Below are 57,671 nucleotides of genomic sequence, written 5' to 3'. Positions count from 1 at the left end.
ACGGCTACTATGCAGACTGTGCTAAAACTATGGTTGTTAAAGGAAATCAATTAAATTCAAGCAACAAAAAAGCATACAAATTAATTAAAGCCTGCAAAGAATCATTGGAATATGCTATATATAAATTAAGACCGAATATACTTTTAAGTACATACGGCCGAGAGGTTGAAAGAAAGGTAAATGAATATGGATATAGTATAATAAAATCTCTTACAGGGCATGGTGTAGGATACGAGTATCATGAAGCTCCATATATATTTAATTTTTATCACCCAAATAATGATGTAAAATTAGAAGAGAATATGGTTTTGGCATTAGAATTGATGATAACCGAAGGCTCTGATAAATATGTGATAGAAAATGACGGCTGGACTATATCTACTGCCGACTACTCTTTTGCTGCTCACTTCGAACATACTGTTTTAATAAAAAAGAATGGTGTAGAAATATTAGGAATAGATTAATTTACAGTAACTCTGCTCTAAAACTTTTTATACATAAATAATTATATTTTGTTATATATAAAAAGCTATACTTAATTAAATGCAGTTCTTTTGGTTCTTTTATACCAATAAAAGAACTGGTGTGCTACCCTAAGGGCACGCTTCGCAGGGGGCAAAGCCCTGCAAATAATAAAAATAAAGAAGGTTAAAATTTTTCAGTATATTCTGAAATAGCGATATCTTTTATATAAGTTTTTTATTCAACTTTTCCCGCGTACGAGCTGTACCACCTTGCCGCACGGTAATGTTATGCTTTAATTATAACTTCTTAGAAGTGCGGGGAGAGTGCCTTTTAATGTACAATTAAATTATAAAATTTATAATAAAAATGTAGTTCTTCGTGAAGCGTATCCGAAGGATATAAGCTTCTTTTATACCAATAAAAGAAGTGGGATGCCACCCTACGGGCACGCTTTACAAAAGTGCCTATACTACAATTTTATATTTAAAAAATATGTATTAAATATAATATAATACTTAAATAATAATATAAGAACCTTCTTTGGCAAAAGCTAATTGCAAATCTATACCTTCTTTTCTTAAAAAAGCTAAAAGTTTATTGTAAATTAATTTTATCTGTGCATCGGTTCTGTCTTGATTATGATGGTGAATGATGACATAAGATACATCAGCATCAAGCCCAACTTGTATGGCATCATTTAAAGTAGAATGCCCCCAACCTACATGCCCATTAATATATTCGCTTTTCGTATACTCCCCTTCTATAATTAAAACATTAGCTCCTCTCACATAATCTATAAGTCTTGCATGAAGCAAATTAGCATTATTATTATAATGGTCTAATGACGGGTGCTGTATATGAAGGCGTTTTTTATAAGGTTCGTGGTCTGTAAGATAAACTACTGTTTTATCATTAGAAGTTATTTTGTAGGATAAAGTATAGCAAGGGTGATTAACCCATAAAGCCTCTACTGTCATATTGCCGTAATTTATTTTTTTTCCTTCATAGAAAGGTTCAAATTTAATGGAAGCCCCAAACTGCTCAAGATTGATAGGGAAATAATCTTTAGCTAATATATTATTGATTGTTTCATACATTTCTTCATGATTATCTTTAGGGCCATAAATTGTAAAACTATATTTATTAGAATAAAACGGAGCAAAAAAAGGTATGCCTATTATATGATCCCAATGGAAATGCGTTAATAAAATAATACTTTCTTTTTTTTCGCTTTTAAGAGCATAGTATCCAAGATTTTTTAGTCCGCTCCCAGCATCAAGAATAATATAATTCCCTTCATCATCAATAACTTGTAGGCAAGACGTATTTCCGCCGTATTCGCTAAAACTAGTACCCGGGGTTGGTATAGAGCCTCTGCTTCCTAAAAATCTAACTTTCAAATTATACTCTTAAACAAATTTTTATATATAAATCATACACTATAAAGTAAAAAAATCAATCTAATAATAATACAATTTATAATATTTTAATTATTGAAAAATACAAAAAAAATATTATAATTTTTAGAAAATAAATTATCAATATATAATTTTATAGTAATGGGAAGAAGTATATTTTTACTTATTGGAGTAACAGCATTATCGATGTCGGCAATATTTGCAAGGCTTGCGAATGCCCCCTCTTCAATAACAGCATTTTATAGACTATTATTTTCATTTATAATAATTTTGCCTATTCTCTTAATAAGAAATTTAGAAGAGTTAAAAAAAATAAGCAAAAAAGATTTTCTATTATCACTAATATCAGGCATAGCATTAGCAGGACATTATTCATTATGGTTTCAATCTTTAAAATATACTTCCGTTGCAAGCTCAACTGTAATAGTAACGCTTCAGCCATTATTTTCTATAGTGGCAGGTTATTTTATTTTTAAAGAAAGATATACCAAATTAGCAATACTTGGTTTTATTATAGCTATAATAGGTTCTGTCATAATAGGCTGGGGAGATTTTCAAGTAAGCACTACCGCATTAATTGGAGATGTTTTAGCATTTATATCAGCAGGGCTCATTAGTGCTAACTTTTTACTTGGGCAATATATAAGAAAAAGATTATCAGCTCTCACATACACAGGTTTAACATATTTTGCTTCATCTGTATTTTTATTTTTTGTAGTAATATTTACTAATACACCTCTTACTGGATATCCGTTATATACTTGGCTCAATATATTAGGTTTAACTTTAATCTCTACAATGCTTGGACATGTGGTATTTATGTGGCTTTTAAAATGGTTTTCTGCGAGTGTTGTATCTATGACTATATTAGGAGAAGCTGTGGGGGCTTGTATATTGGGTTATTTTATATTAAAAGAGAGTATTAGTATTAATCAGTTTATAGGAATAATAGTAATTTTATTTGGGATAGGATTATTTTTAAAAGAGCATAAACAAAATTAAATGGAGAATGTATTTATGATTAGCGAAAAAGTATTAAAAGTTTTAAATGAACTTGGCATAGAACATAAAGAGTTTGAAGAGAAGGGGGCTACTAAAACTGTTGAAGATGCTGCTAAATCTTTAAATATAGAAAAAGGTCAGGTTGCTAAATCTATATTGTTAAAACCGGTAAAAAAAGATTTTTTTATGTTAATAGCATCAGGTGATAAAAAAATATCTTCAAAAAAAACTAAAGAATATTTTGGATGCAAAACAAATTTTGCAAGTGCAGAAGACACTTTTAACTTAACAGGATTCACTTTTGGAGGCGTATGCCCATTTGGTATAGATAAAAGTATTACGGTATTAGTTGATAAAAGTATGAAGAGGTTTGATGATTTATACATAGCCTGCGGAAGCGACAGTTCTCTTGCTAAGATGAGTTATGATGAAATAATAAATAAAATTTCAAACATAGAAGTAGATTTAACAGAATAAAATCATAAAATATATTGACATAAATTAGAATTTTATTTATATTAATATTGTAAAAATAATTTACTATTATTCTTTATAATAAAATATAATAGCAGATTATTATGAGGAGTTTAATATGACAAAAAAATTATTATCTTCACTAATAATATTAGCAATTTTTTCCACATCAATTCTATTTGCTGATATGGTAGTTCCAGTTTCTGCCCTACCAAAACAGGCGGCAACATTTATCAAAAAAATCTATCCTAATGCTCAAATATGGAAAGTAGAAAGAGACGGCGGAAAGTTTGATGTTGAGTTATCAAACGGCGCTAATATGGATTTTTTGCCTAATGGAGATTGGGTAAGCATAGACGGCGAATATAATGGGGTGCCTTTTAGCGTATTACCGCAAGCTGTTGCTAATACAGTAAAAAAAACATACCCGCAGGCTATGATGACAAGTGTAGAAAAAGAATGGGGAAATTACAAAATAAAACTCAATAATATGATGGAAATGTTTATATCATCTGATGGATCGTTAATGGGACAACAATTTGATGATTAATTATATAAAAGGTTTATGAAAAGTATTATTTTTAAGAGGTGCTGCGAAATTGTAGCATCTCTTTTTTTATTTCTGCAAAATAATTAATATAAGCATATTAATTATTTAGTAATAGAAAATAAAAAAAGCTCAAAATGTGCTTTAAAAATATTATTTGGGGTTGTAACGCTTAATGTATTTAGTTTTGATATTTGTGAAATTATATTTACTATCTCATTTAATGAATAAAGTTTTAATACAGGTTTCTTTTTTGTTAATATAAATGAAGGTATTTTAGTTAGTTTACTAATATCGTTTAGAGTAGTTTGAGGCGGAAATATCTTCATATAGTATAATGCCAAAAAATTATTCATCATTAAGGTAAGTGAATTAGAAGCATCTTGATCTAACCTATGCATAATAGAAAAACATTTTTTTCTGTCTCTTTCGAATACTGAATCTAAAAAATCAAATATATTTCTATTTTTTGATACATAAGTAAAATCTGCTATATCTTCAACATTTAAATATTCTTTATCATTATAACTGCATATTTTATCCAATTCAGAATAAAGCGAATCATAATCTAAGTTAATATTATTTATAATATATTCAACAGCATCATTGGAAATTTTTTTATTATTTTTGTTTATATAAGCCGTAATTAGAGAGCGGAAATCCCTCTCATCTGGAATAGGAAAATCTATAAAATGAATATAATCTGCATTTTGTTTTTTTGAAAAATATTTATATATTCCATCTTCTTCTAAACTATTTTCTGTTTCTAATATCATTATAGAAGATTTTGAAGGATTGATACAATATTCTAAAAAATCCTCTTGAAAATTATTGTATTTGTATATAATAACAAGTCTAATATTAGAGCCGAAAGGAGGGGTATCTGCTACATCTAAAGGAGAATATCCTACAGCATCATTCTTATCATAGAATACACTATAATTCATCTCGCTATCACCCTCATCTTTAAAAACAAGAGAATGCATAGAAGTAATAAATGCCTTTTTAAATAATCTCTCTTTCCCAGTAAGAACATATATAGAATATTTAAAAGGCTCTTTAATATATAAATCTTTTATCTTTTTAAAATCAGACTCTGTTTTAACTACTACTCTACCAATCATAATAATCTTCTAATTAGCCTTTCTCAAAGCTCTCTCTATAAAAACTCTTATTTCTAATTTACAATCGTCTCTCTCTTCTAATTTTACATTTTTTACTATAGCTCTTATCTTATAATTTTCATCTTCCATTTTGTATGTTAAAAGAGGTGCTATTATTTTAGGAACATATCCAAGCCTTATCTCGCATCTCTCATCATAAACTGCTATAGCAAATGGGTCATAACCAATAAAATATTCCCTGATAAGATTAATAGGCTCATTTCTAGATAATAATTCTATAATATCCTTTCCATCATTATATTTATATCCTGCTACAAAAAAATCTATAGAATATCTATTCATTTTATAATATTTATTTATAATAATTCTCTTAAAACTTTCTTGATAATTAACTATATATGTAGTATGTTTGCTGTTTTTTTGTGAATACAATTTTATAAACCTTAAAAATATTTTTTTATTATTTTACAAATTTTACCCCAATTCAAATTTTCTGTCAAGTGTAAAATATGTAAATTAATTTTTTAATACATAAAGTCGATTATTATAATATTAAAATATTGTTTTTATTTATAAAAATTGTATATTTATTATGATAAATATATTTTTAAGGTTTAATTCAATTATGAAAATAAAAAGAATACTTTATTCAATTTTTATTTTAACAGCAATATTATCTTGCAGACAAACAACATTAACTAAGACAGGCCCCGGTGATGATTTCTTTTTAAATAAATTAGCAAACGGCAACTGGGACGGTGTTAGCGTAAGTGGCAATACAATCACTATAACAGGCGGGAATGGTGAAGGCAGCTACACGTTAGATAGCACTATAGTTGGTATTGGAGGAATATATAAAGATGATAAAAATAATGGTGATTATATTATAGTAGCACCTGATGGAAGCAATCTTCACACTGTAAAAGTTAATGAAGAAGAAAAAAATGCTATAGATGGAATTATAGGCATAGTTGGCGAAGAAAATGCATTAGGAGTAATTACAGGAATAGGGACAACAGACGGAAATACTAAGGTTGATGATGTTGTAAAAAATGCTAATGTTACTGACAAAGAAAAAGAAAAAATACAGGAATACCTTGATATACTAAATGGCAGCGGAGATGCTAATAGTTATCAAAAATACCCTATATAAAAAGTTGTGTATTTATCAATTATTTTTTAGTGGGGTAATATGCTTAATAATATTTATGAAAAAGAGTTTTATTCGTATATTTATTTATGTTCCTTTCATAATAATGACATGCCAAAATATATTATGCCCATTTTCTTATAATGATAAATATGAATGGAAAGAAAAAAGGCAAACTATAAGCATAAATGCCATTCCAAGCTATTCTGTTATTTTTCCTCCTTTGGCGGATAATCTTTTATATAATATTGAAACATTTACATCTATAGCACAAATAAATTTTGATAATTATTTAACTTTTTTTGATTATGTAGATACAGAGGGTAGTTTTTGGTATGTGCCAAATATATCTTACACATTTTATTTATACAAAGGGATAGGTTTAGAGATTTCAGCAGGGCTTCAGCACTTAGAATACGCATTAACAATTACTCCGGAAAATGCCCTAACATTAGCTACTAACCATGCTCAAGTACCAAACCTACCTGGAAATATAGGAGATATAGCTTCTTTGTTAGCTGGAGATACTGTTTTTAAAGGAAGTTTTTATTATCTTCCAATCACAATAGGAGTAAAACTTTTATCGGGTAAAAATGGGGAGTTTGTTAATACTATCAGATTAGGAATTGAAACTGTGATATATGATATAGAAACTCAAAATGGACTTACAGGCTTCAAAACTAAACGTTCTACTATAGACCCTACTTTTTACGTATCATACGAGCTTGGATGGAGTATTGATTTATTTCCAAAAAAAGATTGGAAGGTTCGCACTTATTTAGATATTTCATTGTTTGAAATTGGGTATTATGTTACTTCGGCCATGTCTGGAGTTTATGGAGATGTTAGGGAGGGTATTGGTTTTTTTGGAAGCGGATTTGTTGATATTACAAAATTTTTACCGCTGTGGGAAACTTTTCCTGCTGCAATTGATTTTGTAACATCGCTTAAACTATCCATATTTCCAAGAATTGGCTTAACCATACGGTTTTAAGGACTTATAATGATAAAAAAATTATTAATATGTTTTTTATTTTTATATAACAGCACAATCTTTGCTCAATCCGATTTTATAATGAATTATGATGTTATAGATATAGTACCTTCAGACAAAATTCCTTCATATCTGACATTAACTAACGATAAAAATGCTGAAATACTATTATTTGAAAATGGATTAAAATCGCATAGACATTCTCTTGGTATAGATTTCGGAACAACTTTATTTATAACAACAACAAGACCGCTTTTATTTAGCCTGCCATTTCAAATAGTAAAAAATGCCAAACAGCAAAACTTTGAAGGTAAATTTGGTTTTAGATTAACTTATACATACAGAATAATGAATAAAATGGAACTTGATATAGATTTAGGTAATTATATAGCAAGCAGTTTTATGACTAATGTTACTAACCCACAGTTCACTGAAACATATTCAATACCTTTATCTGTTGGAATGAGGTTTTATTTTAACAAAAGAAATAGAGCTTCTGGTTTCTTTTTAATGCCTAAAGTAGGAGCCACACTTCATATAGCGAAAATTAAAGAATACTCTACAAATGAAGCTGGAGTAGCAAATAAAATAAATAAAGATAGAATATATTTTGATGCTTTTATTGCAGGAGAGATGGGGTTTAGGATAGATTTATCGAGGTCAATGGGAATTGATACAGGGGTGAGACCATTTATAGATATATCTTTGCTTGATATAGGTTTATCATATACATATTTGCTTAGGTTTATACCGCTTCCGAGAATTGCTATTGGAGTTTTATTTTAGTTTTGTTATAAGTAAAATAAGGAAAAATTATGATAAAAAAAATATTAATAATTATAGTAATATGTTTATCATTTGCTAATATATCATACTCTTTTCAAAATGGCGTTTATATATCCCCAAAATTTATTTATTCTATAAAAGGCAATAATAATATGTTTGTTGGGGCTGGAGCAAGCGTTGGTTATAATTTTAATATACTTTCAAAATATTCTCCTATAAGAGTTGAGTTTGAATATTTATACAAAAATGGATTAGAAGTTAATAATTATCCAAACAATATAGACAATATTAATATACATAGCATGCTTTTTAATGCTTATTATGATATTAACTTAATTTATATTAATTATGATGGGGAAGAAAATAATATATATAGAAACGGTAAAAGGCATATAATGACTATATCTTTAGGTTTTTCTTTGGGAGGAAATATTGATTATAGTTTATCATCTTCTTTCAATGAAAAGTTTGGGCTTGTAAAAAATTATTCTTATAATGATAATTTTGTTTTTTTGTATGGACCTAATATTAATTTTGGTTTTCATTTAAATCCAACAATTACTTTAGATATTGGATATAGATTATTACTTGATACGGCTATTAATCTCAATCATGATGTGTTACTTTCTATGAGATTAAATTTTTAGGGGATTATGATGAAAAAATATATTGTCATTTTATTTTTAGTATTGCCTCAAATAATATTTGCAGAATTATATATTACTCCTAAATTTAATTATGCATTTGATATAAATAGAGCATATAATGTTGGAAGTGAAACTATTAATTTCGCTAATTTTATTGGAGGAGGTTTTTCTTTAGGTTATAGAGTGCCATCTAAAAATAGAGTATCTCCTTTTAGATTTGAATTTGAATATTCTTTTCTTCAAAGTATTTTGGTTGATAATACATATAGGCAGCATTATATACTTGGAAGTTTTTATTATGACCTCAACTTTTATTTTACAGATAGAAAATTAGACTTTGACACGAGAGCTGATATTTTACTTAGAAATTATCCCCTACTCTCTATTTATTTCGGACTTTCTGTTGGAAGTGTTATAAATCAAGAAATTACTGAACAAGTTAAAACTGGTCAAGATGCTCTTGCTTTTGGTGCGAGTATTGGTTTTGTTTATCATATTACAAGCTGGGTTGCTTTGGAAGTGGGATATAAATTTTTAATAGACATAAATCCAAAAATATATAATGAAGTGCTTCTTGGTTTTAGATTTACAATACCAAAAGTTTAGAAAATCAGTATTATGAATATAGAAGTAAAAGTAACAGCATCAGCCAAATCAAATAGTTTTAAAAAAGAAAATGGAATATATTATATAAGAATATCTGCCAAAGCCATAGACGGCAAAGCAAATAAGGCAATAATAGATTTTTTATCGAGTGAACTTAATTTAAAGAAAAAAGATGTAGAAATATTAAAGGGCGAGAAAAGCAACAAAAAACTTATTTCTCTAAACATAGACGAAGATAAATTGGAAAGCTATTTTAGTAAATGATATATTTGTTTGAAAGCTGAATTATATTTATAATATTTTTTTATTTTAATTATTTGTGGGGACTACTCCCTGCGAAGCGTGCCCTTAGGGTACACACCCACAGTTCTTTTACGACCGAAGGAAGTGCCTGTGGTATTGGTATAAAAGAACCAAAAGAACTGCATTTTTATGAAGTAATACTTAATTATATTCAAAAATATAATTTATTATTATATATTTTTTTTTGCACTTTTGCGAAGATTATCTAAATAGCTGAAACATTTGCACTTTTTGCAACTTTTTGCGGCGGGAAAAAGTTGAATAAAACAAAAACTTGCATGACAAAATATAGTTATTTCATAATATATCATAACATTTCATGATTAATTCTTACCAATAATTATAAAAATAGGTATAATAATCTACCAAGCAAACTGATAGCCGAAACTTATATATAAATCATTAACAGATATGTTATCACTAATTCTTTCAGGCATTTTTAGTGCTAAAGATATATAAGGCTGACCAGTAACTACATTATACGGCAAAACAAGTACGCTTAAATCACATCCCACTTTTAATGCTACAGACTGCATATAATCTTTAGAATAATAAGCTCCCCTATAAGAAAGTGAAGCAAAGAAGTTTTCAAAATATAAATGACTCAAATTAAATTGTGCATCCAAATAACCAAAAAGCTCTATATCGCCAGCAAGAAAATAATTATCGCTGTATTTCTCTTGGCTTACATAATTATAAAACTCACTAGGTGCTGCAACATATCTTCCGCCGAAAACCTTTGAAGCACCATTAAATGCTGCAGTAGTATCAAATGCATAAGAGCCGTAAAAACTTGCTCTAATAGGTGCATACCTTGTTTGAAACTGTGTTTTAAAATCTAAAGCAAATTTATTATATCTAACAGAATAAGTAGGATAAAGTGCAATTTGAACTAAGTCATCGAAATATGGTTTATCAGAAGCAGATTTAAATCTAAAAATAGCAGCTAATGTAGTATTCAAAGTCCAAGAAGAAAATTTCCAATTAAAAGCACTTTGATAATAAAGAGGATTGTTATAATACATTGTATCAGAAAATAATGCAGTAGATATTGTAGGAGCTATATAAAACAACACCTTATCACTCTCTGTAAAAAGATTAAATTGCATATTAATAGCACTGCTTACTCTCCAATATTTGCTATAAGTTGAATAAACTATATCGCTTCCAAATTGAAAATTGATAGGATAAAGTAAATCATAAAATCTCATATCTAATTGAGTTTGTAAAAATTGAGAAGGTATATCATAGCCAATCATCAATATAGAAAGATTATCAAACTCTACAGAAGATACCGCAGTAGCTAATCCTATACCATTAAAGAAATATTGAAATGTATCATTAAATAATGGGAAAGGAAACCATAAAGACCAAGGTTTAATATATTTAAAAGGATTATGTTTTCCTAATTCCATTTGAGGAGTAAAATTATACTTTTCTATTGTTTTATCTATTAGAGTTATATTTTTTGTTTCTGGATTAATAGTAGTATCTTCAATCATTAATCTATCATATTCAGAAAATCTGCCTTTATAATAAACAACATTCTCACCATTTTCTAAAACATTAACAGATGATAATACACCACCAGAATAGTTTTTATTGTATAATCTTATTCTATTAGCATTTAAATCTAATTCCCCTAACCTATAAAAACTATCATCATTATTATAAGAAAATAAAAGCCTGTTATTTGAGTATCTTAAATAACGAACATAATTAAGAGTATTATCTTGTGTATTAACATATTTAAGAGTTTTATTATTATAATCATAAATAGCTATATGTTTAACACCTTTATCTATTACTATCAAAGCTACTGTATTATCATCTATTACTGTAGGAGAAGTATAAGTAATGCTATCATTAGGCTCAAGCAATACTTCTCTGTTATTATTTTCATCAATATAAATAAAAGTAGTATTATGCAAATCTTTACCTATACCTATTATGCCGCCTCTAAAAAAGTTAGCATATTGCAAATCATACCATTTTCTTTTTGTTCTTTTTTTTGCTTCTAAATCATATTCTTTTACTATATATCTATAAAGCCCAGCATTATAAGTATAAGATACAATCACTGCTCTTTTTCCATCTGCAGAAATATCCAAACTCTCAGAGCTTTTATCTATTAGAAATTCAAATTTTAAATCTTTTTTATTGTTTTCATTGTTCCTTGTTTTTTTGTATGAATATAAAGCACCAAGATTAGAATCTATATAATAAAGCGTATCATCATAAGAATCTATATCTTCAATGTATGTTTCTTTATCATTAACCCTAAGAGCTTCACTTGGGTTAATATTTTTAATCATAATATAATTTTGAAACTCACCCCACACATCAAGAAAATCTATATTATAAACCTTTTTAAAAGCTCCATAAAACCCAGCATTATATACGTTAAAGGAAAAAGAAAATTTATGCCTCATAGCGTCCCAAAGTTCATTATACTTATCCATTCCAAAACGCTCTTGCAAATACTTTGAGAAAAGCCCCCCATATTCATAATATACAGTTCCACCTGGACGTTTTCTCCAAAGATCACTAGCCTGCATAGGTGTTTTAAACTTGCCCTCGTATATATCTTGTCTTAATCTCTGTTTTACTAATGGGTCATTGGCTCTACCAAAGCCTTTATAGCTCTCCATACTCACAGTAACACCTTCAAGCATAAACCCAGGTGTATTTATAAAAACAAGTGAAGCCCAACTGCCGAAAATTCTTGTTTGAATACCAGCTTTTTCAGAGTTTAAGCTAAGTAAATGTACAAGCTCATGTATAAATGTGCCTCTAAAATTATCTTCATCTATAGTAAGCTCTCCAGATTCCGCTGTGTCAAATAATATTATTCTGGGATATGGAACAGGTACTGCTACAGAATTAAATAAATTTATATCAGGGGTGATAACTACTGGTATTTTACCGTATACTTTGCTGTTTAATATTTTAGAATACTCTTCATAAATATCATCAGCAATAGAAGCTAATTTTTCGGCACTTCTTCTTGACTCAATAGGAAATATTATTTCAAATTTCTCTGTATTTATTGTATTTAATTTTCTAAATGGTTTGAATATTTGAAGCTGACCGTGTAATACAGATATAGAAAATATTAAGAAAATAAGTACATATTTTTTCATAGCGTAAAATATATATTATTACATATTTTTGTCAATGATGCGCTTACTATTCATTTATTTAAAAACATTATATTATATTTTTTATTTATCGATTAACTATATAAAAAATATAGTTTTTCTATATTGACATTATTTTTTTGTAGATATAATATTTTCTACTGTTTATCTGAATATTTTTATTTTATCTAATTGTATTAAGCTTTTTTACATAAAGCTTTTAAAACGCAAGCAAAAAAGAAACTGTAATTGTTCAAGCATTGTTTATACGTATATTTTATTTTTTGTCGAAACTACAAAACTTTGATGAAATAAAAAATATTACTATCAAAAAAATAATAATTAAAAATTAATAATGATTAATAATAATGAGGAAAATTATGAAAAAAAATAAGATGTTAGAGCTTACAGAAGGGAATGTAAACAGAGGGCTTATTAACTTGGTAGTGCCTATGATACTCGGTAACCTTTTAAATATAGCCTACAATATAGTTGATACAATTTGGATAGGTCAGATGATAGGTCCTAAAGGGCTTGGTGCCATTGCTGTGAGCTTTCCTATAATATTAATACTTCAGGCTATAGCTTCTGGTGTTACTGTTGCTTCAAATGTTTTGATTGGTCAATATTTTGGTGCTAATGATAAGGATTCTGTGCTTTATATTTCTAGGGTTTCTACTACTATGAGCGTAATACTTTCTTTGGCTTTGGCTATATTGGGATATTTATTTGCGCCTATATTAATGAAATTTTTAAATGCGGCTGACAGTATAATGGAATATTCTGTTAGTTACTTTAGAATTAGCATGATAGGATTTCCATTTTTATTCTATTATTTTTTAATATCTGCTTTGCTTAGAGGGATAGGAGATACTGTAAGGCCTCTTATATTTTTAACTATAGCTTCTGTTATTAACGTGATATTAGACCCTATTATGATAAAGGGATTATTTGGTTTTCCTGCTATGGGATTAGATGGGGCTGCTTATGCCACTGTGTTTTCTCAATTTATATCTGTTGCTGTTAGTATGATATATTTAAAAATTAAAGATAGTATAGTACGTGCTAATCCTTTTAGAGTTGTTTTTGATGCTCATATTACTAAGTTAATGTTTAAGATAGGTTTGCCTTTTGCTGCTATGCAATTAATAATTTCAATTAGTTGGTTATTTTTAAATAGAATTATTAACACTTATGGAGAGGAGGCTTCTGCTTCTGTTGCTGTATCTATGAGGGTGGACTCTTTATCATTTTTACCGCTTTTAGCTTTATCTGCTGGTATTGCCACTATGGTTGCTCAAAATATTGGTGCTAATAGAATGGATAGAGTAAAAGAGATATATAAAGCTGGACTTAAAATAGGAATAGGTCTTTCTACATTTATGGCGCTTTTTTCTGTATTATTTCCAGAGCTTATAGTGAGATTATTTACTTCAGATATGAGTGTATTAAAATATACAAAAAGTTATATATATGTGGTTATGCCTTCTATAATTATGCTTTCAGTAATGTTTGCCACTAATGGTGTTATTAATGGGGCTGGCAAAACTTTTATACTTATGATATTTGCTTTTGTTGCTCATATACTTATAAGAATTCCTCTTGCACATTTTTTATCTACTAAAATGGGTTTGTGGGGAGTATGGACTACTATGGCTATTGTCAACTTTATTAGTATGTCTCTTATACTTATTTATTATTTCACAGGACATTGGAAGAAAGATGCTAATATAGCTAGTCATTCTGCTGCTAAAGAAAATGAGGCTTAAATTATACTTGAAACATTGAAACAAATAAAATATACTTGTTGTTGTAATTTATAAATATTAATTAATAAAGGCTTTTATGCAAAAAATTGACATAGATAATTTAAATCCTATTATAAAAGAGCTGTTAAAATTAAGGGGTATAGTTTCAAAAGAGGATATTTTTGATTTTTTCTTTCAGGATATATATTCGCTTTCTAATCCATTTAATATTAGGGATATGAATGCTTTTGTAGATAGGCTAAAAGAGGCTATAGAGTATAATGAAAAAATATTGATATATGGCGATAAAGATGCTGACGGTGTTACTGCTGCTTCTATAATATATAATACTCTTAAGGCTGTTACAAAAAATGTTGAAGCATTTGTGCCTAATCATGAAGTGGGTTATGGGCTTTCAAAAGATGTTATTGAAGAGTATGCTAATTCTGGGGTAAGTTTAATTATCACAGTTGATTGCGGCATATCAAATGTTGAAGAAGTTGAGTTTGCGAGGGAGCATTCTATAGATATTATAGTAACAGACCATCATGATATACCTGAAATACTACCTAATGCCTATTTAATATTTAATCCTAAGCTTTCAAATACTGGTTTTGTTTCTAAAAATTTTTCTGGATGTGCTGTTGCATTTAAGCTTATGCAGGCATTTGTTTTTTCTTATACTAAACTTTATAACAAAGACATTATTATATTAGATTATGAGATAGATAAAAATACTGATAGATTAAAAAGAATAAGAGCATTAAAGGCTACTAATTTTGTTTATAGTGATGATGTATTTGGCTTTGAGCTTGTAAATAATGAAAATGCTTATAAATCAATTTATTTAGATTATTATGAAGAGTTTTTATCAGAAGATGAAGTTTTAGAAGAGTTGGGTAGTTATATGTTTGAGGGAGAGAATGTTGTATTGGTTCTTACAGGCGGAGAGATTAGGCTTAAAAAACTTCTTAGACTATATGAAAAATATGAACTATATTTGCCTGAATATGATAATGTTTATGATTTACTTCAGTTGGGTGCTAATTATGGCGGGGTTAATATCAAGTCAGTTAATACATTAGATGAGTTTGCTTTGCTTCTTAAAGTTAATATATATAAGTATGATAATATTCTCTATAGAGACTTAATAATAAAAATGGAAATTTTTAGAAGAATGTATTATTTAAGTCAAAAGCAATTGCAAAACTATATAAAAAGAGAATCTATATTAGTATTGTTTGGAACAGTTGCCGATGTTGTGCCGCTTATTGAAGAGAATAGGGCTTATATAAAATGTGCTTTGGCAGAATTAGAAAAGCCTAATCATATAAGATACAATGTTATATTAGAGAGAATAAAATTACTAAACACTAAAGTTGATACTCAGGCTGTAAGTTGGAGGCTTGCTCCTTTTATCAATGCTGCTGGAAGAATGGGAAAGCCTGAATATGCTTTAAGGCTTTTAACTTCTGAAACCAGAGAAGAGGCTTTTCAATTATCTGAAGAAGTTTATAATTTAAACGAAACAAGAAAATCTCTTACAGAAAGTAATTTTAATATAGTGTGCGAATATATAAGAGATAATAATTGCATGTCCTACCCTATTATAATAGTAAAGAGCGATTTAATAGATAGAGGTTTAACTGGGCTTATAGCTGGCAAGGTTTTAAGTCAATATGGAAAGACTGCTGTTATACTTTATGAGTCTAAAGAAGATGGAGTTTGTACGGGAAGTATTAGAAGCAGGGGCGATGATAATGCACGCGATATGCTTGAGTATTCAAGTGTTTATTTAGATAAGTTTGGTGGGCATAAAAATGCTGCTGGGTTTACTGTGAGTGTAAATAATTTTGAAAAGTTTGCTAAAAAAATTATTAAATATGCTTCGGAAGAAAATTTTAACACCTCAAAAGATGAAAAAACTTATGATTTGGAATTAGATTTTAAAGATATTAATATGCAATTTGCCGAATATTTAGAATTATTTGAGCCTTATGGTTTTGCTAATGAAGAGCCTGTGTTTCTTACAAATAGGGTTACTATAAACTCTATAGAAAAAATAAACAAAAATAATAAGATTCATTTAAAGCTGCAATTACAAAAAAACAGCAGCAAAGTTAGTGCCATAATTTGGAGTTCATCAGAAGAAGAATGCTCTAAATTGGAAGCATCAAATTTTATAAATATTTCATACAAGATAAAAATTAATAGATTTAATGGCAGCAAAGAAGTAAAGATTTATATAGAGAATTATGAGATAAATTAAAATATTTTAGTATATACCTAAACAATTATAATTTGTCAATTTTTATTTATTTGAAAATAGAACCATAATTTATTAAGGATATAAAAACTTATAATATGTTATTAAATATGCTTTATATCTAAAATAAACTCTTATTTTTGTGTAATAATAAGCAATTAAACCGCACGTATAGAGTGTATTGAATAAATGTAGGCAATACCGTGCGTATAGGTGCTGCGGCTCGCAGTTGACAAACTTAAAAAATTTTACTATTTTATTGTATAATAATTTTTAAATCTATTTTATAATATTTTAAATACTTTATAATAGTCTAAAATCTATAAATAATTTATTGCTTAGGAGTCACATTTATGAAAACAGATATACAAATAGCACAAGAATGCAAATTAAAAAGAATAGATGAAATAGCTAAAATGCTTAATCTCACAGATGAAGATTATGAGGTTTACGGTAAATATAAAGCAAAGATAGAATTATCAGTTTTAAATAAATTAAAAGATAAAAAAGACGGTAAATTGGTGTTAGTAACAGCAATAACTCCAACACCAGCAGGGGAAGGAAAATCCACTGTTACAATAGGTCTAACACAGGGACTAAACAAAATAGGTAAAAATGCAGTTGCTGCTTTAAGAGAGCCTTCACTTGGTCCTGTATTTGGAATTAAAGGCGGAGCTTGCGGGGGAGGTTATGCTCAAATTGTTCCTATGGAAGATATTAATTTGCATTTTAATGGTGATTTCCATGCTATAGGTTCTGCTCACAATTTAATATCAGCTTGTATTGATAATCATATTAAACAAGGCAATGAATTAAAAATTGATACTAACAAGATAATATTTAAAAGAGTTGTTGATATGAATGATAGGGCTTTAAGGGATATTGTTATAGGGCTTGGCGGAAGCGAGAACGGAGTTGCAAGACAATCATCTTTTCAAATAACTGTTGCTTCAGAGATTATGGCTATACTTTGTTTGTCTAATTCTTTAATGGATTTGAAAGAGAGAATAGGAAATATTGTATTTGCTTATGATGTTAATGATAATCCTCTAAAAGTAAAAGATTTAAAAGTTGAAGGTGCTGCTTGTGCTTTGCTTAAAGATGCCATAAAACCCAATTTAGTTCAGACTCTTGAGAATACTCCTGCTATAGTTCATGGAGGACCTTTTGCTAATATTGCTCATGGCTGTAACTCAATACTTGCTACAAAATTGGCTTTGAAACTTTCTGATTACACTATTACAGAGGCTGGTTTTGCTGCAGATTTAGGAGCTGAGAAGTTTCTTGATATTAAATGCCGTGTTGCTGGACTTAAGCCTAATTGTATAGTGTTGGTTGCTACTATAAGAGCTTTAAAACATCATGGAGGTGCTTTAGAACTAAACAAAGAAGATTTAAATGCTTTGAATAAAGGTTTTGAAAATTTAGACAAGCATATTGAAAACATGAAAAAATATAATGTACCTGTGGTTGTTGCTATTAATAAATTTGTTTCTGATACTGATAAAGAAGTAGAATTAATTAAAAAACATTGTGAAGATATGGGTGTTGATATTTCATTATGTGAGGTTTGGGAGCATGGCGGAGAAGGCGGAGAAGATTTAGCAAAAAAGGTTGTAAAAGTAACTTCTGAAGAATCAAATTATAAGCCATTATACAATTTAGATAAACCTATAAAAGAAAAGATTGAATATATATGTAAAGAAATATACGGAGCAGGAGAGGTAAAATTCTCTAATAAAGCTAATAAAATGATGAAAAAAATAGAATCTATTGGCTTTGGAGACTTGCCTATATGTATGTCAAAAACACAAAAGTCAATATCAGATAACCCAGCACTTTTAAATGCTCCTAAAGGTTATACTTTAAATATTGATGAAATAAAACTTGCTTCAGGTGCTGGTTTTATAATTGCTATGGCAGGCGGAATTATTGATATGCCAGGTCTTCCAAAAGTGCCTGCAGCATGCAATATAGATATAGATGAAAACGGCAAGATTACAGGTTTATTTTAATATGAGCTAATTTTTGAATATAGCTAAAATTTTAAATATAAAGTTACATTATATTTAATATATATTAATAATATATGAAGTTAAAATACTTGCACTTTTTGCGGCGGGAAAAAGTTGATAATATATTATCATTAAAAAATTTTTTAATTAATTCTTGTCAGTAGCTTTTTAAACATATCTAATATTTTTTGAAATAATAAAAGCCTCAAATCCTAGTACAATTTGAGGCTTTTTAGTAAATTCAATATTCTTAATCATCAAACTTCTGTCCCATAAGCTGTCCATTTGAAGATATAAATAATTCCATCATATTGTTTAATTTTACTTTGTAATTGCCCCATTCTTTCTCAACGTCTATTACCATAGCTTGAGGATATGCTTTTTTTACAGCACCGCTTACAGCAGCAGGTAAAGCAGAAAAAGGAACTCCGTTATACTCGCCGTCTATACTTTGCCAGTTTCCATTAGCTAAGAAATCAATAGAAGCACCGTTAGAAAGTTTTACTTCAAATTTTCCTCCATCTCTCTCAACTTTCCATATCTGAGCATTAGGATAAACTCTCTGTATGAATGCTCTTGATTTTTGTGGTAATGAAGAAGCAGGTACTACCCAATCAGCAAATAAACTAGAGCTAGCAAAAATAGTCAATGAAATTAATAAAGTTAAAAATTTAGTCATAAATAACTCCTTAAAAAGTGATTGTAAATTATCTTTACAATTATAATATAACAAATTTAAGGATAATTATCAATATTTTTTACAATAAATTTACTATTTTTTTACTAAAATATGCTAAATTATATGTATTTATAATACATTTTATACATACGACTATGTATAATAACTAAAAATTAGCCATAAAAGTAAATATTCTTTACAAAAGATAGTTTTAATACAAAGAAACCCTATTTCTTTTTATCTCTGTTCTATATCTTTTTATTTCGTATTCTACCTTTTTGCTATCCCAACCTAAAATATAAGCCATCTCTTGAGCAATATGTTCTGCTAATAATGTCCCGCAATCATTTTCGGTAAGTATAAATCTCAATCTTCTTATCATTATATCATCTAAATGAAGTGCATATTCTACTTCAATAAAATATTTTATTAACCCTCTCGGTATTCTATTATCAAGACCAACAGAAATAAGCAAAGAAGAATCGTCTTTACAGAATTCGTTTAATCTTAACACCATATCTACAGAGCCGAAATAATCCATTAAAAACTTAACAGTATCTTTATTTAACACCCAATCTACTGCTTTATCTATTCTGTTATTCATGAATTTTTTAACGCTAAACCATTTATGAGGCTTACCATACATTCTAAGTAAAGTTTTAATGGCAAGATGAGAAGACATAGTAAAGCTTCCACCCTCAACCATAAATAAATCATAAATAGGATGCGAATGTATTTTCATATCCATAGGATTAAGAGTCATCATTCCAGATTGCGAAGTAACTATATGATTTTTATTAACTATAGAGCCAAAATAAGTATTATAAATATCAAGTAAATATTCTATCTCATCGCTTGTTGAATATATACAATCTAAATTACCTGTATACTTTTTTACAACAGGACCTATTATTGTCATATCTTTCCACTTTGTTAAGAAAACATTAGGTCTGTCTTTTATTTTTGGTAAGACAACAGATTTATTTATATGAATAATATTGCTATCAACTATAAAATTAGTAGCTTTTACATATTTTACTTTATCTGTAAAATTAGATTTTGGAAGCATGGATACTATACTGTCTCCCCAAGCTCCGGCTGCAACTAATATTTTTTTAGCGCTTATTTCATAAATCCTGCCTTTTATTTTATCTGAAAGTATAGTTCTATTAATTTTATTTTCATCATAATCAAAAGCTTTTACTTCGGCATAATTAAGTATATCAGCACCATATTCTTTAGCTTTTAGTAATAATTCTAAAACATATCTGCTGTCATCTATTTTGCCTTCAAAGAACTCTGTAGCTCCTATTACATCATTATTATTCAAATCAGGCAAAGTTTCTAATACAGAGTTTCTGCTATGAGATTTATGTTTTTTAGTTTTTCCAAAAATTGACATCAAATCATATATATTAGCTTTTAATTCATTTCTTATTAAACCAGAATTAGCATTCTGACCGCCGCTAAAATATATAGGATATAATATTCCAAAGTCAGAAGCAGAAGATTTGTTTATAAGATTATTTCTCTCTCTAACTTTAAAAACTGTAGATATAAAGTTATGGGCAGTCAAATCAGTAAAGCCGCCTGTGAGCATTTTTGAAGTTCTGGAAGATGAGCCAAAGGAGAAATCATGTTTTTCTACGAGAAGAGTCGAAATACCTACTCTTGCTGTTTTCATGGCGATGGTAGCACCTATTACCCCGCCGCCTATAATTAAAAGATCATAAGTTTTATCTTTAAGATTAGAGAGTATATTATATCTCGAATTTACCATTAATAAACTCCTTTATATAACAAAGCTCAATCATAAACCCACATATATATTATATAATATTTTTTTACAAATACAAATATTTTATTAAATTCTTGAACTCTAATCTATTTTTATTTTTTTCTAAAAAACTTTTAATATATTTATTCTTACCATGTGAATCTATATACTCACCATCAAACTCTCCAAATCCCGCAATAGGAAAAGCTAAATAAGAATTATATGCTAAAATAGATTGATAAGAAGTAAATACTATATAATTTCTTCTGTTTTGCTGTATAAAATCCATCATATTATCCATTTCAAATAAAGGGTCTTCTAATATTATAAACTTATTAAAAATTTTATCTGTTTCAGTTAAAGTATATTTGTAATTCTTCAACGAATATTTATTAATATTAGTATAGTTTTCCCTAACAACATTTGAGTTTGTACTCATTATATTTTTTTTATATATAAAGTTTGTAATGCCTAGTGAATATATAAAATCATTAAAAGCTTCCAAATCTTCAATAGGATAAAGAGTGGAAGAAATTGCTAAAACATCTTTTTTGTTTGTTTCTTCTAAAAACTTATGAAATAGATCTTTAGCCCTGTTAAAATCATCTTCTATGCCGTTTATTAAAGGATATTCAAAAGTTTTATCTGAATAATAAAGCATATTTCTTCCGAAATCGCATATACCATATTTTTTTAATTCTGGTGATTGTATATCTATTACCCTTTTATCATCACAAAAATAACTGCATTCGCAAAGTTCGTTGCATCCTATACAAAAGCTGTTTATTTTTTTATATTCAATTTGCTCATCGTTATTATCAATTTTCCTATCAACTCTAAACACCTTAGTAGGACATAAATCAACTATCATACTTTTATAACCAGATATTATCTTATATCTATCACAAACTCCGCAATTAATGCATTTATCATAATCAATTTTTATATTTTTATCTAAATTTAAACCATCTACAATATTTTTTATATCTTTTAATTTTGAATCATTATCTCCGTCAAATCTTTCTATTTTTAATTGATAAAAGTCTATATATTTTTTTAATCTGCAATTGTAATAACTACTGCATTTATCACAAAATGGTTTATGCATATAAAGTATAGCCCTAAGCAAAGATTTTCTATATTCGATAACCTCTTCATCATTGCTTATAACCTCCATTCCATTTTCAATTACCTCATTACAAGCATACTTAAAACTATATTCATCTTCATTTTTCTTTTTCACTTTGACCAAACAAAGTTTGCATCTAAGTAAATCATTTTCACTATCTTCTTCAAAACCTTTTATTCTATCCAATTTATAATAACATAAATGCGCTATATCTATGCCAATATATGATAAAGCTTTTAATATTGTATATCCGCTTTGTGATGATATCTCTCGTCCATTAAAATTAAATCTTACTATCATAATATATTTATAATTACCTTATTTATTAATAAAACTATAAAGAGTTATCTTTTTTTCTAAAGCATATATAAACTCATATTCAAACATTTTTATAGTGTCTATTATGCATTTTGCTATATTATATATATATAAACAAGAAGAGCCTTTAATAATCATCTCTACAGTATTCACTAAATTCTTATAATCATTACTATTAGATTTTCCTAATATAATTTTGTTTAAATAATATTCGCATAAATTAAAACCATAATTACAAGGCATACAGTTTGTACAAGAAATACTCTTAGCAAACTGAATAATCTTCATAACAACTCTAAGCATACATCTATTCTCTGCTATAAAACATATCCCCCCATTTCCAATATTTATATCATCATATGATAAACTCTTACTGCTTAAACTCTCTAAAGTAGTAGGTGAGTTTAGAAAACCATTAGTAAATATGCATTTTATATCATTGTTATAAGAAATATATCCGCTCTTTTTTATTATTTCATTAAATGAAGAACCAAATTGAAATTCATATAAATCTACATTTGGTATATCTCCAGAAAAAGAAATTAAACATGTGCCTTTATTATCATCATTTCCATACTTAGAGAAATTTTCTAATCCCATATGAGCAAAATATCCAAATTGTATAACAGTTTCTAAATCTAATACATATTTTTGTCTTTCAAGAAAATAAATACTTATATTTTCTCTATAGTTATTTTCATCATAGATATTTATAGTTATTTCGCTTTCAATTTTGTATAAATCTTCTGCCTCTACTATTGCATTGATTAATATTTCCTTATCATAATAGCTTCTAATTAAAATATCTATGTTTTTTATATTTAAAATTTTGGCAATTAATATAGCAGAATCTAAAATAAGATGAGGATTGTTATTTATAAAGAATTTGTCTTTAAATACCAAATAGTCAAAAGAATAGGCATTTATAATTAAAGATTGATTATAATTATTATTTTTATCAGATAGAATACTATATAAAGATTTTTTATATATATCTCTTGTGAATATGTTAGCAACTTTTAAGTTATTAAGCAAAGCATCATATTCATTTATAGTGGTGTAGAGATAATCACCGAAATTGTCTTTATAATCTTTGATATTTTTTGTAGCATAATCATTATATAGAATAAATTTTTTCATCTTACTTTAACATGTACAGCTTCTATATACTTAATAACGCTGCCAAAAGAAGAATCATTGCATTCTATGCCGTTAATTAAAACAGAAATGGCATTATTACAATTATGCATACATTCCACCTCTTTAAGGAGCATACCGTCATAAGAAGGAATGCCGATTTTCAAATCATAATGGGCTCTAATTGATTCCAAAAGAGCATACGACCCCTTCATAGAACAATGAAGCCCTACACATACTTCTATAACGGTTTTTATCTCGTCCTTTTGCATTTAACAACTCTAAATAAAGAGATGAAAAGTTATTATTTCTTTTTATGCCTATTTTTGCGTAAACGTTTTTTGCGTTTATGCGTAGCCATCTTTTGACGAAGTCTTTTTCTTCCTGAAGGCATATACACTCCCATTTTTATTATAATTTGAATATTTATTATATCATATAAAAAAATTATTTCAACAATAAAACCAACAAAAATATTTTTGACAAATGGGACTTATTTTGATATAATTTTATTTAAATAAAAAAATAATAAAGAGTTTATGCAAAATGAAATCATATAGAAAGGTTTTAGAAATAAATTATCCAAAGAGAAGAGGATATATTAATATCACTAATGAAGTACAAAAGTGCTTAGATGAAAGCGGCATAAAAGAGGGATTGATTTTATGCAATGCTATGAATATTACTGCTAGTGTATTTATTAATGATGATGAGGGTGGGCTTCATAATGATTTTGAAGTTTGGCTTGAGAAATTGGCTCCAGAGAAACCTCATAATCAATATAGGCATAATGGATACGAAGATAATGCTGACGCTCATTTAAAAAGACAGATTATGGGCAGAGAGGTTGTTGTGGCTGTTACTAATGGCAAATTAGATTTTGGTACTTGGGAGCAGGTTTTTTACGGTGAATATGACGGCATGAGAAATAAAAGAGTGCTCATCAAGATTATTGGAGAATAAAAAATGAAATTATTTGTTAGCGATTATGATATGACTTTAGCTATTAATCGTATTGTAGATAATAAAGTAATTAATGCTATAAAAAAATGGAGAGAAAAAGGAAATATATTTGTAATTGCTACAGGCAGAAATAAATTTTCAATATTAGAACAAACTCATAATAACAATATAGAGTTTGATTATATAATAGCTAATAATGGTGCTTTAATTATGGACAAAAATAGCAACATAATCTTAAAAGAAGAGATAGACAAAAATGATGCTATGGAAGTTATTAATTTTTTGTATAATGCTTATGAAGGAAGTGTTGAAATTGCAAATGAAAATGAAATTTTATCTATAATACCTAAAAAGGGAGAGCATAATTTACCTTTTAAAGTAGATAAAAAAATAAAAATAGAAGATGTACAAAATATAAAAAGCATTACCCAAATAAACAAAATAAGCCCAGATGTAAATAAAACAGAAATTATACAAAATGAAATAAATAACAAATTTAATACAGTAATAGCTTATGGTAATATCACAGCTATAGATATAGTAAAAGCAAATATCAGCAAAGCTACAGGAATAAAAAATTTAGAAAATATTCTAAAAGATAAAAATATAGAACAAATATTAGTAGCTGGAGATTCTAACAATGATATAGATATGATAAAAAAATATGACGGCTATGTTCAAATTAATGCGAGAGAACATATAAAAAAATTAACAAATAAATATTTCAATTTAATATCTGATATTATAGAAGTAAATTTATAAATATATAGTTGCAAGAGTTATAGAAATTATTATAATAATATTATGAGAAAAGTTTTATTTATTGCATTATTATTTGTGAGCATATCATGTGCTAATTATTCGCTTAAAATAAAAGACGATAAACTCACAGGCATACAAACCTATACTTATGCAGATGAATATTATGAATACGGAGCTAAATTATATTTTCAAATAAACAATAATAAAGAAATTACTTGGTGGCTATATATAGGAACTAAAGCTATGCCTAATTTTATTTACGCCAACACTGCATATATATTTGATGCTAAAACTTATGATAAAATAACATTTACCCTAACAAATGTTTCAAGAAATATATCTACAACTGCTGCTGTAATTAATGAATATGCATATATACCAAGTCAGGTAAATTGTTTGGAAAATGCTATAATAAAAATTAGTGATACAGAATTAAAAGAGCTTTATAGAATACTTACTAATGCCAAAGAAGTTGGTTTAAGAATATCTGGAAGAGAATATCAAGAGTTTATATTATCATCATCACAAGTTAAAGCAATGATTGACACTATAGAATATTATAATAATGAGTTTAATAATTAAAATTATATTAAATATCTAAATAACTATATTTTGTCATGTAAATTTTTGTTTTTATTCAACTTTTTCCCGCCGCAAAAAGTTTTCGCCCTTCGGGCACGCTTCGCGAAAGTACAAATATTAAAATTTTATATTTAAGAAATAAATATAATGATAACATACGTTTTTGACTATATTCAATAAAAATGCAGCCTTTTTGCTTCTTTGTGGCAACAAAAGAAGTGGGGTGCTACCCTACGGGCACGCTTCGCAGGGGGCAAAGCCCTGCAAATATAAAAACATAAAAATTTTATTGTTCTTTTTCCCGCCGCAAAAAGAACCAAAAAGTGCAAATATAAAAATAATACTAAATCATATTAATTATGTTTTATGTAAGTATATACTTCAACTAAAAAAATATTTTAAGCACATTACAAAACTAAATTATATAAAAGCACCTTCAAGCTTTGTTTGTCCAAGCAAATACTTTTCTATTGTAGCGGCTATAGAAACAAATGATTCTTTCACACCTATATTAATATTTTTATTTAATTTCTTTCCAAAAGCAAGTATCGGTATATACTCTCTCGTGTGGTCGCTTCCTTTGTATGTAGGGTCGCATCCATGGTCTGCTGTTATTATAAGCAAGTCATCATCATTTAAATTATCAATCATCTCTGGTATATATTTATCTAATTCCTCTAAAGCGTTTTTATAGCCTATATAATCTCTTCTGTGTCCGTAAAGCATATCAAAATCAACTAAATTAGTAAATATAAGACCATTATCAACTTCTTTAATAGCCTTAATAGTTTTCTCTATGCCGTCAAGATTGTTTTTATTAGTTAATCTGTTTTCAGTAATTCCAACACCAGCAAATATATCACTAGTTTTGCCTATACCGATAACAGGCAAATTATTATTTTTAAGTCTATCAAGCATAGTTTCACCGCTTGGAGGTACAGAATAATCATGACGCCTTTCCGTTCTCTTATAATTACCCTTAGTTCCAATATAAGGACGAGCTATCACTCTTGCAACAGGTGAATATTTATTGCATATCTCTAAAGATTTTTCACATATTCTATAAAGCTCATCTACAGGTATAATATCCTCATGAGCTGCTATTTGAAGCACAGAATCTGCAGAAGTATATACTATTAAAGAACCGTTTTTTAACTGTTCATCAGCATAATCATCTATAACTTCAGTTCCAGAATAAGGCTTATTGCATACAACAGCCCTTCCGGACATTTTTTCTATTTCTTTTATAGTAATATCAGGAAAACCATTAGGATAAGTATTAAAAGGCTTTGTAGAAACTAAACCAGCTATCTCCCAGTGTCCAGTAGTGGTGTCTTTTGCCTTAGAAGTCTCCATTGCCTTACCGTAATAGCCTTCTGCATTATCTACTTTTGATACACCTTCTATATCTATAATATTTCCAAGACCAATTTTTTCTAAATTAGGCAAACTAATTCCTCCTGACGCCTTAGCCAAATTAGCCAAAGTATTTACTCCCTCATCTCCAAAATCTTTAGCATCTGGCAAAGCACCAACACCGCAGCTATCAACAACTATTAAAACTGCTTTTTTCTTATCCATATTAAAAAAATCTCCTAATTAATAAATATTCTTATACTATATTAAACAGTTTTTAATATAAAAAATAAAATAATATAATGCAAATAATTATCTTAATACGCCAAAATTAATAGGTTTATTAAACTCTACCTCATCAGGATTTGGTATAGGATAGTCAGTTATATCCTTACCTTCACGAAGAAAACCATATAGATTTAAATTATTTTTATTCCAAGTATTTAATCTATTATAATACGCTCTATTATAATCTGAAGTCATTAATATATTATCACCCTTTAGAATAAAACTTACATACATATTTACCTTTTTATTAGGAATCTCTGAAATAGTTCTTACATTACGTACAACTTTTTTTAAAGGTGTAACTTCATAATAGTAGGCATTAGTTTCACTCTCTGCATAATCAAACTTACCAACACCTCGTTTTTTTCCAAATAAACTATATTCTACATCTCCATTATCTAAAAAAGTATATAAATATCCATTTGGAGCAACTACCCTCTTTCCTTTTACCTTTTTTATCCATATATTATTATAATTTCTATTAGCTGTCTTCATATTTGATGCACAAGAGAGTGTAAAAAATAATAATAAAAAAGTACCAAATAATTTTTGCATTCCAATTTTCCTAAAATATTTTCTAATAGTATCGACTAATATTTGAATTATCATTAAAACATTTGCAAATACTTATATTATACATTATAATCTAATTTCAATTAACTAGGAAATAAACAAATGGTAAAAAGATTAACCTTAAATAATGGCATAAAAATAGTTTTAGAATATATGCCAATTTTAGAAACAGTTTCAGTTGGTTTTTTCTTCATTACAGGCAGTGCAAATGAAACTGAAAAAGAAAATGGATATTCACATTTTATAGAACATATGCTATTTAAAGGCACTAATGATATGACTTCTAAAGAGATAGTGAGATATATAGAAGGTGTAGGCGGAGTATTTAATGCCTATACTTCAAGACATTTCACTTCTTTTTATATAAATATAATATCAAAATATTTTGACAGAGCAATAGACACATTATCTAATATAGCGTTAAACTCAGCATTTAGAGAAGAAGATATAAAAAAAGAAAAAAAGGTTATTATAGAAGAATTAAAAATGACATCAGACTCTCCTGAAGAGATAATGACTAATCAATTTTTTGCAAAAGCCTACAAAGGCACCTCCATGCAGTTTCCTATAGGCGGTAATATAAAAAACATAAAAAATATCAGCAGAGATAAAATATTAAACTATTTTAAAAGTCATTTCAATTCAAATAATTTAATAGTATCAATAGCAGGTAATTTTAATGTAAAATCTGCAATAGATAAATTATCTTCTTTAGAACTAAAAGAAAATATATTAAAAGCAGATGAAGAATTACCATTTTTTTATAAATCAGTGTCAAAAGAAAAATCTGACTTAAACCAAGTATATTTTGCCTTAATAACACCATCATATAGTGCATGCGATAAAAGAAAATACACTATGAACATTGTAAATGATATATTCGGCGGAAGTTCATATTCAAGATTATTTCAATCTATAAGAGAAAATAAAGCATTATGCTATAGTATATACAGCAACAATTCTGCATTTCTAAATGGAGGAACATTCGACATATTTGGTTCAACAAGTTTAGACCGCTATGAAAAAACTGTAACAAGCATATATAATGAAATAGAAAGATTGTTAGATGAAAGAATAACTGAAGAAGAACTTGAAGAGGCAAAAGAGAGCTATAAAAGTTCTATGTCTTTTAGTAAGTTTAGTGCAAGTTTTGCTATGAATAAAAATGCAAGAAATGAGCTTTATTTTTCTAAATATTTATCTTATAAAGATTTGTATAATACAATAGATAAAATTAGTATAAATGATATAAATAAAGCAATAGAAGATATATTTCAAGATAAAAAGTTTTTTCTCACAGCAGTAGGTCCAAAAGGAACAAAGAAAATCACAGATAAAGTAAGCAAGAAATTAAAACTTAATTGATTATATTTCAGATGTTTTTTATAGTTTTTTATTCACATATACTAAAATAATTGTATTTTAAATTTTTTCTTGTTCTTTTTCCCGCCTTCGCACCCATACCTAAAGGTACTTCTTACAGTCGCAGGCACTCCATTCGGTCGCCCTGAAGGACTCCTTTTAGTCGCAAAAGAAGTAGGGGTTCGGGGGCTAGTCCCAGAAGTCAATATATTAAAAATAGATTTTTAATATATACCTAAACAATTATATTTTGTCATATAATTTTTTAATCAACTTTTTCCCGCAGCAAAAAGTTGCAAAAAGTGCAAGTATTCAAATTTTATATCCAAAAAAATATATATAATGACACTATATGTTTATGTCTATACTTCATAAAAATGCAGTTCTTTTGCTTCTTTTATACCAATAAAAGAAGTGGGGTGCGGGGCAAAGCCCTGCAAATAACTAAAATATAAAAGAGTTAAAAATTTTTAGTATATAATTAAAAGTAATTAAAAAACTTTATATTAACAAACGTTTTACTCTTCTCTGTCTTTTAAGCCCTCAACCATATCAAGTTTATTGACATAATGCATACTCATCAAAGATACCAAGAATATTACAACAATAAGCAACCCTATTGCTAATAAATAACTGTAATTATAAACATGTGGTACAAATGAAAATAACTTGCTTGAAAACGGTTTCTTAACCAAATAAAGTATACCATATCCAGCCAATATTCCCACAGGTATTGCTATTATCACTTGAGTAACAGTTTCTTTTAATGAAGCAAGCATTATTTCTTTAGTGGTATAGCCCATAACCTTAAGAAGCGTAAACTCATATCTTCTTGTAGCTAAAGTAATAACACCAACACCATAAAGCGATGTAGCACCAAGTAAGAATGCTATAAATATAAGTATTTGTACAAGTAAATATATTGTAGCTATTTGGTTTTTATATGCCTGATATTCATCATTTCTAAAGCTGTAGTATGATACATCTTTACCATCATCTAATATAGTTTTTAAATCATCTTGACTAACATCAGAAGTTAAAAATAAGGAATTGTAAACATTTGGTATTTCAAAAGTATCTTCTGCAAAATCCTTATCCATATAAATATAAAACATGCCCTGCTGTTCTACAAGCTTACTAACTTTAACTCTTCTTGATATACTGTTTCCAGTAGTATATAATTCTATACCTATATAATCATTTTCTTTTACTTTTAATTTTTCTGCCAAATATTTTGGAATCATTACAGAATCCTCTCTATTTTCATTATAAGGTATTTTGAGAGAAGAAAATCCGTCTTTATATATTAAAGTCGGCAAATAAATGCTTTCACTATCATCATTAAAAGCAGGATAAAGCCTTGATTGATAAATAGCAGCCTTATCATAATATTTTATGCTGTCATTAGTAAGTATATCAGTGTTATCTTCCCATTTTGTCGGCGTAATACTAACAGAGGCATCATATAAAGCAAATTTCTCATAAAGAGTGTATAAGAAATAATCAAAAGAGTTATTAAACCCCTGAGCAAATATAGTCATACTAATTGCTGCAAACATTCCCCAAAGCGATGCCAAATATCTTGTTTTACTTCTTGAAGCATTTTTTATAGCATATCTGCTGTTAAATGAAAGCTTATTCCATATACTAAATTTCTCTATTAATGTTTTACCAGAACTTTTTGGAGGCTCCCCACGCATTGACTGGGCAGGATTTAACTTTAATATAGAAATAGCTGCAAGCAAATTAGAAAATATGCATACAAACAATATTATTAAAGTTGATATTATCCATAAATCCCAATATATATGATAATTATAATTAGGCATATCAAATATAGCCCCAAGCGACTTAAATATCGGCGGCAAAAGAAGCCTGCTTGCAATAAAAGCTAACAATATTCCAAAAAATGATACCAAAAAAGAATACTTTATATACATAAACATAATAGAAAAATCTGTAAGACCAATAGCTTTCATTATACCAATTTGTTTTCTCTCAACAGCAACATTTCTTCTTTGTATAATGTATAAAAGAAGTATAGCCATAAGTAAAAGTATAGAAGGCGAAATATATGAAAAAGAATCTATTTGAAGCAATGTTTGTTCATAGTTTATATAATTTACAGATTGTCCTCTGTCTGTGAAAAAGAATATTTTTTGTTTTAGTTTTATTCTTATAAGCTGTTCTATATTATCTCTATTTACATTCTCTTTATATTTTATATATATAGAATTGTAAGGCACATAATTAAAGTTATCATCATTCATTTCTATAACAGCAAAATCTTTAGCCTCAGAAGCTGTAGAAGCCCCATCTTTAAATAAAAACACATAATTAGGATATGATACTAAAGCGGCTATTGTAAAAGAATTAGTTTTATCATTATAAATAACCTCAACCTCATCTCCCAAAGATAATGAATTAGCATCTGCAAAATTTTTATTAATAGCTATCTCATTAGTTTCTAAAGTATCTTTGCCATCATATATGTAAGGTTTATTTATTCTGTTTTCATTATCTTTTGAAGCATATATAATAGCATCAATATCATCTATTTTGCCTTGAAATCTATGTTTAGCTTCTACTATATCAATACCCTTAATATCTTCAATAGCCTTTATATCATCTTCGCTAAACATACCAAATAATACTAAATCATCTAAATTATTCTTGTCGAAATACTCTTCAGCAGTGAGTTTAAAATCTCTATACACAGTTTTTACCGCTACAAAAAAAAGCACCGCTAAAGTTACTATAAAAATAGCAGATATGAATATCGCAAGCTGTTTACTAATTTTTCTAAATAAAAGTTTTGTTTTTATATTAAACATTATTTTTCCATTAATAAAGTTATTTTATTACCATTCTATATCTTCAGGATTTAACGGATTTTCCACATCATATTTTTCTATCACCTCTCCGCTTAAAACCTTAACAACAGTATCAGCCATTTTAGCAATCTCTTTACTATGAGTAATTAATACGATACTAGTGCCAAAATCCTTATTCAAGTTTCTTAATATCCTAAGAGCCATGATTCCCGTCTTATTATCCAAAGCCCCCGTAGGCTCATCGCATAATACAACTTTTGGCTTTTTAGCTATAGCACGAGCAATACTAACCCTCTGCTGTTCTCCTCCGGATAGCTCTGTAGGATAATGCTTCATTCTATGCTCAAGTCCCAAAAGTTTTAAAGCATTCTCAGCATTATCTCTTGTAAGGCCAGTTATTTCTGTAGAAAACTCAACATTCTCTAAAGCAGTTAAATTTGGAAGAAGGTTATAGCTTTGAAATACAAATCCAATATTTTCTCTTCTAAACTTAGCTAATTTTTTATTACTATAATGAGTAATATCTTCTCCCAAAAATAGTACCCTTCCTCCTGTAGGTTTATCTAATGCTCCGAGTATATTTAAAAGAGTACTTTTACCAGACCCGCTGGGGCCAAGTATAGCAGTAAGTTTACCTTCTTCTATAGTAAGATTAACAGATTTTAATGCCTCAGTAGCACCTCCACCATGACCATATATCTTACTAATATCATTTATTTCATAAAGATAGCTCATTAATTTAATCCTATTTTTTTATTTATATTATATTAAATTAGATTTTAAGTTTTTATTTTTCCATTCCTCAACAGCAATACTTACAATTTCTTTAGCACATTCCCTCTTGCTTAATACAGGGAAATTTCTCACCCTTCCATCTTTGAAAAAAATACTTATTTTATTAGTATCTTTCCCAATAGCATCTTTTATATTATTAGCTACTATCATATCAGCACCTTTCTTATTCATTTTCTCTACAGCATAATTTTTAAGCTCTTCATCATTAAGCGCTGTCTCCGCAGCAAATGAAACTATAAGCGTATTTTTAGATTTTTTATCTCTTGTACTAACCAATATATCATCATTTTGTTTTAATTCTATAGCATTAATATTTTGTTTTTTTAATTTTTTATCATGTACAATAGCAGGTCTAAAATCTAAAGGAGCAGCAGCCATAAGTAAAATGTCAGTATTTTCAAGTTCAGATAACACATTATTTTTTAAATCTTCTGTAGTATCTATTTTTATTTTTTTGTCGCTTGGATATACACGAAGCTCTTCATTAACATCGCCCTCTATATATGTAGTAACTCCGCCTCCAAGGTGTATTTCATTATATATAGCCTCACCCATCTTGCCGCTGGAATTATTTGTAATATATCTTATAGGGTCTATCCACTCTTTTGTAGCACCAGAAGTTACAGTAAATCTTATATTATCATATTTCAAACTAAAATGACTGAAGTTATTAACAACTTTGTCTGCTATCTCTTCCAAATCTGCAAGTCTTCCTATACCTGTATCATTACAAGCCATATTTCCAGTAGCTGGGCCTATCATGGTGTATTCAAGTTCTTCAACTAAATAATGAACATTTTTCTGAACTGCTTTATTAAACCACATATTAGGATTCATAGCAGGAGCAAACATCTTTTTTCCTGTATAAGCACAGGCTATAGTAGTAATAGTATTATCACATATTCCATTTGCTATTTTAGATATAGTATTAGCGTCTGCTGGGGCTAATAAAAATACATCAGTTTTTCTGCTAATGTTTATATGTGTAAGAGGGTCTTCTTCTTCCCACATATCTCTTATAACAGGATTGCCGCTCATCGTTTCTAATGCTTTTACACCTACCATATATTCTGCATTTTTTGTAACAGCACATATTACTTCATGCCCTTGTTTTTTCAAAATACTAACGAGAAAAGGCATTTTATATGCTGATATAGAACTTGTTATAGCTAATAAAATTTTCATAAATAATTTTTCTCTTATAAACGTTATTTTTTTATAATTATATATTAATATAAATAAAAAAAACAGTCTATATTAAATTTTTTAAAAGTAATAAGTACTATCTTTAGGTTCTAAAAAAAACCACATTTTTAATTAATATAATAAACATCTATTTTAGTCAATAGCTATAATATATACCTAAAAATAATATACAATTTTTTTTCAAAAAACGTATATAAAAACTTCTATATTATCATTTATATACAACTTTAAATTATATATTAATACATAGCATTATACAAAAAACTAATATATTTAAATACAGATATATGCCATAAAATATTTATTATATTGCAAAAAACAAAATAAATATTAAAATATAATTTATTAAAAAACACAACCTATAAGGAGAGCAATGTATGTCAAAAAAAGTTTTAGTGCCATTAGCTGAAGGTTTTGAAGAAATAGAAGCTGTAACTATTACAGATGTATTAAGAAGAGCAAATATAGAAGTAACAACTGCTTCTTTAACTGATAATTTAGAGGTAAAAGGCTCACATGGTATAATATTAAAAGCTGATACCACATTAGATAAAATTATAAATGAAGATTTCGATGCTATAGCACTTGCTGGCGGCATGGGCGGAATGAATAATTTAAAAAATGATAAGAGAATTATAGCTAAACTTCAGAAAATGTATGAAGCTAAAAAATTAGTATCTGCAATATGTGCTTCACCTATAGTATTAGGGGCTGCTTCAGTTATTAAAGGACAATATACTTGCTATCCAAGCTGTGAAAGCATGGTCAATGGCGGAGAGTATGTTGAAAAAGATTTAGTTGTAATTAATGATAATGTTATTACTTCTAAAGGTCCTGCTACTACAGTATTTTTTGCTTTAGAGTTAGTAAAATATTTAATAGGAAATAATGAAGAAGTTGCTAATGCTATGCTTGTTCCATTAATTAAATAATTATATTGATTTATTTATATTTATGAATATATTATAATATATATTATATTTTTTATGAGGGCATATAAATTGAAAGTTATAATACCAGCTGCAGGTGAAGGCACTAGATTAAGACCGCACACAATAACAAAACCCAAACCTATACTTCCTATAGCAGGTTCTACAATTATAGATTTTATTATGAAAGAGGTATTAGAGTTAGAAAATCTTGAAGAGGTAATATTTATAGTAGGATATTTAAAAGATAAAATGATAGACTACTTAACTTCAAAATATAAAGATATAAAACTTACTTTTGTAGAGCAAAAAGAGTATAAAGGGTTAGCTCATGCTGTTTCGCTTACTAGAAAACATATAAAAGATGATGATAAACTTTTTATTATACTCGGAGATACAATATTTAAGCTTAATTTATCTGAAATAGTAGCCAAAAATGAAAATTCATTAGGGGTATGTGAGGTGGATAATCCAAGCAGATTTGGGGTTGCATTACTTGACAGCAATGGGGTCATCACAAAGCTTGTGGAAAAGCCTAAAGAGCCTATAAGTAATTTGGCTTTAACTGGAATGTATAATATTGTAAACTCTAAAGAATTATTTGATGCTATAGATTATATAATTAAAAATGATATAAAAACCAAAAATGAGTATCAATTAACAGATGCCTTAGAATATATGATACAAAATGGAAGTGTATTTAAAACATTCAAACTTGACGGTTGGTATGATTGCGGTGAAAAAAATACTATGATAGAAACAAATAAAACTATAATCACTCATAGCATACTTAGTAAATGGGTAAAAGATACTGCTATAATACCTCCTGTCTTTATAGAAGAAGATGTGAGAATTAATAGATCTGTTATAGGTCCTTATGTGCATATAGGAAAGAATTCTAATATAGAAAACTCAATACTAAAAAACTGTATAATGTTTGAGGAAGTAAATATATCAAATGCTTTAATGGAAAATTGCATAATTTCAGAAAATGTACGTTATAAAGGTAAAACTAATTCGATGGATATGGGAGCTTCTATAAATATAGAACAAAATTAAATAATTATAGCGCCCATTACAAAAAATTGTATTGCTAATATTATTATGCTTATAATTGTATTCATTACAAAAAGTGAGATTGGGTAATCGCACATGAGTATTACAAATTTAAACTTCTCAAAAATAGATATAAATAAATATACTAAAAAAACTATAATTATTTCTATATATTCATTTAATGATAAAAAATAGTGAAATAACATTGCCAATAATGCTAAAAATAAGCTTTGAGATATAGAGAAAATTTCAGAATAATAAATCATTTTTAATCTATTATCCCAATTTCTTACACCGGGTAAAATTTCTCTTATATAATAATATTTTTTTAAATACGGAATCTCAGATATAAATCTCATAAATAAAAACTTAATCAAATAAGCAGCAAAAAAAAGCTCTAAATATTCTATAATTAATTCTTCCATAATAAACTAATGCTCAAAAAATATTATTGTTAAAAATTAAACAAATACCACTCATCACAATTTTTACAAAAGTCTAATCCTGTTAAAATGTTCTCTTTATAATAACTTTCTAATTCTTTCCAAATATTCTCTAAAGTATCTTTATATATTGAAGATATACATTTTTCTTTATTTATGTCAAATCTGCAAATATAAACATCTCCATAAGCATCTATGAATAAGTCTCTAGCCAAATGCCAACAACCTACATTTATTAGAGGAGTCATATCTCCGATTTTTTTATTTTCTACAAGTCCTCTATAAGTATAATATTTTTGCATTATAATCTCTATTTTATACTTATCAAAATATTTATAATATGAAGCTAAATAATCAAAATTATCCTTTTGTTTTGTAATCTGAAGATATGTATTTTTTGGCTCCCTTATAAAATAATAATCTATATTAGAAAGTATAGTCTTCAAACAATCTTCTTTATAAATTGTATTAAATACATTTTGCTCTATTGTGTCTAAATGAATTATTACATGTAAATTATTATTTTTCTCTTGAAGAAACAGAAGTTTTTTAGCTTTCTCTTCATCTAATAAAATAGCGTTTGTCTCTAAATATACATTTACATTTTTATTTGAAATAGCATATTCTAATATATCAAAAACATCTTTATTTAAAAGAGGTTCATAATAGCTTCCTATTGATAAATGAAAATCATCACAGAAATCTGATAATTTATTATAAATTGTTTTAAACTCTTCTATAGTTAAATTTTTCTCTTCTTTGTTTATTTCATTTGTAAAAGCATTAGATGATAATAGATTTTTATTTATTAAGTTTTGTCTATTATTAATATCTATTTCAATATATGAAGGCAAAGTTCTTCTTAATGAAGCATATTCCCTTATAGCCTTAGTAATTTTATCATAATTTTCATATTTTATTAGTTTTGATATAATTAAAGCATTTCTTTTACTATTTGCAAATAATGATACCCTATAATACCTCATATCATATTCAGACACTAATATTTCTATTTCAAAAAAGTTAGGGTCAATAAATACAATATCTTTTATAGCATTTTCTGTTATATTAATATTTTTTGTTTTTATGCAATTAAATAATTTTTCAAAAGCATTTCTTCTTATTATAAAAGGTATTATTCCTTCTGGATAATTTTCTCCATAAGTAAAATATGAAATGTTTTCTTTATGTATTTTAGTGAGCTTTACAGTTTCATCTATATTAAACATAGGCATATTATTTGGAATATATATAATATTGTCATAATTTTCTGTTTCTTTATATATATTGCTCAAATAATCTTCTGCTCCCTTTGCAATATAATTTATATTCTTTACATCACAATTAAGCTCTTGTTTTAAGAGTTCTATTTTTTTGCCGAAATCTTCTAAAAATATTTTTGAATATTCATTTTCAAATGATTCATCAACAATTATAATGAATTCCATTAAAAACACCTCATATATAATCTAAAATAGTTTTTGGGCTTCTTATAACCAAATTGCATAAAGCACAAACATAAAAGTCATCATGTTCAATATTTTCTATATTATCATACATATCATTAAAATCATAAACATCCATTTTCTCAAAAGTATTATTATTAATATCTATTATTTTTAAAATATTAGTAGAGGCACAATATGGACACCTATATACAAAATCTTCATTAATATTTTTTATGTTTATTTTTTTGTATTTATTTTTAGCATATATTTTAAATCTATTATTAATATATCTATGCGGAAATATTTTTATATAATCATCTAATGATATTTTTTTTAATGGATAAGCTTCTATAGAATTAAATTCTTTTTTTGCTGTGCTAAATAGATTATTTAAAGTTATATTATGCAAATTAAGCACATCTATAAATTTATCATTAGTAAGTTCATAATTATTTAGTGTAGCATATTCAGGATAGTCACTTATTATAATTTTTGATTCATATTTATTTTCTTTAAATAAACCAAACTCTCCAAAACAATATTTATTATCTTTAGAGTAAGCAAATAGCCCTGCAAAAGAAATTTCATTATGCCTATATGAATAATCGCAATACAAAACATCACTAAAGCTTTTTATATAATTGATAGCAGTATCATCATCTTTTATATTATGTAATATCTTTTCATCGCCAAATATATTTTCTATATATTTCATAAGCTCTCTATTAGTCTGAATAAGAAGCTAATAATTCCTCCTGTTCCTTTTTAAACAAAGCATCTGTAATTTCTGTTATTTCTCCGTCCATGAATCTATCTAATTTGTATAATGTAACATTAATTCTATGATCTGTAACTCTATTTTGCGGGAAATTATAGGTTCTTATTCTTTCGCTTCTGTCTCCAGAACCTATTTTATCTCTTCTTTCTTTAGCTTCTTTTGCTTTTCTTTCTGCCTCTTCTTTTTCATATATTCTTGCTCTTAATACTTTTAATGCCTTGGCTTTATTTTTGTGCTGGCTTTTTTCATCTTGACACTGCACCACTAAACCAGTAGGTAAATGAGTAATTCTTACGGCACTGTCTGTAGTATTAACTGACTGCCCTCCAGGACCGCTTGAACGAAATATATCTACTCTTATATCTTCATCTTTTATTATTACATCGCTTTCTTCTGCTTCAGGCATAATTGCTACAGTTGAAGCTGACGTATGTATTCTTCCGCCGGATTCTGTAGCTGGTATTCTCTGAACTCTGTGTGTACCGCTTTCAAATTTTAAAGTTCTATAAGCATCTTTTCCAGAAACAGAAAATATTACTTCTTTATATCCTCCAAGCTCAGTAGGACTTGTATCTATTATCTCCATTCTAAAATTTGCTCTCTCTATAAAACGGCTGTACATTCTAAACAAGTCCCCCACAAATAAAGCCGATTCATCTCCTCCAGTTCCTACTCTTATTTCTACTATTATATTTTTGCCGTCATTTTTATCTTTTGGAAGAAGTAAAAGCCTCAAATCATTAATAATATTTTCTTTTTTTTGATTTAATTCTTCTATTTCAAGCAGTGCCATATTTTTTAATTCTTTATCAGTATCAGAATGATTAAGCATTTCATTGGCATCTTCTATCTCTTTTAATACAGCTTTTAATTTTTTATATTCATTTACTATATCTTCTATTTCTGACTTTTTTTTCATTAAATCTTGTATTACTCTATTGTCTTTTATATTCGCATCATTTAATTTATCTACTATATCATTATATGTGTTTTCTACAGATGAAAGTTTATCTATTATTGACATAAAAACTATTATTCTCCTAAATATTGTTTTTTATTATATATGAATAGAGATATTTATCAACTACCATGTTTTTAATTAAATTTGTTGGTATTTACATAAACTTTTCTTTTCAAATAAAAAATTATTTTTATAAGTAATACTATAAAATAATATGTTCTTTATAAATTTATAGCATATAAAATTTTTGCAAGATAAATAATTAAACATTGAAGAAAATTAACTATACAACTTTATAATTAAATATAAATTTAATACTATATATATTTCAAAACTTAAGAAATATTTAAATAATAAATGTTTTTGTTGGTATTATTATAAATAACTACATATTATATTCTTCTCTAGCCATTTTTTCTAAAGTAGATTTTACTTCATTAATAAAAACCTTATCCTCAACTACAATATGATTAAACAACCAATCTCTTAAAAATACAATAAGTCCTTTTATATCTATTTGTTTACCATTCTTATAATTATTCACCTCTTCTAAAACTTTATTAGTAAAATTTCTGTGTTTAACTACATGGCTCTTGAATCCGCTATAATCTATAGCCTTCATTATAGCCTCTTCTGTAGAAAAGTGATAAGCAACATAATCAACCATATCCTTAATAATATTATTCAACTCTTCTGATACATCTTCCCTTGTTATATCTTTATTTATAACTAATAAATTTAACTTATTTAATATATTAACCAATTCCTTATGCTGATCATCAACTCTTTTGTATCCAGTATTAAACCTATTTTCCCATTTAATCTCTTGAATATTATTTTCCATAAACAATCCTTTTATATCAATATATGTTTTAAATATACTAAAAATTTTCAACTTTGTCAAAATTTAAATTTTTTCTGCACTATTAAAATGAAAAAATATTATACAACAATATTAATAATGCTTATTTTTTATTCGGATATTTTTTATATTAATTGCATTTTTTACTATATTAAAACATATCGCCATTAAAAAACATATAAAAAAATAATTAATAATAAATTGTTTATAAAAACTAAAAAATCTTAATTTAATACTATAAAATTTTTATCTGCTATACAGGATATTTTTTAATGATAAAATCAACTCTATATTAAATATAAAAACAGGGAACAACTCAAATATAGTTATTCCCTGTTTTTTTATAAATTTAAAACAATATTTTTTATAATGTATTAAATAATATATTATTTTATAACGTTATAAAAAGCTTTTTTACCTAAGTAAACTGCTCTGTCGCCTAATTCTTCTTCTATTCTTAATAATTGATTGTATTTAGCAATCCTATCACTTCTTGAAGCAGAACCAGTTTTAATTTGACCAGCATTAGTAGCTACAACTATATCAGCAATAGTAGCATCTTCAGTTTCACCAGATCTGTGAGAAACTACAGCAGTATAGTTATGAGTTTTAGCAAGTTCAATAGAATCTAAAGTTTCAGTTAAAGAACCGATTTGGTTAACTTTAATAAGAATAGAGTTAGCAACACCTTTATCTAATCCCATTTGAAGTCTTTTTACATTAGTAACAAACAAGTCATCACCAACCAATTGAACTTTTTTACCTAATTTCTGAGTAAGTAAAGCCCAACCTTCCCAGTCATCTTCAGCAACACCATCTTCTATAGAGATAATAGGATATTTGCTGCATAAATCAGCATAGAAATCAACCATTTCAGCAGGAGTTAATTCTCTATTATCAGATTTATGGAATACATATTTTTTCTTATCTTTGTTATAGAATTCGCTTGAAGCAGGGTCCATAGCAATCATTATATCATCGCCAGGCTTGTATCCAGCTTTTTCTATAGCTTGCATAATTACTTGAAGAGGCTCTTCATTATCTTTAAGAGTTGGAGCGAATCCGCCTTCATCACCAACAGTAGTGCTTAAGCCTCTGTCATGAAGTATAGCTTTTAAGTTATGGAATACTTCAGCCACATAACGTATACCTTCTTTGAAAGTAGGAGCACCAACTGGCATAACCATATATTCTTGGAAATCGATTGGAGCTGATGAGTGAGCACCACCGTTTAAGATATTAGCCATAGGTACTGGTAAAGTTTTAGCATTAGAACCACCAATGTATCTGTATAATGGCATACCTAATTCATCAGCAGCAGCTTTAGCTACAGCAAGTGATACACCAAGTATAGCATTAGCACCTAATTTACCTTTGTTTTCAGTACCGTCAAGTTCAATCATAGTTCTGTCTATTTCAACTTGATCTAAAGCGTCCATATCTATTAACTCATTACAAATAATTTCATTAACATTTTCTACTGCTTTTTGAACGCCTTTTCCTAAATATCTGCTTTTATCTCCATCTCTTAATTCTACTGCTTCATGTTCACCTGTAGAAGCTCCTGATGGCACTGCTGCTCTACCCATAGCACCGCTATCTAAATAAACATCAACTTCTACTGTAGGGTTTCCTCTTGAATCTAATATCTCTCTAGCTACTATATCATCTATTAAAGACATATTATTAACTCCTTATAAATTATAATTGTATATATAATATAACATAATGTATAAATTTCAAGTTAAAAAATAATAATGAATGTAATAATATAATCATCTAAAAGAATTATATTTAAATATTCTATTTTCAGACATAGCTTTTTATATAGCATTCATTATAAGTCAAGTTACTATATATATTCCAAAAAGCAAAATAAAATCTAATAAATATTCATTTTTTGTATCATAATTAATTTACATATAAAAATGGGCAAGAAACTAATATAAAGCTTCTCACCCATAAAAAATTATAAAAGAAATATTTTATTAATAAACACCATTATAAGCATCTAAATAAATTTGTTTTAATTCTTTCATAAGAGGATACACTGGGTTAGCTCCAGTACATTGATCATTAAATGCCTGCTCTACTATATCATCAAGTTTAGCCATAAAGTCTTTTTCAGCTACACCATAATCTTTAATAGACAAAGGTATATCAAGTTCTTTTTTAAGACCATTTATAGCTTTAATTAAATTAGCTACTTTTTCATTATCATTTTTACCGCCAAGCTCGAGCATATCAGCAATAAATGCATATCTCTCTCTTGCATGAGGATATTTATATTGAGGGAATAAACCTTGTTTAGTAGGCTTTTCATTAGCATTATATTTAACAACCTGACATATTAAAAGAGCATTAGCAATACCATGAGGAATATTGAAAGCAGCACCAAGTTTATGAGCCAATGAGTGACAAATACCCAAGAAAGCGTTAGCAAAAGCCATACCAGCAAGTGAAGCAGCATAATGCATATTTTCACGAGCTACAGGATTTTCTGCACCTTCTTTATATGAAGCAGGTAAATATTTAAATATAAGTTTAATAGCTTTTTCAGCATTAGAGTTAGAAAACTCAGTAGAACATATAGAAGCATAAGCCTCAAGAGCATGTGTTAAAGAGTCTATACCGCTTGCAGCACATAAGCCTCTTGGCATACTCATAACCAAATTAGCATCAAGTATAGCCATATCAGGTGTTAGAGCATAATCTGTAATAGGATATTTAATATGTGTAGCATCATCAGTGATAACAGCAAAAGGAGTAGTTTCAGAACCAGTACCAGAAGTAGTAGGTATAGCAACAAACTGAGCCTTTTTACCTAATTCTCCAGCATCACATATTCTCTTTCTTATATCCATAAATACCATAGCAATATCTTCAAATTTTACTTCAGGGTTTTCATAAAGAAGCCAAGCAATCTTACCAGCATCTATTGGAGAACCTCCTCCTAATGCTATAATAACATCAGGTTCAAATGCATTAGCAGTTTTTACTATATCTCTAACTGTGCTGATTGTAGGGTCAGGTTTAACATCAGAGAATATAGTGTATTTTACTCCTATATCATCTAATACTTTAGTAACATTATCAGTTACACCTAATTTGAAAAGCGGTCCGTCAGTGATGATTAATGCTCTTTTTTTGTTAGCATATTCTCTTAAAGCAACATCTAATGAACCTCTCTTTAAATATATTTTTTCTGGTACTCTATACCATAACATATTTTCTCTCCTTGAAGCTACAGATTTAATATTTAAAAGATGTTTAGGACCAACGTTCTCACTTGTAGAGTTGTTACCCCAGCTTCCGCATCCTAATGTCAAAGATGGTTCTAATCTGAAGTTATATACATCTCCTATAGCCCCTTGAGAAGACGGCATATTTATAAGTATTCTTCCTGTAGGCATTTTTTCGTAGAATTTTTTAATTCTTTCTTTTTGATTATCTTCATCTGTATAAAGCACAGAAGTGTGTCCAAGTCCGCCAAACACTATTAAATTATGAGCTTTTTCAACAGCATCATCATAATTATCAGCCTTATACATACCAAGTACAGGTGATAATTTTTCATAAGAGAATGCTTCGTCTTTGCTTATAGAAGAAGCTTCACCTATGAGTATTTTTGTCTCTTCTGGAACAGTTATTCCAGCCATCTTAGCTATAACATAAGCAGGCTGACCTACTATTTTAGCATTCAAAGCACCGTCTATAATCATTACCTTGCTAAGTTTAGCTTTTTCGTCTTTGTTTAAAAGATAAGCACCTCTATATAAGAACTCTTTTTTTACTTCCTCATAAACACTTTTTACAACAACAACAGTCTGTTCACTTGCACATATCATACCATTGTCAAAAGTCTTACTCATTATAACAGAGTTAACAGCCATTTTAATATCAGCAGTTTCGTCGATTATTGCAGGAGTATTACCAGCACCAACACCTAAAGCAGGCTTGCCGCTAGAATAAGCAGCCTTAACCATTCCAGGTCCTCCAGTAGCAAGTATTAAATTAATTTGAGGATGGCTCATTAAAGCAGCAGAAAGCTCAACTGTAGGCTCTTCTATACAACCTATAAGTCCATCTGGAGCGCCATGCTCAACAGCTACTCTATTAATAATCTTGCAAACTTCAGCTGTACATTTTTTAGCTCTTGGATGCGGAGAAAATACTATTGCATTTCTTGTCTTCAAAGCTATTAATGATTTAAATGCTGCAGTTGATGTTGGGTTTGTAGTAGGTACAACACCTGCTATTATACCAACAGGCTCTGCTACTTTTTTCATTCCCATAGCTGTATCTTCACTTATGATTCCGCATGTCTTCATATTTTTGAATTTGTTATAAATATATTCAGAAGCAAAGTGATTTTTTATTACCTTATCTTCTACTACTCCCATACCTGTCTCTTCTACTGCCATTTTTGCCAAAGGTATTCTTCTGCTGTTAATAGCAATGGCACATGCTTTAAATATATTATCTACTTGTTCTTGTGAGAAAGTAGAATATATTTCCTGAGCTTTTTTGGCTTTTGATATTAAGTCATCGAGTATAGAATTTCCGCTTTTTGAATTTAAATCTTTAGTCATTTACTTCTCCTAAACCTTAAAAATTTTTGATAATATTGTACTATAACTATATAATAAAGTCAATAGCGATATCATAATAAATATATTATAGTACAAAAAGAAGATTGCTTTTTAATATTAAAACATTAAAAAGTATATAAAATAATATGATTTTTTAATAAATTTATAGCAATTAAATTGTATATATTATATAATAGAAGCAAAAATATAATATTATCGGAGAAAACTCAAAAATGACATTTAGTGATTTAATAATGACTTTAAATAAATTCTGGAGTGAAAATGGATGTATAATACAGCAAGGCTATGACTTAGAAGTAGGAGCAGGAACATTTAACCCCGCAACTGCATTAAGAGCATTAGGTCCAGAACCTTTTAGTGTTGCTTATGTAGAACCTTCAAGGAGACCAACAGATGGAAGATACGGAGAAAACCCAAACAGACTTCAGCATTATTATCAATATCAAGTAATAATGAAGCCCTCTCCAGAAAACATTCAAGATTTATATATACAAAGTTTAGAAGCATTAGGAATAAGTTTTAAAGATCATGATATAAGATTTGTACATGATGACTGGGAATCGCCTACGCTCGGAGCTTGGGGACTTGGTTGGGAAGTTTGGCTTGATGGTATGGAGATAACACAATTTACATATTTCCAAGCTGTTGGCGGAATAAACTTAAAACCTATAACAGGTGAAATCACTTACGGACTTGAAAGAATATGTATGTACTTACAAAATGTTGATAATGTGTATGATTTGGAATGGGGACACGGAATAAAATATGGCGATGTACATTTACAGGGAGAAAAAGAGTTTTCTAAATATAATTTTGAAATAGCTGACACTGATATGTATTTTAGGCATTTTAAAGAATATGAAGAAGAATGTGATAGATGTTTAGCTAATGGATGCGTGCTTCCTGCTTATGATATGGTAATGAAAAGTTCGCATGTATTTAATATGCTTGATGCAAGAAATGCAATAAGCGTAACAGAGAGAGCTGGATATATTGCAAGAGTAAGAGATTTAATGAAAAAGGTATCTGCAGCTTATATAGAATCAAGAGAGAAAATGGGATATCCGTTAATAAAAAAATAAAAATATAAAACAATAATATATATAAAAATAAAGCGGACTTATTTTCTAAGCCCGCTTTTTTATAAATAAATTATTTTTTGTATATCCAAACAACTATACTATCTATTATAAATTTTTATTTTATTCAACTTTTTCCCGCCGCAAAAAGTTGCAAAAAATGCAAACTTTTTTTAACTTTATATGTTGGAATATCTATAGATGCAAAACAATACTTGTATTTTATCTAAAAATGCAGTCATTTTGGTTCTTTTATACCAATAAAAAAAACTTATATCTTTCGGATACGCTTCACGAAAAACTGCATTTTATTTACATTTAATACATTATTAACAGCATATAAACAAAAATATTTGCACTTTTTGATGCATAAAAAAATTAAATAAAGCAAAAACTTATATTTCAAAATATGTTCGTTTAAGTATATATTACTTTCTTATATACCTCGAATGTATTTCGCCTATTGCTTCTATTCTTTGTATAGCTAATTTATCTGCTGCTTCATTAGTAGAGATATTTTCTCTGTCTGATATTTCAAAAATCTCTAATATTCTATTATATATTTTCTCTGTAGCACTCTTTGCAGCTTCATAATTATAAACAGGGTTTTCCATAGCTACGTTTATAACGCCTCCCGCATTGGCTACATAATCTGGAGCATATACTATTCCTTTATCTTTTAAAATCTTTCCATGATGAGATTCTTTAAGAACATTATTAGCAGAACCAGCTATAACCTTACATTTTAATTTTGGTATAGTTTCATCATTAATAATAGCACCGAGTCCGCAAGGAGCAAATATATCAACATCTTGTTCATATATAGCATTAACATCAACTTCCTTAGCCTTATAAAGTTCAACAACTTTTCTTACCTTGTCGCTGTCAATATCTGATACTATTAGCTCAGCATTATCCTTAGCCAAATAATCACATAAAACCAAACCCACATGTCCAAGCCCTTGAACAGATATTTTTTTACCTCCCAAATTATCGCTTCCAAATGCTTTTAAAGCACTAGCCTTCATAGCCATATAAACACCATAAGCTGTCATAGGTGAAGGGTCTCCTGATTTGCTTCTAAGCCCTGCTACAAAATTAGTTTCCTTAGCAACATATTCCATCTCTTCTGTGCTTGTGTTTACATCTTCAGCAGTAATATATCTTCCATTTAAAGATTCAATAAATCTTCCATAAGACCTCCAAAAAAGTTCATTGCCTTTAACTTTTTTAGGGTCTGCTATTATTACTGTTTTACCGCCTCCCAAATCAAGACCGGCACATGCCGATTTTAAAGACATACCTCTTGCAAGCCTTAAAACATCTTCTATAGCTTCGCCCTCTGATTTATAATTCCAAAGCCTAGTTCCACCCAAAGATGGACCTAACTTTGTAGAATGAATACATGTGATAGCTTTAAGACCTGTTTTACTATCATTGAAAAACACTAACTCTTCATAATTATATTTTTCCATGTAATTAAAAATTTCCATAAGATGTATGTCTCCCTTATATAAAATTATCATCTGTATTCAAGTATAGTTAGCCTTTCACCATTGTCAAGTTTTTTAATATTTTTTATAATACAGATTTCAAATATATATAATTTATAATTATATTAAGTATTTAAATTTTTAAACTTATACATAAGCATAAAAATTAATAAAACTTAATCAATTATTCATATATACATAATAAAAACCAATATAAAAGTACATAATTTAATATCAATTATGGTTCAATATAATTAATTATGTTAATTTAGTTTTAAAATACAAATAATTCTATTGACATTTATTAAAATTATGTTTAGATTATACGAACATTAAGTATTATTAACGAGGGGGATTATTAATATGTCAGTACAAGAATTAAAATCAGATAATTTTGATAGCGCAGTATCATCAGATAAGGCAACTTTAGTAGATTTTTTTGCTGAATGGTGCGGACCTTGTAAAATGCAAACACCTGTTTTGCATAAGGTAGCAGATGCTAATTCTGATAAAATGAATTTCGCTGCTGTGAATGTTGATGAAGCAGAAGAGATAGCTGCTAAATATGGTGTTCAATCTATACCTACACTTATGGTTTTTAAAAACGGAGAAGTTGTTAAGAGAGCTGAAGGAATGAAAAATGAGGCTCAATTAAAAGAATGGCTTCAAGAATATCTATAAAATAAATCAAAAAATAGAAAGGCCTGATTTTTGTATAAAATTACAGAATTAGGCTTTTTTTTATTTTAAATTAATATATAATTTGATTATGTTTATTTAAGGGGTAGTTATGTTTAGTACAAATAATACATTAATTGAGAGATTGTCTTCAAGATTAAGAACCACAAAAACTGAAATTAATAAACTTATCAATGAATTATTTTCTAGTATTACTCCATATGTTTTAAATAATAAAGTTTTTTATATGTATGAATTGGGGTATATATATTTAGATAAAAATTATAATATTATGTTTAGAAGTGCTGATATGTCTTTCGATGCTTCTTTGAATACTATAACAGAAAAATATGATACTGTAAAAAATAGAGCCATTAAAAAGAAATTATATGAGATGATTTTTGAAAATATCAGACATTTAGTTGATAATGGAGAGAAAGTATACATAGAAAATTTCGGCACTTTTTTCCATGATGATGGTTATGTAAACTTTGAAAAAGATAGAACTTTAGTTTATTTAGTTGAAATGAAGATTCAAAATATTAAAAATAAATATTTGGGATATAATAAACTAATAGATAGATTATGCTCAGCTAAAAAGAATTTAAGCAGAAAGTTTATTAAAGATGAAATTAACAATCTATTTGAAAATATTGCTTCTTTGGTATTAGAAAAGAAAATATTTTTTATTTATGAAGTTGGAAATATATTTATTGATAAGAATTATAATATAGCTTTTAGAAGTGCTGATATGGGGTTTGATGCTTCGCTTTACAGCATAATATCAAAGGTTGATAATGTTGATGATAGATTAGAAAAGAAGAAATTTTTTGAAGCGGTATTTGAAAATATTAGACACTTAGTTGATCATAACGAAAGTATTTGTATAGATAATTTTGGAACTTTTTTCTACAATAAAGGTTATGTTGGTTTTAATGCTGATGAGGTTTTTATTAATAGAGTTAATAATAAATTCTTTAATGAAAAAGCAGCTATTTCTAATGAAAATAAATTAGAAATGAAAGATTATAGTAAAGATGAATTATTAGACATGGCAAATATTTCTGATAAACAAATAAAAGCTAATAAGCAAAAAAAAGAAATAAAGCAAGTCAAAGAAAAAAAAGAAACAAAAAGCAATTTTGTTATATTAAAAATAGCAGCAGCAATAGTTGTTATTATCGCTGTTATCATTATGCTTCTTTTGAATGTTAATAATAATGGAAGCAGCAATGTAGATAATCAAAAATTATATGATATAGTAAACGGATATTTTACAAATGTTAATACTGTAAGTTCATCTTATACAGTATCAAATAATATGTATTATTGGGACATAGCTAAAGAGATTTATGGGAATTCCACTTACTGGCCTATCATATCTGCTTATAACAAATATGATATAATTACACCAATAAAAAAAGGCAGTAAAATAACTTATAAATTGGTACCCAAATTTTGCAATGTAGATGATTTGATAGCATTTGAAAATAGCTTATCAAAATCTTTTATTAAAGTTTATCCTATTTTACAAGGCGGAAAAAAATATAACCATGCTATGTGGTCATTAAAATTAGCTGCTTATTATGATATAAGAGTTTTTAAGGATAACACTAATTCAATATCTAATGAAACTTATACAAAAATATTATCAGAACATTCTGGAATTAATAATCTATTATATAGAATGAACAGATATAATAAAGTTACTAAAAATCCTATATCTTCATTGATAGAAATAATTAAAGATAATACAAAATATAGAAAATAACATAAAAAAATAAGGATATCTAAATGAAGGTAGTAACAACAGAAGAGCTAATAAGTATAGATAAAAAAACAACTGAAAAAATTCCTTCTATACTTTTAATGGAGCATGTAGCTTTAGATATATTTAACTTATTGGAAGAGAGATATACTGAAACACTTAATAATCATTTTGTACATATATTTTCCTCTGTTGGAGGCAATGGAGGAGATGGATTTGCTATTGCGAGATATTTAATAAAAAACGGATATAATGTCAATGTTTATATTACTGGTAATTTAGATAAAGTTAATAAAGATACTTATGCTAATTTCAATATATTAAAATCTATGAATGTTGAAATAAAGTATTTAGGCAGCGAAGAGAATGTTTATGAAGCTATTAATTTGATAGATGAAAACGATATAGTTTTAGATTCATTATTTGGTACAGGGGGAAGAAGACCTTTAGGCGGAATACAGAAACTTTTAGTAGATAGTTTAAATGATTTAAATATTATAAGAATAGCTATAGATATACCTTCTGGGCTATATTCAAAGATTGATGATAATTCCAATAGTTGTTTTAAAGCAGATGAAACTTATACTGTATGTTTTGCTAAGGACATTATGTTTTTATATAACACGAGGGAATATATTGGTGAGTTATTTATAATAAAATCAATATTTCCAGAGAATATATTAAATGAAGCTCCTTATGTTGCTAATTTAATAGATTTTGATGAGAATATAGAAATAGTAAGAAATGCTTTTTATTCTAAGAGGGAACAGGGAAAGCTTGCTATAGTAGCTGGAAGTTATGAATATATAGGAGCTTGTATATTATCTGCAAAGGCAGCTTATAGGAGCGGAGTTGGATATATTAGACTTTATGTTCCTAAGGCTATATTAGAAACTGTTAGAAATGCTGTAATGATAGATATGCCTGAAATTGTTGTTATAGGCGTTGGAGAATATGATAATAAATGTTTTACAGCAGATGATTTATATATTGCAGAAGATATAAATAAGAGTGACGCTTGTATAATAGGCTCTGGTATTGGCAGAGATATGTCTACAGAGGTTTTTATTAATTCTATATTAAAACAAATAAACATTCCTACAGTTGTAGATGCTGATGCTTTATATTTGATGTTTCAAAGTACTTTATCAGAATTGGGTAATAACTTTTTACTTACTCCGCATATTTATGAGTTTGAAAAGCTTACAGGTATTAATCATATAGAAGCTTTAACTAATCCTTATAATGCATTACAAAAGTTTAGGGAAATTACTAAAGCAAATATAATATTAAAAGATGCTGTTAGCTTTTTGATGAATGATGATGATATATATATAAATTATAACCCTACAGTTTCTATGGGTAAAGCAGGAATGGGAGATGTATTAGCTGGTTTTGTCGGAGCTTTTTTAGCAAGAAAATTACAAATGCTTGAAGCTTCAAAGTTAGCATTAATATTGCAGTCAAAAAGTTTTTTAGAGGCTAGTAAAAAATTGGGAAATGATTCTGTTCAGGCAAAAGATGTTGCTTATTTTCAATCAAAAATATTAAAGAGGATGATATAAATTGGCAAGAGAGGTATATGACCCTAAAAAACCAGAATTAGAGTTTTATAATATTAAACCGCCGCATACTCCAAAAATGCCTAAAATACCAAGAAGTTCGAATGTATTTTCTAAAAGATGGTTTATGCTTCTTTATGGAGGATTTCTCACTATTGTAGTAGTACTCTTCTTTGCAAATAGGGCTGGGCTATTTGATAATATAGAGTTTTTTAGGAAGTTTAGAGCTCCTATCACAAGTAAAATTAACAATATAGATTCAAAGAACCCTGAAGTTGTAGTAGCTACTATAGAAGTTAATAATTTTAATTATACTAATTCTAATACAATAGAAGAATTAAAAGCAAGCGTATCATTATATAATAATAAAAAACTTATCTTTACAGGCAATGACAAGTTTTATAATGTAATGTTTCCGGTAGGTCAGCGTATTGGTTTTAGAATGCCGTTTGATAAGAATTATTGGAAAAAAGCAGATAGAATGTTAATAGTTTTAGATATAGATAATAATTTTACTCATAGCAATTTTGTGAGAATAAGAAGATAGTAATTTTTAGTTTGTAGTGAAAAATTGTTAAGTCTATAAGAGATTAGTTTTTTGTTTAAATTATTTCTTGGACTATCCCCTAACCCACAGTTCTTTTGCAGATAGGCACCTACTCGGTACGACTGAAGGGAGTCCTTCAGGACGACCTAAGGCAGTGCCTTCGGTATTGGTATAAAAGAAGCTTATATCCTTCGGATACGCTACGCGAAGAACTGCATTTTTATTATAAATTTTATAATTTAATTGCGCATTAAAATGCACTCCCCCGCACTTCTAAGAAGTTATAATTAAAGCATAACATTACCGTGCGGCAAGGTGGTACAGCTCGTACGCGGGAAAAAGTTGAATAAAATAAAAATTTATATAACAAAATATAATTGCTATACTTTAAAAATAAAAAACGGAGCTTTTAAAAACTCCGTTATAAAAAGGTATTTATGTTTAATTAAAATCTTATCTCTTATTTAGATTTATTTCTTAATCTGTCCATAGGGCTGATAATATCAGTTACACGAACACCGAAGTTTTCATCGATAACTACAACCTCACCCTTAGCGATTAATTTTCCATTAACAAGCAAATCCACAGGTTCACCAGCTAACTTTTGAAGCTCAATTATAGAACCTTCGCCAAGACCTAAAATATCTTTAATAGTCATAGTAGCTCTTCCAAGTTCAACGGTCATATTCATAGTAACGTCCATAAGTAGACCAATGTTACCAGTACCCTGAACATCAGAAGCAGGCATTAAAGAATTAAATTCTGCATGCTGTACACCAAGCTGTTTACTAACATCATTAATTTGAGCATTATTATTAGCATTTGCAGTTGAAGTATTTGCAGCAGAAGTATTTTTCGAAGCATTAGATAAAATAGCTTGCAAAACAGGCAATTCAAAAGCAAATATATAAGGAGCGTTATCTATTTCTCCATCTATACTTAGAGAAGCATTTACTATAGCTAAAGGTCCAGCAATATTTATAGAAGCAGAATCATCTAATATAGTAGTTTCTACAGGAGCATTAGTAAAACTTCCTCCAAACTTAGAAGTTAAAGCACTATCAGAAACCCCAATCATTTGAGAGAAAGCTTCTTTTAATACTTGAGCTACCATATCATTCAAATCAGTCTCAGCTTGACCAGTCATAAGAGAAGCTATAGTTAAAGCTTCTTTTTCATCCATAAAATAATAAACATTACCATTAGCTGAGCCAGTGTATGATACTTTTGCCTCTATTACTTTACCAGAAAGCATTTGATGCAAATTACTTACATCTCCAACAGTTGTAGTAATATTTGTGATGGACACAGTCTTTGTAGAAATAGAAGATAATGAATAAGCTTGATTATCTGCTATGATTTTCGCTGCCTCATTAAAAAGCTGCTTATCTACATTATTGCCGTTTCCAGCAGATGCTGAAGCGTTATCAGAGCCGCCAAAAGCATCTTCACTTCCTTTAAGCAAAGCTTCTATTTCATCTTGAGATAATGCACCGTCACTCATCATAACCTTAATCCTCCTCTTTTAATAAATCATCTTCGGTGATATCAGTTTCTCCATCCATAACACCAGTAAGCTGTACAGCCATTCTGCTTCCAGATATACCAGGACGGCATAAGAATTTCTTCCTAGTACCAATCTTGAATATCACAGGGTCAGTAATCTTAGTTTCTGTAAACTTAACAACATCACCCTTTTGCAAGTTAAGAATGTCTGATAATGGTAATTGCATAGAACCAAGTTCAGCCGAAGTTTCAACATATATATTTTGTAATTTTTCTTTAATAATTTTTAAGTTTTCGCTAGTACTTCCTCTTCTTACAGAAGCATACCAATATTGAGCAGAGAATTTAGAAAGTATAGGTTCAATAGTAATATAAGGTATACAAAAGTTCATCATACCTTCAACATCAGCAACCTTTGTCTCTAAAGTAATAAGTACAACCATGTCATTAGGGCTAACCATTTGAGCAAACTGAGGGTTAGTTTCTATAGAACCCAAGCGCGGTCTTAAGTCTATCACCTGAGACCAAGCTTCTCTTAAGTTACCTAATATTCTTACTATAATACCTTCCATAACAGACAACTCAATATCTGTTAATTCTCTATTTAAGTTTTTAGGACTCTCTCCAGCTCCGCCAAATAACCTATCTATAATAGTAAAAGTAATAGATGGGTCAATCTCTAAAATAGAACTTCCTTTTAAAGGGTCCATACTCACAATAGCCAAAGTAGATGGGTTACTTACGCTTCTTATAAACTCTTCATAAGTAAGCTGGTCTACGCTTGCTACGTGAATACCTACCAAAGTTCTTAACTGAGCTGATAATGAAGTTGTAGTAACACGTGCAAAGTTTTCATGCATCATTTGAAGCGTTCTTATTTGGTCTTTAGAGAATTTGTCAGGACGCTTAAAGTCATAAATTTTAATCTTTCTATGCTCTACTTCTACACGTTTAGTATCAATATTATCCAACACTTCGCCAGATGATATAGCACTTAATAATGCATCTATTTCGCTTTGTGACAATACTTCTGTCATACTATTATCCTTCTACTTTATTTTAACTCATTAACTCAATAAGAAACTATCAAATAATATATCATCTATTTGTCCGTTTTTTAACATACTATTTATTTCGCGTTTAATATCAGCCTTTAACTGCTCTCTTCCTTCATTAGTTCTTAGTTGATCATAAGTATAAGAACTTATTAAAGAATATATTCTGTCTCTTATCATATATCCTCTCTCTGGAAGCTCTACTGCTAATTGTTTAACATTAGTAGTGTAAGTCAATACTATGCTTACCCTTACAAATCTTGCAACATCCATATCAGCAGTATTCACATTAAATTCTGGAGTAATAGGGAAATATGTTGGAGGCGGCTGTTTAATCATGCCATCCACTACTCCAGCATTTACTCCTGCAGCTCTTCCTACGCTCTTAGAAACAAAAAATGCTATAAGTCCAGATATCAAAGCAACTACTAAAATGGCAGCTACTATCATTAGTATTTTTATTATCATCGGGCTTAAAGTGAATTTTTTCTTTGCTTGAGCTTCGTTTTGTTCCTCTTCTTCGCCTTCTTCTAATTCTAAATTTTCTTCTTGTTCTGCCATATAAATTTCCTCGCTTAATTAAATATTTAATAATACCTTTTATTATATAACAGTAAAATAAATAATCAACTCTTATGTTAACTTTGTTATTACTGTATCTGTATTAAAAATCGGTAAACTAAGAAAATACTTAACATATTTTTTTTAGAAAATGTAAAAATTATTATATTGATTTTTTTTGCTTTAATATTATAATCAAAATAGTGTTTTTTTACAAAGATAAATAAAGGGGTTATATTGATGAGAGTTTTATTAAAAGCTGAAGATTATGAAAAAGTGCTTCCAAGACTTGCCGCTGAGGTAATTGAGAAAGAAAATATGGATAAGCTTTCTATTGTTGGTATAAGAAGAAGAGGCGATTATTTGGCTGTAAGACTTAAAAAACTTATAGAAGAGAAAATAAATATAGACATACCTATAGGCGCTATTGATATTAACCTCTATAGAGATGATTTATCTACTTTATCTGAATTCCCTGAAATTAAAGAAACTGATATACCTTTTGATATCACTGGTAAAAGCATTCTTCTTGTAGATGATGTGCTTTATACTGGAAGAACTATTAGAGCTGCTTTAAATGCTTTATTTGAATATGGAAGGCCGCAAAGGGTTGTTTTGCTTGTATTGGTAGATAGATTTGGAAGAGAGCTGCCTATATCTGCAAACTATGTTGGGCTTGCATTAAATGTTCCTGCTGATCAATATATATCTGTAAGAATAAAAGAATTAGAAGGCGAAGATATAGTTCTACTTAAGGATAAAGCTTAATCGTCGAATTTTCTGCTTAAAGATGAATAAGCATCATAAAACTCTGTCTTAGAGAAGTCTTTTAAACATTCTGGAGGCATTTTCTCTACTATCTTTTTAAAGTAGAAAAATAATTTTTTAAACTTATTCATTTCACTTTCTGATAGTAAGAGATCATTTTTACTGCAGCACTCTATTTCTCCGTTGCTGCTTTCTTCTGCTTCAAACATTTTTATAGCAAAATCTAAATCTAATTGACTTATTTCTCCATCAAAATCTTCATTAGGGTTATATCCTGTATTTTCTTTTTTTTCTATATCTTCATTAAGGCTAAATTCATCTTCTACTTTCACATTTGTTTCTATATTATTTTTTTCTGTTTCATATAATTCTTTTTCTTCCGCCATTGTAAATTCCTTTGTTAGAAGTTTATCTGTTTCATCATATTCTTCAACAGATTTTCTATTTTTATCATTATTATTATTATTTTTTTTATTTTCTATATGTATAAGCTCATGGGCATCTTCATCATTTTCTCCTGATATAAAATGCTCCATAATACTTAAATCGGAATCTTTTATTTGATTAACAGCATTTAATTCCATAATTTCATTCAATTTTTCTAAATTATTTTCTACTATTTCCTCTAATTCTTCATCATCACCTATTAGGACATTGCTATTAATTTCATGTTCTTCTTCATCATCACCTATTAAAGCATTATCATCTACTATTTCCTCTAATTCATCAGCACCTATTAGAGCATCATCATCTATAACTGTTTCTTCTTCTTCGACACCTATTAGAGCATTGTCATCTATAACTGTTTCTTCTTCTTCGACACCTATTAGAGCATTATCATCTATAACTGTTTTTTCTTCTTCTGCTCCTATTAAAGTATTATCATCTATAACTGTTTCTTCTTCTTCAACACCTATTAAAGTATTATCATCTATAACTGTTTCTTCTTCTTCTGCTCCTATTAGAGCATTATCATCTATAACTGTTTCTTCTTCTTCAACACCTATTAAAGTATTATCATCTATAACTGTTTCTTCTTCTTCAACACCTATTAAAGTATTATCATCTATAACTGTTTCTTCTTCTTCGACACCTATTAGAGTATTATCATCTATAAC

50 protein-coding genes and 1 pseudogene (1 of these 51 running past the window's edge) are annotated in these 57,671 nt (G+C 28.1%); 25 read left to right on the top strand and 26 right to left on the bottom strand.

Annotated elements, in window-relative coordinates:
* Positions 1 to 464: the 3' portion of a type I methionyl aminopeptidase gene (gene map, locus R4I97_RS08225; RefSeq protein WP_335784582.1), read on the top strand. 334 nt of this gene lie to the left of the window's left edge; the window shows 464 of its 798 coding nt (coding positions 335-798); its start codon lies off the left edge, out of view; the stop codon is at positions 462 to 464.
* Between the two features lie 516 nt (positions 465 to 980).
* On the opposite strand, the gene R4I97_RS08220 is transcribed toward map, so the two are convergent.
* Complete coding sequence (locus R4I97_RS08220) at positions 981 to 1,865, bottom strand: MBL fold metallo-hydrolase (RefSeq protein ID WP_335784581.1); 885 nt, start codon at positions 1,863 to 1,865, stop codon at positions 981 to 983.
* A gap of 153 nt (positions 1,866 to 2,018) precedes the next feature.
* On the opposite strand from R4I97_RS08220, the gene R4I97_RS08215 reads away from it, so the two are divergent.
* The 3 genes from R4I97_RS08215 (at position 2,019) to R4I97_RS08205 (ending at position 3,909) form a co-directional block, all read left to right on the top strand.
* Positions 2,019 to 2,885, top strand: a complete 867-nt coding sequence (locus R4I97_RS08215; RefSeq protein WP_335784929.1) for a DMT family transporter — start codon at positions 2,019 to 2,021, stop codon at positions 2,883 to 2,885.
* 15 nt (positions 2,886 to 2,900) lie between these two features.
* Positions 2,901 to 3,362: a YbaK/EbsC family protein gene (locus R4I97_RS08210; RefSeq protein ID WP_297285461.1), complete on the top strand. Its 462-nt coding sequence runs from the start codon at positions 2,901 to 2,903 to the stop codon at positions 3,360 to 3,362.
* 115 nt (positions 3,363 to 3,477) lie between these two features.
* On the top strand, positions 3,478 to 3,909 hold the full coding sequence (locus R4I97_RS08205) for a PepSY-like domain-containing protein (protein WP_335784580.1): 432 nt from the start codon (positions 3,478 to 3,480) through the stop codon (positions 3,907 to 3,909).
* A 101-nt stretch (positions 3,910 to 4,010) separates the two neighbouring features.
* Here R4I97_RS08205 and holA read toward each other — a convergent pair whose 3' ends face one another.
* Together holA and R4I97_RS08195 are read right to left on the bottom strand one after the other, a co-directional pair.
* Complete coding sequence (holA, locus tag R4I97_RS08200) at positions 4,011 to 5,030, bottom strand: DNA polymerase III subunit delta (protein ID WP_335784579.1); 1,020 nt, start codon at positions 5,028 to 5,030, stop codon at positions 4,011 to 4,013.
* Positions 5,031 to 5,039: 9 nt separating this feature from the next.
* On the bottom strand, positions 5,040 to 5,462 hold the full coding sequence (locus tag R4I97_RS08195) for an HIRAN domain-containing protein (protein ID WP_335784578.1): 423 nt from the start codon (positions 5,460 to 5,462) through the stop codon (positions 5,040 to 5,042).
* A gap of 193 nt (positions 5,463 to 5,655) precedes the next feature.
* On the opposite strand from R4I97_RS08195, the gene R4I97_RS08190 reads away from it, so the two are divergent.
* The 6 genes from R4I97_RS08190 to R4I97_RS08165 all read left to right on the top strand — a co-directional run bounded on the left by R4I97_RS08190 (position 5,656) and on the right by R4I97_RS08165 (position 9,477).
* Positions 5,656 to 6,183, top strand: a complete 528-nt coding sequence (locus tag R4I97_RS08190) for a hypothetical protein (protein WP_335784577.1) — start codon at positions 5,656 to 5,658, stop codon at positions 6,181 to 6,183.
* A gap of 55 nt (positions 6,184 to 6,238) precedes the next feature.
* Positions 6,239 to 7,174 (top strand): hypothetical protein, encoded by a 936-nt coding sequence (locus R4I97_RS08185; protein WP_335784576.1) that lies wholly within the window; start codon positions 6,239 to 6,241, stop codon positions 7,172 to 7,174.
* Positions 7,175 to 7,255: 81 nt separating this feature from the next.
* On the top strand, positions 7,256 to 7,960 hold the full coding sequence (locus R4I97_RS08180; protein ID WP_420535694.1) for a hypothetical protein: 705 nt from the start codon (positions 7,256 to 7,258) through the stop codon (positions 7,958 to 7,960).
* 29 nt (positions 7,961 to 7,989) lie between these two features.
* The gene (locus tag R4I97_RS08175) at positions 7,990 to 8,607 is read left to right on the top strand and encodes a tia invasion determinant (protein ID WP_335784574.1); all 618 of its coding nucleotides are present in this window, start codon (positions 7,990 to 7,992) and stop codon (positions 8,605 to 8,607) included.
* Between the two features lie 9 nt (positions 8,608 to 8,616).
* Complete coding sequence (locus R4I97_RS08170; RefSeq protein ID WP_335784573.1) at positions 8,617 to 9,213, top strand: tia invasion determinant; 597 nt, start codon at positions 8,617 to 8,619, stop codon at positions 9,211 to 9,213.
* A 12-nt stretch (positions 9,214 to 9,225) separates the two neighbouring features.
* Positions 9,226 to 9,477 (top strand): DUF167 domain-containing protein, encoded by a 252-nt coding sequence (locus R4I97_RS08165; RefSeq protein ID WP_157151891.1) that lies wholly within the window; start codon positions 9,226 to 9,228, stop codon positions 9,475 to 9,477.
* A 401-nt stretch (positions 9,478 to 9,878) separates the two neighbouring features.
* On the opposite strand, the gene R4I97_RS08160 is transcribed toward R4I97_RS08165, so the two are convergent.
* A complete protein-coding gene (locus tag R4I97_RS08160) occupies positions 9,879 to 12,659 on the bottom strand; it encodes a TreP protein (RefSeq protein ID WP_335784572.1) in 2,781 nt (926 codons plus the stop codon).
* 377 nt (positions 12,660 to 13,036) lie between these two features.
* Between R4I97_RS08160 and R4I97_RS08155 the strand changes: the two genes are divergently transcribed.
* The 3 genes from R4I97_RS08155 (at position 13,037) to R4I97_RS08145 (ending at position 18,685) form a co-directional block, all read left to right on the top strand.
* Complete coding sequence (locus R4I97_RS08155) at positions 13,037 to 14,425, top strand: MATE family efflux transporter (protein WP_335784571.1); 1,389 nt, start codon at positions 13,037 to 13,039, stop codon at positions 14,423 to 14,425.
* A 76-nt stretch (positions 14,426 to 14,501) separates the two neighbouring features.
* Positions 14,502 to 16,673, top strand: a complete 2,172-nt coding sequence (gene recJ / locus R4I97_RS08150) for a single-stranded-DNA-specific exonuclease RecJ (RefSeq protein ID WP_335784570.1) — start codon at positions 14,502 to 14,504, stop codon at positions 16,671 to 16,673.
* A 350-nt stretch (positions 16,674 to 17,023) separates the two neighbouring features.
* Positions 17,024 to 18,685: a formate--tetrahydrofolate ligase gene (locus R4I97_RS08145; protein WP_335784569.1), complete on the top strand. Its 1,662-nt coding sequence runs from the start codon at positions 17,024 to 17,026 to the stop codon at positions 18,683 to 18,685.
* Between the two features lie 250 nt (positions 18,686 to 18,935).
* On the opposite strand, the gene R4I97_RS08140 is transcribed toward R4I97_RS08145, so the two are convergent.
* The 5 genes from R4I97_RS08140 to R4I97_RS08120 all read right to left on the bottom strand — a co-directional run bounded on the left by R4I97_RS08140 (position 18,936) and on the right by R4I97_RS08120 (position 23,997).
* Positions 18,936 to 19,364, bottom strand: coding sequence for a PepSY-like domain-containing protein (locus R4I97_RS08140; protein ID WP_219710052.1), 429 nt, complete (start codon positions 19,362 to 19,364; stop codon positions 18,936 to 18,938).
* A gap of 211 nt (positions 19,365 to 19,575) precedes the next feature.
* Entirely contained in the window at positions 19,576 to 21,144 is a 1,569-nt protein-coding gene (locus R4I97_RS08135) for an FAD-dependent oxidoreductase (protein WP_335784568.1), read from the bottom strand.
* A gap of 64 nt (positions 21,145 to 21,208) precedes the next feature.
* Positions 21,209 to 22,570 carry a 2Fe-2S iron-sulfur cluster-binding protein gene (locus tag R4I97_RS08130; RefSeq protein WP_335784567.1) on the bottom strand — a complete coding sequence of 454 codons (1,362 nt, stop codon included), beginning with the start codon at positions 22,568 to 22,570 and terminating at the stop codon, positions 21,209 to 21,211.
* A gap of 18 nt (positions 22,571 to 22,588) precedes the next feature.
* On the bottom strand, positions 22,589 to 23,728 hold the full coding sequence (locus R4I97_RS08125; RefSeq protein WP_335784566.1) for an NADH-ubiquinone oxidoreductase-F iron-sulfur binding region domain-containing protein: 1,140 nt from the start codon (positions 23,726 to 23,728) through the stop codon (positions 22,589 to 22,591).
* Positions 23,725 to 23,997: an NAD(P)H-dependent oxidoreductase subunit E gene (locus tag R4I97_RS08120; RefSeq protein WP_014932459.1), complete on the bottom strand. Its 273-nt coding sequence runs from the start codon at positions 23,995 to 23,997 to the stop codon at positions 23,725 to 23,727. Before R4I97_RS08120 ends, R4I97_RS08125 begins: the two co-directional genes overlap by 4 nt.
* A gap of 274 nt (positions 23,998 to 24,271) precedes the next feature.
* Here R4I97_RS08120 and R4I97_RS08115 point away from each other — a divergent pair, with 274 nt between their 5' ends.
* Genes R4I97_RS08115 through R4I97_RS08105 form a run of 3 tightly spaced genes read left to right on the top strand, consistent with a single transcriptional unit; the run spans position 24,272 to position 26,032 of the window.
* A complete protein-coding gene (locus tag R4I97_RS08115) occupies positions 24,272 to 24,688 on the top strand; it encodes a secondary thiamine-phosphate synthase enzyme YjbQ (RefSeq protein WP_335784565.1) in 417 nt (138 codons plus the stop codon).
* A 3-nt stretch (positions 24,689 to 24,691) separates the two neighbouring features.
* A complete protein-coding gene (locus tag R4I97_RS08110) occupies positions 24,692 to 25,450 on the top strand; it encodes an HAD family hydrolase (protein ID WP_335784564.1) in 759 nt (252 codons plus the stop codon).
* Between the two features lie 42 nt (positions 25,451 to 25,492).
* Positions 25,493 to 26,032: a hypothetical protein gene (locus R4I97_RS08105; RefSeq protein WP_335784563.1), complete on the top strand. Its 540-nt coding sequence runs from the start codon at positions 25,493 to 25,495 to the stop codon at positions 26,030 to 26,032.
* 420 nt (positions 26,033 to 26,452) lie between these two features.
* Here R4I97_RS08105 and R4I97_RS08100 read toward each other — a convergent pair whose 3' ends face one another.
* Positions 26,453 to 27,613: a phosphopentomutase gene (locus tag R4I97_RS08100; RefSeq protein WP_335784562.1), complete on the bottom strand. Its 1,161-nt coding sequence runs from the start codon at positions 27,611 to 27,613 to the stop codon at positions 26,453 to 26,455.
* A gap of 87 nt (positions 27,614 to 27,700) precedes the next feature.
* Positions 27,701 to 28,231 (bottom strand): hypothetical protein, encoded by a 531-nt coding sequence (locus R4I97_RS08095; protein ID WP_335784561.1) that lies wholly within the window; start codon positions 28,229 to 28,231, stop codon positions 27,701 to 27,703.
* A gap of 120 nt (positions 28,232 to 28,351) precedes the next feature.
* Between R4I97_RS08095 and R4I97_RS08090 the strand changes: the two genes are divergently transcribed.
* Positions 28,352 to 29,614: a pitrilysin family protein gene (locus R4I97_RS08090; protein ID WP_335784560.1), complete on the top strand. Its 1,263-nt coding sequence runs from the start codon at positions 28,352 to 28,354 to the stop codon at positions 29,612 to 29,614.
* A 515-nt stretch (positions 29,615 to 30,129) separates the two neighbouring features.
* On the opposite strand, the gene R4I97_RS08085 is transcribed toward R4I97_RS08090, so the two are convergent.
* The 3 genes from R4I97_RS08085 to coaBC are packed head-to-tail and all read right to left on the bottom strand — an operon-like array spanning position 30,130 to position 34,425.
* Positions 30,130 to 32,445 (bottom strand): ABC transporter permease, encoded by a 2,316-nt coding sequence (locus R4I97_RS08085; RefSeq protein WP_335784559.1) that lies wholly within the window; start codon positions 32,443 to 32,445, stop codon positions 30,130 to 30,132.
* A gap of 27 nt (positions 32,446 to 32,472) precedes the next feature.
* Positions 32,473 to 33,180, bottom strand: coding sequence for an ABC transporter ATP-binding protein (locus tag R4I97_RS08080; RefSeq protein WP_335784558.1), 708 nt, complete (start codon positions 33,178 to 33,180; stop codon positions 32,473 to 32,475).
* 27 nt (positions 33,181 to 33,207) lie between these two features.
* Entirely contained in the window at positions 33,208 to 34,425 is a 1,218-nt protein-coding gene (coaBC, locus tag R4I97_RS08075; RefSeq protein ID WP_335784557.1) for a bifunctional phosphopantothenoylcysteine decarboxylase/phosphopantothenate--cysteine ligase CoaBC, read from the bottom strand.
* Positions 34,426 to 34,823: 398 nt separating this feature from the next.
* Between coaBC and R4I97_RS08070 the strand changes: the two genes are divergently transcribed.
* Together R4I97_RS08070 and R4I97_RS08065 are read left to right on the top strand one after the other, a co-directional pair.
* Positions 34,824 to 35,378, top strand: a complete 555-nt coding sequence (locus R4I97_RS08070) for a DJ-1 family glyoxalase III (protein WP_335784556.1) — start codon at positions 34,824 to 34,826, stop codon at positions 35,376 to 35,378.
* Positions 35,379 to 35,447: 69 nt separating this feature from the next.
* Entirely contained in the window at positions 35,448 to 36,434 is a 987-nt protein-coding gene (locus R4I97_RS08065; RefSeq protein ID WP_335784555.1) for a sugar phosphate nucleotidyltransferase, read from the top strand.
* Here R4I97_RS08065 and R4I97_RS08060 read toward each other — a convergent pair.
* The 7 genes from R4I97_RS08060 to adhE all read right to left on the bottom strand — a co-directional run bounded on the left by R4I97_RS08060 (position 36,431) and on the right by adhE (position 45,515).
* Positions 36,431 to 36,856, bottom strand: a complete 426-nt coding sequence (locus R4I97_RS08060) for a hypothetical protein (RefSeq protein WP_335784554.1) — start codon at positions 36,854 to 36,856, stop codon at positions 36,431 to 36,433. The two genes, R4I97_RS08065 and R4I97_RS08060, sit on opposite strands and share 4 nt — an antisense overlap.
* 29 nt (positions 36,857 to 36,885) lie before the next feature.
* A complete protein-coding gene (locus R4I97_RS08055) occupies positions 36,886 to 38,322 on the bottom strand; it encodes a spiro-SPASM protein (protein WP_335784553.1) in 1,437 nt (478 codons plus the stop codon).
* Positions 38,323 to 38,332: 10 nt separating this feature from the next.
* Positions 38,333 to 39,037, bottom strand: a complete 705-nt coding sequence (locus R4I97_RS08050) for a hypothetical protein (RefSeq protein ID WP_335784552.1) — start codon at positions 39,035 to 39,037, stop codon at positions 38,333 to 38,335.
* Positions 39,038 to 39,047: 10 nt separating this feature from the next.
* Positions 39,048 to 40,118, bottom strand: coding sequence for a peptide chain release factor 1 (gene prfA, locus R4I97_RS08045; RefSeq protein ID WP_420535693.1), 1,071 nt, complete (start codon positions 40,116 to 40,118; stop codon positions 39,048 to 39,050).
* A gap of 328 nt (positions 40,119 to 40,446) precedes the next feature.
* Complete coding sequence (locus R4I97_RS08040; RefSeq protein WP_335784550.1) at positions 40,447 to 40,905, bottom strand: bacteriohemerythrin; 459 nt, start codon at positions 40,903 to 40,905, stop codon at positions 40,447 to 40,449.
* 404 nt (positions 40,906 to 41,309) lie between these two features.
* Positions 41,310 to 42,605, bottom strand: a complete 1,296-nt coding sequence (gene eno, locus R4I97_RS08035) for a phosphopyruvate hydratase (RefSeq protein ID WP_295296861.1) — start codon at positions 42,603 to 42,605, stop codon at positions 41,310 to 41,312.
* A 306-nt stretch (positions 42,606 to 42,911) separates the two neighbouring features.
* Positions 42,912 to 45,515, bottom strand: a complete 2,604-nt coding sequence (gene adhE, locus R4I97_RS08030) for a bifunctional acetaldehyde-CoA/alcohol dehydrogenase (protein WP_335784549.1) — start codon at positions 45,513 to 45,515, stop codon at positions 42,912 to 42,914.
* A gap of 233 nt (positions 45,516 to 45,748) precedes the next feature.
* Here adhE and R4I97_RS08025 point away from each other — a divergent pair, with 233 nt between their 5' ends.
* Positions 45,749 to 46,618 carry a glycine--tRNA ligase subunit alpha gene (locus tag R4I97_RS08025; protein ID WP_013244600.1) on the top strand — a complete coding sequence of 290 codons (870 nt, stop codon included), beginning with the start codon at positions 45,749 to 45,751 and terminating at the stop codon, positions 46,616 to 46,618.
* 425 nt (positions 46,619 to 47,043) lie between these two features.
* Here the strand turns inward: R4I97_RS08025 and R4I97_RS08020 are convergent, their stop codons facing one another.
* Positions 47,044 to 48,108, bottom strand: coding sequence for a Glu/Leu/Phe/Val dehydrogenase (locus tag R4I97_RS08020; protein WP_335784548.1), 1,065 nt, complete (start codon positions 48,106 to 48,108; stop codon positions 47,044 to 47,046).
* A 363-nt stretch (positions 48,109 to 48,471) separates the two neighbouring features.
* On the opposite strand from R4I97_RS08020, the gene trxA reads away from it, so the two are divergent.
* From trxA to R4I97_RS08000, 4 genes are all read left to right on the top strand, one after another.
* Complete coding sequence (trxA, locus tag R4I97_RS08015) at positions 48,472 to 48,789, top strand: thioredoxin (protein WP_335784547.1); 318 nt, start codon at positions 48,472 to 48,474, stop codon at positions 48,787 to 48,789.
* 109 nt (positions 48,790 to 48,898) lie between these two features.
* A complete protein-coding gene (locus R4I97_RS08010; protein ID WP_335784546.1) occupies positions 48,899 to 50,557 on the top strand; it encodes a hypothetical protein in 1,659 nt (552 codons plus the stop codon).
* Between the two features lie 23 nt (positions 50,558 to 50,580).
* Positions 50,581 to 52,119 carry an NAD(P)H-hydrate dehydratase gene (locus tag R4I97_RS08005; RefSeq protein ID WP_335784545.1) on the top strand — a complete coding sequence of 513 codons (1,539 nt, stop codon included), beginning with the start codon at positions 50,581 to 50,583 and terminating at the stop codon, positions 52,117 to 52,119.
* Between the two features lies 1 nt (position 52,120).
* Positions 52,121 to 52,663 carry a hypothetical protein gene (locus tag R4I97_RS08000; RefSeq protein ID WP_335784544.1) on the top strand — a complete coding sequence of 181 codons (543 nt, stop codon included), beginning with the start codon at positions 52,121 to 52,123 and terminating at the stop codon, positions 52,661 to 52,663.
* A 460-nt stretch (positions 52,664 to 53,123) separates the two neighbouring features.
* Here the strand turns inward: R4I97_RS08000 and fliN are convergent, their stop codons facing one another.
* The 3 genes from fliN to R4I97_RS07985 are packed head-to-tail and all read right to left on the bottom strand — an operon-like array spanning position 53,124 to position 55,785.
* A complete protein-coding gene (gene fliN / locus R4I97_RS07995; protein ID WP_335784543.1) occupies positions 53,124 to 54,170 on the bottom strand; it encodes a flagellar motor switch protein FliN in 1,047 nt (348 codons plus the stop codon).
* Between the two features lie 4 nt (positions 54,171 to 54,174).
* On the bottom strand, positions 54,175 to 55,206 hold the full coding sequence (gene fliM, locus R4I97_RS07990; RefSeq protein ID WP_013244574.1) for a flagellar motor switch protein FliM: 1,032 nt from the start codon (positions 55,204 to 55,206) through the stop codon (positions 54,175 to 54,177).
* A gap of 30 nt (positions 55,207 to 55,236) precedes the next feature.
* Positions 55,237 to 55,785 (bottom strand): flagellar basal body-associated FliL family protein, encoded by a 549-nt coding sequence (locus R4I97_RS07985; RefSeq protein WP_297285671.1) that lies wholly within the window; start codon positions 55,783 to 55,785, stop codon positions 55,237 to 55,239.
* Between the two features lie 240 nt (positions 55,786 to 56,025).
* Here R4I97_RS07985 and pyrR point away from each other — a divergent pair, with 240 nt between their 5' ends.
* Positions 56,026 to 56,553 (top strand): bifunctional pyr operon transcriptional regulator/uracil phosphoribosyltransferase PyrR, encoded by a 528-nt coding sequence (pyrR, locus tag R4I97_RS07980; protein WP_295295931.1) that lies wholly within the window; start codon positions 56,026 to 56,028, stop codon positions 56,551 to 56,553.
* Here pyrR and R4I97_RS07975 read toward each other — a convergent pair.
* Positions 56,550 to 57,671 (bottom strand): annotated as a pseudogene (locus tag R4I97_RS07975) (hypothetical protein); the annotation flags it as partial. The gene pyrR and the pseudogene R4I97_RS07975 sit on opposite strands and share 4 nt — an antisense overlap.

The organism is Brachyspira pilosicoli (assembly GCF_036997485.1).
Taxonomy (GTDB): Bacteria; Spirochaetota; Brachyspiria; order Brachyspirales; family Brachyspiraceae; genus Brachyspira; species Brachyspira pilosicoli_C.
This window is presented reverse-complemented; position numbering and strand designations above follow the sequence as displayed.

Excerpts from the sequence above, each read along its gene's own strand:
- R4I97_RS08210 (WP_297285461.1), top strand. The coding sequence starts at position 2,901 with ATGATTAGCGAAAAAGTATTAAAAGTTTTAAATGAACTTGGCATAGAA.
- R4I97_RS08205 (WP_335784580.1), top strand. The coding sequence starts at position 3,478 with ATGACAAAAAAATTATTATCTTCACTAATAATATTAGCAATTTTTTCC.
- holA (WP_335784579.1), bottom strand. The coding sequence starts at position 5,030 with ATGATTGGTAGAGTAGTAGTTAAAACAGAGTCTGATTTTAAAAAGATA.
- R4I97_RS08190 (WP_335784577.1), top strand. The coding sequence starts at position 5,656 with ATGAAAATAAAAAGAATACTTTATTCAATTTTTATTTTAACAGCAATA.
- R4I97_RS08185 (WP_335784576.1), top strand. The coding sequence starts at position 6,239 with ATGAAAAAGAGTTTTATTCGTATATTTATTTATGTTCCTTTCATAATA.
- R4I97_RS08180 (WP_420535694.1), top strand. The coding sequence starts at position 7,256 with ATGAATTATGATGTTATAGATATAGTACCTTCAGACAAAATTCCTTCA.
- R4I97_RS08175 (WP_335784574.1), top strand. The coding sequence starts at position 7,990 with ATGATAAAAAAAATATTAATAATTATAGTAATATGTTTATCATTTGCT.
- R4I97_RS08170 (WP_335784573.1), top strand. The coding sequence starts at position 8,617 with ATGAAAAAATATATTGTCATTTTATTTTTAGTATTGCCTCAAATAATA.
- R4I97_RS08165 (WP_157151891.1), top strand. The coding sequence starts at position 9,226 with ATGAATATAGAAGTAAAAGTAACAGCATCAGCCAAATCAAATAGTTTT.
- R4I97_RS08160 (WP_335784572.1), bottom strand. The coding sequence starts at position 12,659 with ATGAAAAAATATGTACTTATTTTCTTAATATTTTCTATATCTGTATTA.
- R4I97_RS08155 (WP_335784571.1), top strand. The coding sequence starts at position 13,037 with ATGAAAAAAAATAAGATGTTAGAGCTTACAGAAGGGAATGTAAACAGA.
- recJ (WP_335784570.1), top strand. The coding sequence starts at position 14,502 with ATGCAAAAAATTGACATAGATAATTTAAATCCTATTATAAAAGAGCTG.
- R4I97_RS08145 (WP_335784569.1), top strand. The coding sequence starts at position 17,024 with ATGAAAACAGATATACAAATAGCACAAGAATGCAAATTAAAAAGAATA.
- R4I97_RS08140 (WP_219710052.1), bottom strand. The coding sequence starts at position 19,364 with ATGACTAAATTTTTAACTTTATTAATTTCATTGACTATTTTTGCTAGC.
- R4I97_RS08135 (WP_335784568.1), bottom strand. The coding sequence starts at position 21,144 with ATGGTAAATTCGAGATATAATATACTCTCTAATCTTAAAGATAAAACT.
- R4I97_RS08130 (WP_335784567.1), bottom strand. The coding sequence starts at position 22,570 with ATGATAGTAAGATTTAATTTTAATGGACGAGAGATATCATCACAAAGC.
- R4I97_RS08125 (WP_335784566.1), bottom strand. The coding sequence starts at position 23,728 with ATGAAAAAATTTATTCTATATAATGATTATGCTACAAAAAATATCAAA.
- R4I97_RS08120 (WP_014932459.1), bottom strand. The coding sequence starts at position 23,997 with ATGCAAAAGGACGAGATAAAAACCGTTATAGAAGTATGTGTAGGGCTT.
- R4I97_RS08115 (WP_335784565.1), top strand. The coding sequence starts at position 24,272 with ATGAAATCATATAGAAAGGTTTTAGAAATAAATTATCCAAAGAGAAGA.
- R4I97_RS08110 (WP_335784564.1), top strand. The coding sequence starts at position 24,692 with ATGAAATTATTTGTTAGCGATTATGATATGACTTTAGCTATTAATCGT.
- R4I97_RS08105 (WP_335784563.1), top strand. The coding sequence starts at position 25,493 with ATGAGAAAAGTTTTATTTATTGCATTATTATTTGTGAGCATATCATGT.
- R4I97_RS08100 (WP_335784562.1), bottom strand. The coding sequence starts at position 27,613 with ATGGATAAGAAAAAAGCAGTTTTAATAGTTGTTGATAGCTGCGGTGTT.
- R4I97_RS08095 (WP_335784561.1), bottom strand. The coding sequence starts at position 28,231 with ATGCAAAAATTATTTGGTACTTTTTTATTATTATTTTTTACACTCTCT.
- R4I97_RS08090 (WP_335784560.1), top strand. The coding sequence starts at position 28,352 with ATGGTAAAAAGATTAACCTTAAATAATGGCATAAAAATAGTTTTAGAA.
- R4I97_RS08085 (WP_335784559.1), bottom strand. The coding sequence starts at position 32,445 with ATGTTTAATATAAAAACAAAACTTTTATTTAGAAAAATTAGTAAACAG.
- R4I97_RS08080 (WP_335784558.1), bottom strand. The coding sequence starts at position 33,180 with ATGAGCTATCTTTATGAAATAAATGATATTAGTAAGATATATGGTCAT.
- coaBC (WP_335784557.1), bottom strand. The coding sequence starts at position 34,425 with ATGAAAATTTTATTAGCTATAACAAGTTCTATATCAGCATATAAAATG.
- R4I97_RS08070 (WP_335784556.1), top strand. The coding sequence starts at position 34,824 with ATGTCAAAAAAAGTTTTAGTGCCATTAGCTGAAGGTTTTGAAGAAATA.
- R4I97_RS08060 (WP_335784554.1), bottom strand. The coding sequence starts at position 36,856 with ATGGAAGAATTAATTATAGAATATTTAGAGCTTTTTTTTGCTGCTTAT.
- R4I97_RS08055 (WP_335784553.1), bottom strand. The coding sequence starts at position 38,322 with ATGGAATTCATTATAATTGTTGATGAATCATTTGAAAATGAATATTCA.
- R4I97_RS08050 (WP_335784552.1), bottom strand. The coding sequence starts at position 39,037 with ATGAAATATATAGAAAATATATTTGGCGATGAAAAGATATTACATAAT.
- R4I97_RS08040 (WP_335784550.1), bottom strand. The coding sequence starts at position 40,905 with ATGGAAAATAATATTCAAGAGATTAAATGGGAAAATAGGTTTAATACT.
- eno (WP_295296861.1), bottom strand. The coding sequence starts at position 42,605 with ATGTCTTTAATAGATGATATAGTAGCTAGAGAGATATTAGATTCAAGA.
- adhE (WP_335784549.1), bottom strand. The coding sequence starts at position 45,515 with ATGACTAAAGATTTAAATTCAAAAAGCGGAAATTCTATACTCGATGAC.
- R4I97_RS08025 (WP_013244600.1), top strand. The coding sequence starts at position 45,749 with ATGACATTTAGTGATTTAATAATGACTTTAAATAAATTCTGGAGTGAA.
- R4I97_RS08020 (WP_335784548.1), bottom strand. The coding sequence starts at position 48,108 with ATGGAAATTTTTAATTACATGGAAAAATATAATTATGAAGAGTTAGTG.
- trxA (WP_335784547.1), top strand. The coding sequence starts at position 48,472 with ATGTCAGTACAAGAATTAAAATCAGATAATTTTGATAGCGCAGTATCA.
- R4I97_RS08010 (WP_335784546.1), top strand. The coding sequence starts at position 48,899 with ATGTTTAGTACAAATAATACATTAATTGAGAGATTGTCTTCAAGATTA.
- R4I97_RS08005 (WP_335784545.1), top strand. The coding sequence starts at position 50,581 with ATGAAGGTAGTAACAACAGAAGAGCTAATAAGTATAGATAAAAAAACA.
- fliN (WP_335784543.1), bottom strand. The coding sequence starts at position 54,170 with ATGATGAGTGACGGTGCATTATCTCAAGATGAAATAGAAGCTTTGCTT.
- fliM (WP_013244574.1), bottom strand. The coding sequence starts at position 55,206 with ATGACAGAAGTATTGTCACAAAGCGAAATAGATGCATTATTAAGTGCT.
- R4I97_RS07985 (WP_297285671.1), bottom strand. The coding sequence starts at position 55,785 with ATGGCAGAACAAGAAGAAAATTTAGAATTAGAAGAAGGCGAAGAAGAG.
- pyrR (WP_295295931.1), top strand. The coding sequence starts at position 56,026 with ATGAGAGTTTTATTAAAAGCTGAAGATTATGAAAAAGTGCTTCCAAGA.